This window comes from Pseudomonas sp. A-RE-19 (genome assembly GCF_019956555.1).
Classification (GTDB): Bacteria; Pseudomonadota; Gammaproteobacteria; order Pseudomonadales; family Pseudomonadaceae; genus Aquipseudomonas.
Genome location: NZ_JAHBDQ010000032.1, coordinates 1 through 41,819 on the forward strand (window position 1 = coordinate 1; position 41,819 = coordinate 41,819).

Annotated in this window: 31 protein-coding genes, 4 tRNA genes and 1 riboswitch; of the genes, 12 read left to right on the forward strand and 23 right to left on the reverse strand. The window is 58.5% G+C overall.

Features of this window, described 5'->3' with window-relative positions; translation table 11 throughout:
• Positions 1 to 716 (forward strand): 4'-phosphopantetheinyl transferase (locus tag KGB14_RS19355; RefSeq protein ID WP_223488330.1); only part of this gene is annotated, 716 nt, incomplete at its 5' end.
• Positions 717 to 860: 144 nt separating this feature from the next.
• On the opposite strand, the gene KGB14_RS19360 is transcribed toward KGB14_RS19355, so the two are convergent.
• A complete protein-coding gene (locus KGB14_RS19360) occupies positions 861 to 2,471 on the reverse strand; it encodes an ATP-binding protein (protein ID WP_223488331.1) in 1,611 nt (536 codons plus the stop codon).
• Positions 2,468 to 3,181 (reverse strand): response regulator, encoded by a 714-nt coding sequence (locus KGB14_RS19365; protein WP_223488332.1) that lies wholly within the window; start codon positions 3,179 to 3,181, stop codon positions 2,468 to 2,470. The genes KGB14_RS19360 and KGB14_RS19365 overlap by 4 nt, the downstream gene beginning before the upstream one ends.
• 732 nt (positions 3,182 to 3,913) lie before the next feature.
• On the opposite strand from KGB14_RS19365, the gene KGB14_RS19370 reads away from it, so the two are divergent.
• Positions 3,914 to 6,808: a ribonucleoside-diphosphate reductase subunit alpha gene (locus tag KGB14_RS19370; RefSeq protein ID WP_223488333.1), complete on the forward strand. Its 2,895-nt coding sequence runs from the start codon at positions 3,914 to 3,916 to the stop codon at positions 6,806 to 6,808.
• Between the two features lie 261 nt (positions 6,809 to 7,069).
• On the opposite strand, the gene flgE is transcribed toward KGB14_RS19370, so the two are convergent.
• The 6 genes from flgE to KGB14_RS19400 all read right to left on the reverse strand — a co-directional run bounded on the left by flgE (position 7,070) and on the right by KGB14_RS19400 (position 12,152).
• Positions 7,070 to 8,383, reverse strand: coding sequence for a flagellar hook protein FlgE (flgE, locus tag KGB14_RS19375; RefSeq protein WP_223488334.1), 1,314 nt, complete (start codon positions 8,381 to 8,383; stop codon positions 7,070 to 7,072).
• Between the two features lie 31 nt (positions 8,384 to 8,414).
• Positions 8,415 to 9,137 (reverse strand): flagellar hook assembly protein FlgD, encoded by a 723-nt coding sequence (flgD, locus tag KGB14_RS19380; RefSeq protein ID WP_223488335.1) that lies wholly within the window; start codon positions 9,135 to 9,137, stop codon positions 8,415 to 8,417.
• Between the two features lie 16 nt (positions 9,138 to 9,153).
• Positions 9,154 to 9,597, reverse strand: a complete 444-nt coding sequence (gene flgC, locus KGB14_RS19385; protein ID WP_007937507.1) for a flagellar basal body rod protein FlgC — start codon at positions 9,595 to 9,597, stop codon at positions 9,154 to 9,156.
• 3 nt (positions 9,598 to 9,600) lie between these two features.
• Positions 9,601 to 10,008: a flagellar basal body rod protein FlgB gene (gene flgB / locus KGB14_RS19390; protein WP_007937506.1), complete on the reverse strand. Its 408-nt coding sequence runs from the start codon at positions 10,006 to 10,008 to the stop codon at positions 9,601 to 9,603.
• Between the two features lie 337 nt (positions 10,009 to 10,345).
• Positions 10,346 to 11,173: a protein-glutamate O-methyltransferase CheR gene (cheR, locus tag KGB14_RS19395; protein WP_105346310.1), complete on the reverse strand. Its 828-nt coding sequence runs from the start codon at positions 11,171 to 11,173 to the stop codon at positions 10,346 to 10,348.
• A 46-nt stretch (positions 11,174 to 11,219) separates the two neighbouring features.
• Entirely contained in the window at positions 11,220 to 12,152 is a 933-nt protein-coding gene (locus KGB14_RS19400; RefSeq protein WP_223488336.1) for a chemotaxis protein CheV, read from the reverse strand.
• Between the two features lie 81 nt (positions 12,153 to 12,233).
• Between KGB14_RS19400 and flgA the strand changes: the two genes are divergently transcribed.
• From flgA to KGB14_RS19420, 4 genes are all read left to right on the forward strand, one after another.
• Positions 12,234 to 12,995: a flagellar basal body P-ring formation chaperone FlgA gene (flgA, locus tag KGB14_RS19405; protein ID WP_223488353.1), complete on the forward strand. Its 762-nt coding sequence runs from the start codon at positions 12,234 to 12,236 to the stop codon at positions 12,993 to 12,995.
• A gap of 177 nt (positions 12,996 to 13,172) precedes the next feature.
• On the forward strand, positions 13,173 to 13,499 hold the full coding sequence (gene flgM / locus KGB14_RS19410) for a flagellar biosynthesis anti-sigma factor FlgM (RefSeq protein WP_223488337.1): 327 nt from the start codon (positions 13,173 to 13,175) through the stop codon (positions 13,497 to 13,499).
• 48 nt (positions 13,500 to 13,547) lie between these two features.
• A complete protein-coding gene (locus KGB14_RS19415) occupies positions 13,548 to 14,015 on the forward strand; it encodes a flagella synthesis protein FlgN (protein ID WP_223488338.1) in 468 nt (155 codons plus the stop codon).
• Positions 14,016 to 14,104: 89 nt separating this feature from the next.
• Positions 14,105 to 14,851: a flagellar brake protein gene (locus KGB14_RS19420; RefSeq protein ID WP_223488339.1), complete on the forward strand. Its 747-nt coding sequence runs from the start codon at positions 14,105 to 14,107 to the stop codon at positions 14,849 to 14,851.
• 63 nt (positions 14,852 to 14,914) lie between these two features.
• Here KGB14_RS19420 and KGB14_RS19425 read toward each other — a convergent pair whose 3' ends face one another.
• The 4 genes from KGB14_RS19425 to KGB14_RS19440 all read right to left on the reverse strand — a co-directional run bounded on the left by KGB14_RS19425 (position 14,915) and on the right by KGB14_RS19440 (position 20,224).
• Complete coding sequence (locus tag KGB14_RS19425) at positions 14,915 to 16,297, reverse strand: MFS transporter (RefSeq protein ID WP_223488340.1); 1,383 nt, start codon at positions 16,295 to 16,297, stop codon at positions 14,915 to 14,917.
• A gap of 70 nt (positions 16,298 to 16,367) precedes the next feature.
• The gene (locus tag KGB14_RS19430) at positions 16,368 to 17,609 is read right to left on the reverse strand and encodes a glutamine synthetase family protein (protein WP_223488354.1); all 1,242 of its coding nucleotides are present in this window, start codon (positions 17,607 to 17,609) and stop codon (positions 16,368 to 16,370) included.
• A gap of 321 nt (positions 17,610 to 17,930) precedes the next feature.
• Positions 17,931 to 18,623: a sensor histidine kinase gene (locus tag KGB14_RS19435; protein ID WP_223488341.1), complete on the reverse strand. Its 693-nt coding sequence runs from the start codon at positions 18,621 to 18,623 to the stop codon at positions 17,931 to 17,933.
• Positions 18,620 to 20,224, reverse strand: coding sequence for a tetratricopeptide repeat-containing response regulator (locus KGB14_RS19440; RefSeq protein WP_223488342.1), 1,605 nt, complete (start codon positions 20,222 to 20,224; stop codon positions 18,620 to 18,622). The genes KGB14_RS19435 and KGB14_RS19440 overlap by 4 nt, the downstream gene beginning before the upstream one ends.
• A gap of 926 nt (positions 20,225 to 21,150) precedes the next feature.
• Here KGB14_RS19440 and KGB14_RS19445 point away from each other — a divergent pair.
• Entirely contained in the window at positions 21,151 to 28,386 is a 7,236-nt protein-coding gene (locus KGB14_RS19445) for a VCBS domain-containing protein (RefSeq protein ID WP_223488343.1), read from the forward strand.
• Positions 28,387 to 29,306: 920 nt separating this feature from the next.
• Here the strand turns inward: KGB14_RS19445 and KGB14_RS19450 are convergent.
• Complete coding sequence (locus tag KGB14_RS19450; RefSeq protein ID WP_223488344.1) at positions 29,307 to 29,684, reverse strand: c-type cytochrome; 378 nt, start codon at positions 29,682 to 29,684, stop codon at positions 29,307 to 29,309.
• A 476-nt stretch (positions 29,685 to 30,160) separates the two neighbouring features.
• Positions 30,161 to 30,237, reverse strand: a tRNA-Arg gene (locus tag KGB14_RS19455).
• 291 nt (positions 30,238 to 30,528) lie between these two features.
• Between KGB14_RS19455 and KGB14_RS19460 the strand changes: the two genes are divergently transcribed.
• Positions 30,529 to 30,759 carry a hypothetical protein gene (locus tag KGB14_RS19460; protein ID WP_223488345.1) on the forward strand — a complete coding sequence of 77 codons (231 nt, stop codon included), beginning with the start codon at positions 30,529 to 30,531 and terminating at the stop codon, positions 30,757 to 30,759.
• A 21-nt stretch (positions 30,760 to 30,780) separates the two neighbouring features.
• Positions 30,781 to 30,960: a PA3371 family protein gene (locus KGB14_RS19465; RefSeq protein WP_223488346.1), complete on the forward strand. Its 180-nt coding sequence runs from the start codon at positions 30,781 to 30,783 to the stop codon at positions 30,958 to 30,960.
• On the opposite strand, the gene phnN is transcribed toward KGB14_RS19465, so the two are convergent.
• The gene (gene phnN, locus KGB14_RS19470; RefSeq protein ID WP_223488347.1) at positions 30,935 to 31,507 is read right to left on the reverse strand and encodes a phosphonate metabolism protein/1,5-bisphosphokinase (PRPP-forming) PhnN; all 573 of its coding nucleotides are present in this window, start codon (positions 31,505 to 31,507) and stop codon (positions 30,935 to 30,937) included. The two genes, KGB14_RS19465 and phnN, sit on opposite strands and share 26 nt — an antisense overlap.
• A 387-nt stretch (positions 31,508 to 31,894) precedes the next feature.
• Here phnN and KGB14_RS19475 point away from each other — a divergent pair, with 387 nt between their 5' ends.
• Positions 31,895 to 32,221 carry an Arc family DNA-binding protein gene (locus tag KGB14_RS19475; protein WP_003178899.1) on the forward strand — a complete coding sequence of 109 codons (327 nt, stop codon included), beginning with the start codon at positions 31,895 to 31,897 and terminating at the stop codon, positions 32,219 to 32,221.
• Positions 32,222 to 32,323: 102 nt separating this feature from the next.
• Here KGB14_RS19475 and mgtE read toward each other — a convergent pair whose 3' ends face one another.
• On the reverse strand, positions 32,324 to 33,766 hold the full coding sequence (mgtE, locus tag KGB14_RS19480; protein WP_223488348.1) for a magnesium transporter: 1,443 nt from the start codon (positions 33,764 to 33,766) through the stop codon (positions 32,324 to 32,326).
• Positions 33,767 to 34,086: 320 nt separating this feature from the next.
• On the opposite strand from mgtE, the gene KGB14_RS19485 reads away from it, so the two are divergent.
• Positions 34,087 to 34,605, forward strand: coding sequence for a cell envelope protein SmpA (locus tag KGB14_RS19485; RefSeq protein ID WP_223488349.1), 519 nt, complete (start codon positions 34,087 to 34,089; stop codon positions 34,603 to 34,605).
• Positions 34,606 to 34,624: 19 nt separating this feature from the next.
• Here KGB14_RS19485 and KGB14_RS19490 read toward each other — a convergent pair.
• The 7 genes from KGB14_RS19490 to ltaE form a co-directional block, all read right to left on the reverse strand.
• Positions 34,625 to 34,701: transfer RNA gene (locus tag KGB14_RS19490), tRNA-Arg, on the reverse strand.
• A 71-nt stretch (positions 34,702 to 34,772) separates the two neighbouring features.
• Positions 34,773 to 34,849 (reverse strand) — tRNA-Arg (locus tag KGB14_RS19495).
• 107 nt (positions 34,850 to 34,956) lie between these two features.
• Positions 34,957 to 35,047 (reverse strand) — tRNA-Ser (locus KGB14_RS19500).
• A gap of 62 nt (positions 35,048 to 35,109) precedes the next feature.
• Complete coding sequence (gene csrA, locus KGB14_RS19505) at positions 35,110 to 35,298, reverse strand: carbon storage regulator CsrA (protein WP_002554426.1); 189 nt, start codon at positions 35,296 to 35,298, stop codon at positions 35,110 to 35,112.
• Between the two features lie 186 nt (positions 35,299 to 35,484).
• Complete coding sequence (locus KGB14_RS19510) at positions 35,485 to 36,726, reverse strand: aspartate kinase (RefSeq protein ID WP_223488350.1); 1,242 nt, start codon at positions 36,724 to 36,726, stop codon at positions 35,485 to 35,487.
• Between the two features lie 90 nt (positions 36,727 to 36,816).
• Positions 36,817 to 39,441, reverse strand: coding sequence for an alanine--tRNA ligase (gene alaS / locus KGB14_RS19515; RefSeq protein ID WP_223488351.1), 2,625 nt, complete (start codon positions 39,439 to 39,441; stop codon positions 36,817 to 36,819).
• 146 nt (positions 39,442 to 39,587) lie between these two features.
• Complete coding sequence (ltaE, locus tag KGB14_RS19520) at positions 39,588 to 40,592, reverse strand: low-specificity L-threonine aldolase (RefSeq protein WP_223488352.1); 1,005 nt, start codon at positions 40,590 to 40,592, stop codon at positions 39,588 to 39,590.
• A 300-nt stretch (positions 40,593 to 40,892) separates the two neighbouring features.
• A riboswitch (FMN riboswitch) is annotated at positions 40,893 to 41,063 on the forward strand.
• A 115-nt stretch (positions 41,064 to 41,178) separates the two neighbouring features.
• Here ltaE and KGB14_RS19525 point away from each other — a divergent pair.
• Positions 41,179 to 41,688, forward strand: coding sequence for a 6,7-dimethyl-8-ribityllumazine synthase (locus KGB14_RS19525; protein WP_019582888.1), 510 nt, complete (start codon positions 41,179 to 41,181; stop codon positions 41,686 to 41,688).
• The last annotated feature ends 131 nt before the right edge of the window (positions 41,689 to 41,819 follow it).

Here is a 41,819-nt window from a genome sequence, read left to right on the forward strand (position 1 = left end):
TCCCCGCCCTACCCGCCTGCTGCACCCCACTCGACGCCCATTGGCCGCTGCCCTTTGTGCTGCCCGATACAGTCTTGTTGGGCACCCGCTTCGATACCACGCAACTGGCCAGCGATGATTTCCAGCGCAGCGCCATCGAGCCGCCCGCGAGCATCCAGCGTTCGGTGGCCAAGCGCCAGGCCGAGTTTCTCGCCGGGCGGGTCTGCGCTCGGGCCGCGTTGCAACATCTGGAAGGGCTGAGTTTCATTCCGGCGATTGGCGAAGACCGCGCACCGGTATGGCCGGCGCACATCACCGGCTCGATCACCCACAGCACCGGCCGGGCCGCGGCGATTGTCGCGAACAAGGCGCACTGGCGCGGCTTGGGGATGGACCTGGAACACCTGCTCGATGCAGAACGGGCCGAGCGCCTGGCCGGGGAAATTCTCACCGGGCCTGAGTTGCAGCGCATGGCTGGCGGTGCTCGCGATCAATTGGCGCTGTGGGTGACGCTGACGTTTTCGGTGAAGGAAAGCCTGTTCAAGGCGCTTTACCCGATCGTTCAGCGGCGCTTCTATTTCGAACACGCCGAAGTGCTGGAGTGGCGCGAGAGCGGTGAAGTGCGGTTGCGGTTGCTGACTGATCTGTCCAGTGAATGGCGCAGCGGCACTGAGCTGGACGCGCAATTTGCAGTGACGGATGGGCAGTTGTTGAGCCTGGTCAGTATCAAGGCCTGAGGATTCGTTGTGGTCATGCGGGCCTCATCGCGAGCAGGCTCGCTCCCACAGTTGATCTCTGTTGTTCACAAATTGTGTGTTCACAGGAGATCCAATGTGGGAGCGAGCCTGCTCGCGATGAGGCCCTCAAAAGCAACAAAGATCTCAACGCCTCTCCTGATTCCTCGGCCAGCTGAGACTGAAACAGGCCCCACCCAGGCTTTTGCTCTTGCCGATCAACGCTCGCCCGTCATGCCAATGGATGATTCGCCGCACAATCGATAACCCCAACCCATGCCCGCCCGAGGCGCGGGTGCGGCTGTCATCGAGGCGCAGGAACGGGGTGAAGATTTTCTCCCACGCGGTTTCCGGCACGCCTGGCCCGTCATCCTCGACATCCACCCGACAGCGCTGCTGCCCGACCTGATAACTGACGGTCACCCGGGAATGGGCGTGGCGCATGGCATTGCTCACCAGGTTCTGCAACGCTCGGTGCAAGTAACGCGGCTCGGCCTCGACCCAGGCGTCATCACAATCGGCGGCCGACAGGCACAAACCGCGCTGCACCGTGACCTCGGCGCGCAGTGGCGCCAGTTCTTCGATCACCTGATTGACCAACGCATCCAGATCGATCCGCTGAAAATTCAGCGCCGGCGAACCCTGCTCCAACCGCGCATAAGTGAGCATCTCATCGACCAGCCGATCGAGGTCCTCGATGTCGTGGTCCATCCCTTCGCGGTATTTCTCCAGCGCCTCTGGCGTGGCGGCCGAGCCGATCATCTCCAGGCCAAAACGCAGGCGCGCCACTGGTGTGCGCAACTCGTGGGACACGGCGCGCACCAGTTCTCGCTGAATCGCCAACAATTGCTGCAAGTGCTCGGCCATGCCGTTGAACGCCGAGGCCAGGCGCCCTACCGAGTCCGCACCGCGTGCCGGTACGCGGGTTTCCAGGCTGCCCTTGGCGATGCGCGTGGCGGCGGCTTCCAGCCCGCGCAACCGGCGCTCGAGTTGACGCACCAACAGATAGACGATCAAACCGATCAGGCTCAGGCCGAGGGCCGCGATCAGCACCAGCCACTCAGGCGGGTAAGGATTCATCTGATACAACGGGCCGATTTCCAGCACCCAGGGTGTACCGACCATGCCGGCAAACACCCGGATCGAATCGCCGCCCTTGCCCAGCGCCATCACCGTATCGCCTTCGGATACGCGGCGGCTCTGGTCTTCGTCCATGTCGGCCTGATCGACCGTGACCAACTGCAGATCGAAGCCGAAGCCCTTCTCTTCCTTTAACTGCGCCAGACGCTTGGGCTGCTCGGCCACCGGGTAACGCACCAGTTCATCGGCCAGCAGGTAAATGGTCGCCCGCGCCAGTTGCTCGCTGATTTGCTGGACTTCCCCCGTGAGCACCAGTTGTTCCTTGTCGCTGACCAAGCGATACACCTTGGCCGCATGCGGGCCGGTCTGCTCCACCAGTGCCTGGCCGCGCAACACGCGGGTGCGCTGGGTAAGGTCGAGGTCGGTCTGGGGGAACGTCTTCAGCGCCAGCGGAATCCCGAGCAAGCGCTCCCACACCAGCAACGCCCGATGGCGTTCGGTTTCGTTCATCGGTTGCAGGTTGTCGGCCATCAGCGAGAATGTGCCGTGAGCCAGGCGCTCGCGGTATTGCTCGCTACGCACCTGGTTAAGCAGGTGCAGGGCCAGCACGCCGAGCACGGCCACCAGAATCAGCGCCGCGCACATGCCGCCGTAGATGCGCAGGAAGATCGAGTTCACAGGGTGCAGGCTTGCGGAACGAACAGATAACCTTTACTGCGAATGGTTTTGATCAGCCGCGGATGCTCAGGGTCATCGCCGATCTTGGGGCGGATGCGCGAGATGCGTACGTCGATGGAACGGTCCTGGCCGTCATAACCGATACCCCGCAGCGCGGTGAAAATTTCTTCGCGAGACAGAGTCCGCCCGGCGTTGGCCACCAGCAGCCAGAGCAAATCGAACTCGGCGCTGGTCAACTCGATGCCTTGGTCATGCAGCCAGGCCTCGCGCAACGCGTTGTCCACCACCAACGGGCCGAACTGTAGCCGCCGTTGTTTTTCCGGGGCCACTTCAGGGGTTTCACTGCGCCGCAGCAGGGCCTGGACGCGCGCCAGCAATAAACGTGGACGCACCGGTTTGCAGACGTAATCGTCGGCACCCAGGTCCAGGCCAAGAATCTGATCGGTGTCGTCGGTGCGCGCGGTGAGCATCAGGATCGGGCCGTCATACTTGTCGCGAACCTTGCGGCAAATGCTCAGGCCATCTTCGCCCGGGAGCATCAGGTCGAGGATCACCAGGTCCGGCTTCTCCTTGATGATGCGTGCCGCGGCAAGAGCGCCGTTGCCCTCGATCGACACGCGCAGGCCGTTGGTTTCCAGATAATCGCGAGTCAGCTCCGCCAGACGCTGGTCGTCCTCGACAATCAATACCTGCCAGGCTTCTTGCTCCACGATGACCTCTGCTTGCCAACACCACTGATAGGAAGGATCCACCCGTCTTTTTGTAATGATAGGGGAGGATAAGAATGCAGCTGCGTTGGCCGATTGTATAAACGTCGCTCACCGAGAACACAAGCCGGTAAATGCGTTCGGACATGGCGGTTTTTTGTGATAGGGTTCGCGCCCTTAAAAATCCGGCCGGACGTTTTCGATCATTGAAAATCGATGAAAAATCATCCGCTCCAGCAGCGTCGCGGCTTACACGCTCGTTCCACCTTTCACACACAATTTACGCACAGGTTTATCCACAGGTAGTACGTTGCAACACCCCCCAAAACGCATTATCTTGTAGCACGGCGCTAAAAAAACCCTACATGTAGGGTTTTCACTCAAAAGCCCAACCACATTTCAGACCAGAAACTCAAGCGCTTTATTGCCTGTTTATGGTTGAACCAAGCGTGATTTTACAAGCCCAAACCGCATGCGCGGATGGCACCGTTTTTTCAGGCTTGAACGGCCAGAACGGTACGGGTGTTGCAGTCACTACTGTCACCCTGAAAGGAATCCGGTTTCGAGCCAAGGCTCGCAGCCAAAGACTTCGGCAAGGAAGCGGCATCATTAGCCTTTTTCCTACTGTCCCGAAGTGGTTATGCCCGACGCCCGTCGGTTGTAGTGCTTCAGGACAGAACGGTGGGCACCGTGATGGTGCCCAAACAAACATAGAGAATGTGGAGACAACCCCCCATGCAAACCGACACAACTCGCGAGAACCCGCAGGGCACCTTGCCGCAGGCCGCCGATTCGAATTCGGATCTGTCCGCCACCGCGCCTGGCCAGCTGCGCGTGATCAAGCGTAACGGCACTGTCGTTCCTTACACCGATGACAAGATCACCGTCGCCATCACCAAAGCGTTTCTCGCAGTTGAAGGCGGCACCGCTGCCGCCTCGTCGCGAATCCACGACACCGTTGCCCGCCTGACCGAACAGGTCACCGCGACCTTCAAGCGTCGCATGCCGTCGGGCGGCACCATCCACATCGAAGAAATCCAGGACCAGGTCGAACTGGCCCTGATGCGTGCCGGCGAGCAGAAAGTGGCGCGCGACTACGTGATCTACCGCGACGCCCGCTCCAAGGAACGCGCCGTACGCAGCACCACCGAAGAGCCGGTACAAGCGCACCCGTCGATCCGCATCACCCGCGCCGATGGCAGCCTGGCGCCATTGGACATGGGTCGCCTGAACACCATCGTCACTGAAGCGTGCGAAGGCCTGGAAGAAGTCGACGGCGACCTGATCCAGCGCGAAACCCTGAAGAACCTGTACGACGGCGTGGCCCTGACCGACGTCAACACCGCCCTGGTGATGACCGCCCGTACGCTGGTCGAGCGCGAGCCGAACTACTCGTTCGTGACCGCCCGCCTGCTGATGGACACCCTGCGTGCCGAAGGCCTGAACTTCCTGGGCGTCGCCGAGAGCGCGACCCACCACGAAATGGTCGACCTGTATGCCAAGGCGCTGCCGGCGTACATCGCCAAAGGTATCGAATTCGAATTGCTGAACCCGGTTCTGGCGTCCTTCGACCTGGAAAAACTCGGCAAGGCGATCAACCACGAGCGCGATCAGCAGTTCACCTACCTGGGCCTGCAAACCCTGTACGACCGTTACTTCATCCACAAGGACGGTATCCGCTTCGAACTGCCGCAGATCTTCTTCATGCGCGTGGCCATGGGCCTGGCAATCGAAGAGAAGAACAAGGAAGACCGTGCGATCGAGTTCTACAACCTGTTGTCGTCCTTCGACTACATGTCCTCGACCCCGACCCTGTTCAACGCCGGCACCCTGCGTCCACAGCTGTCGAGCTGCTACCTGACCACCGTGCCGGATGACCTGTCGGGCATCTACCACGCGATCCACGACAACGCCATGTTGTCCAAATTCGCGGGCGGCCTGGGTAACGACTGGACGCCGGTTCGTGCGCTGGGTTCGTACATCAAGGGCACCAACGGCAAATCCCAGGGCGTTGTACCGTTCCTGAAAGTGGTGAACGACACCGCCGTCGCCGTTAACCAGGGTGGCAAGCGCAAAGGCGCTGTCTGTGCCTACCTGGAAACCTGGCACATGGACATCGAAGAGTTCATCGAACTGCGTAAGAACACTGGTGATGACCGCCGTCGTACCCACGACATGAACACCGCCAACTGGATCCCTGACCTGTTCATGAAGCGCGTCTTCGATGACGGCCCGTGGACCCTGTTCTCGCCATCCGAAGTTCCGGATCTGCACGACCTGACCGGCAAGGCCTTCGAAGAGCGTTACGAGTACTACGAAGCCCTGTCCCAGTACCCAGGCAAGATCAAGCTGTTCAAGACCATCCAGGCCAAAGACCTGTGGCGCAAAATGCTGTCCATGCTGTTTGAAACCGGCCACCCATGGCTGACCTTCAAAGACCCGTGCAACCTGCGCAGCCCGCAGCAGCACGTGGGCGTGGTTCACAGCTCGAACCTGTGCACCGAGATCACCTTGAACACCAACAAGGACGAGATCGCCGTTTGCAACCTGGGCTCGATCAACCTGCCGAACCACATCACCAACGGCAAGCTCGATACCGACAAGCTGCAACGCACCGTGAACACTGCCGTGCGCATGCTCGATAACGTGATCGACATCAACTACTACTCGGTGCCGCAAGCGAAGAACTCCAACTTCAAGCACCGTCCGGTAGGCCTGGGCATCATGGGCTTCCAGGACGCTTTGTACCTGCAGCACATCCCTTACGGTTCCGACGCTGCCGTCGAGTTCGCCGACAAGTCCATGGAAGCGGTCAGCTACTACGCGATCCAGGCGTCCTGCGACCTGGCCGACGAGCGCGGCGCTTACGAGACGTTCCAGGGTTCGCTGTGGTCCAAAGGCATCCTGCCGCTGGATTCGCAACAGATCCTGATCGAGCAGCGTGGCCAGAAGTACATCGACGTTGACCTGAACGAATCCCTGGACTGGGCACCGGTTCGCGCCCGTGTGCAGAAAGGCATTCGTAACTCCAACATCATGGCCATCGCACCGACCGCGACCATCGCCAACATCACTGGCGTATCGCAGTCGATCGAACCGACTTATCAGAACCTCTACGTGAAATCGAACCTGTCGGGCGAATTCACCGTGATCAACCCGTACCTGGTTCGCGACCTGAAGGCTCGCGGTCTGTGGGACTCGGTCATGATCAACGACCTGAAGTACTACGACGGTTCGGTGCAGCAGATCGAGCGCATTCCGCAAGAACTCAAAGAGCTCTACGCGACTGCCTTCGAAGTGGACACCAAGTGGATCGTCGACGCCGCCAGCCGTCGTCAGAAGTGGATCGACCAGGCTCAATCGCTGAACCTGTACATCGCCGGCGCTTCGGGCAAGAAGCTGGACGTGACCTATCGCATGGCCTGGTACCGTGGTCTGAAAACCACTTACTACCTCCGTGCCCTGGCCGCAACCAGCACCGAGAAGTCGACCATCAACACCGGTAAGCTGAACGCTGTTTCCAGCGGCGGCAACCACGGTGACGACTCGGTCCTGGCAGCCCCTGCCGGCCCTGCTCCAGTGCCGAAGGCGTGCGCCATCGACGAGCCGGATTGCGAAGCTTGCCAATAAGCTGAGCCGGTAGGCGCCGCGAGGCGCTTACCTGAAACCCCCGATGAGCCTCTGGCTTGTCGGGGGTTTTCTTTTGCCTGCTTTAAGGTCAAAAGATCGCAGCCTCGCTTCGCTCGACAGCTCCTACATTGACATGCGATCCCTGTAGGAGCTGTCGAGCGAAGCGAGGCTGCGATCTTTTGATCTTGATCTTTATCTATCACCCACAAAAAAGCCCCTCTTGCGAGGGGCTCCTTGTGAAGCGCTACCCACTGACCCGCATCAAGTCATCTGAATGATGGTCTGCATGATGGTGCTCTGGGTGGAGATGGTCTTGGCGTTCGCCTGGTAGTTGCTCTGCGCCTTGATCAAATCAACCAATTCGTTGGTCAGGTTGACGTTGGACTCTTCCAGGGAGTTGGACACGATCGAACCCAGGGTGCCGGTCTTCGGCGCATCGACACCGGCCACGCCGGAGGCGAAGGTTTCTTTCCAGCGAGTACCGCCCACTGGCTGCAAGCCTTGCTCGTTGGCGAAGCTGGCGACTGCAACCTGGCCGATGGCCTTGGTTTGCTGGTTGCTGAAGTTGGCGGTCATGACGCCGCTGGTGTCGATGGTCAGGCTGGAGATCTGACCGGTGGCGTAGCCGTCCTGGTATTGGGCGGTACGAGCGGTTGGCGAGTTGTAGGACGTGGTCAACGCCATGTTGAATGCGATGCCACCAGTGGCAGCGACGGAACCGTTCGGACCCCAGGTCACAGGAGTCGTTGCAGCGTTGGTCACAGCACCAGGCACCCAACCGGTCATGGTCAAGGTGTTGCCAGTCTGGGTCCAGCCAGCACCCGCCGTCAGCGTATTGATGCTGCCGTCGGAGTTGAAAGTGATGTCAGCGGTGATCGCCACCGGAGGCGTGGTTGCAGGGTTGGCCGGGGAGCGACCGTCCATGTAGGTATAGACACGCCAGGCATTGGTACCCGTTTTCACGTAGTACTGATCCATGGTGTGCTCGTTACCCTGGCTATCGTAGACCTTGGTGGAAATGGTCTTGTTATAGCTGTTGGTATCGGTCGGGCTGAACGGAGCTACGGTCGGTGTTGTTTCCGCCGAGTTCAGGTTCATCGTCTGATCGACCTTGGTCGTCGGGTTCGGCTTCAGACTCGACGTATCAATCTTCAAGTCAGTCAACACACCGTTGATGATCTTGCCGTTGGCATCGACGCCATAACCCTGCAGACGGTTGCCGTTGTTATCAACCACATAGTTTTCAGCATCGGTCTTGAACGCACCGGCACGGGTGTAGCTCAGGGAACCGTTGTCACTGAGGATGAAGAAGCCGTTGCCCTGGATGCCCATGTCCAGCACGTTGCCGGTGTTGTTCACGTCGCCCTGGCCGAACTGCTGGGAAACGTTGGCCAGACGCACGCCGTTGCCGACGGTCTTGCTGCCGGTACCCAGGCGAGTGGCCGAGTACACGTCTTCGAATTCTGCACGGGACGATTTGAAACCGGTGGTCGCGACGTTGGCGATGTTGTTGCCGGTCACGTCCAGTTGTTTGTTGGCTGCATAGAGACCGCTAAGGCCGATATTGAAAGACATATTCCACTCCTTTGTGCCGTGTTAGTCGGCTCTATATACCAATGGTTTGTACTTTGGACAGGGCAACGCTGCCCAGGCCCGCCAGGTTCAGCATCAACTCACCGCCGCTCTGGCTGATGGTCACGCTGTTGACCGTTGCCGGCAGGTAAGTAATCAGTGAGGTGTTCGTGCCGTCGATGGTGGTCGTTGCGCCGAAGGTGTAAGTACCCGCCGGTGCCACCGCGCCCGAACTGTCCTTGCCATCCCAGATGAAACTGGCGTTGCCGGCGCTTTGACTGCCCAGGTCGAGGGTGCGGATGACCGTGCCTGCCGAGTTGGTGATCTTGACGGTGGCGGCGGAAACCGATGTCGGCACCACGACGGTACCGTTGAGGCTCTTGGTGGTATCGACTACTGCTTTGTCGGTCTGCGCGATGACCGAACGGCCCACCAGCGAAGAAGCCTGCAAGGCTTGCGAGGAGTTGTAGTTGCCGGCAATACCGCTGACGGTATCGTTCAGCGTGGTGATGCCTTCCAGGCTACTGAACTGGGCCAACTGGGCCACGAACGCGCTGTTGTCCTGAGGATCGAGCGGGTTCTGGTTCTTCAGCTGGGTGACCAGCAATTGCAGGAACGCGTCCTTGCCCAGCGACTGACTGCCGGTGGCACTGCTGGTCGCTGCAGCCAAACCGTCAGTGGAAGTTTTGGTCTTGACCGAAGAATTGGCCAGGACATCCTTGATGCTTACGCCGCTGGTGGTATCGGTAACACTCATCGAAAGTCGCCCCTTATCACTGACCGAGGGTCAGGACCTTCTGCATCATGGTTTTGGCGGTGTTCATCATTTCGGCGTTGGTCTGGAACGAACGGCTCGCGGAAATCATGTCGGCCATTTCTTCGACGACGTTGACGTTCGGGTAGTAGACGTAGCCCTTGGCATCGGCGGCCGGGTGATTCGGCTCGTAGCGCGCTTCAAGGTTGCTCTGGTCTTCGACCACGCCCAGCACTTGCACCCCTTGACCGGCCGCGTCCTGGTTCTGGAACAGCGAATCGCTGCCGCCGCTCTGGCCGCCCTGGAACATGGTGGCGAACACCGGGTGGCGGGCACGGTAGGTCTGGTCGATGCTCGACGAGACGGTTTCGGCGTTGGCGATGTTCGAGGCCACGGTGTTCAAGCGAGTGGTCTGGGCACTCATGCCGCTACCGGCAATGTTGAAAACACTGGATAGAGACATGGATTACTCTCCGCGCAGGGCTGACACCAGCCCTTTGAATTTACTGTTGAGCAGGGTGAAGCTGGCCTGGAAGTTGACCGCGTTTTCCGCGTAGTTCGACTGTTCCAGTTGGGCGTCCACGGTGTTCTGGTCAATCGACGGTTGCATCGGCGTGCGATACATCAGCGACTCGTCGCCATTGCCCAGGCCTTCAGCTTCGATGTGACGGCTGTTGGTCATGCTCAAGGCGAACTTGCCGTTTTTGGTTTTCTCGTTCTGCTCGGCGAGCACTTTCGAGAAGTCCAGATCCCGAGCCTTGTAGTTCGGGGTGTCGGCGTTGGCGATGTTGTTGGCCAGGACTTCGGCACGCTGGGCGCGGAAGCCCAGGGCTTGTTCATGGATACCGAGCGCTTTATCGAAGCTGATGCTCATGTCGGGAAACCTTCGGGTGACCTGATTTTTCGTACGATGGACATAGCAAGCGGCGTGCCAATTAAAAAAAGCCCATAAACCGGGGCTTTGCGGGGAGAGGCAAGGCGGCAATGCCAGAAAAGCGGCAACCGATTTCCGCCGCCTGCCGCTTTTCTGCCGCTTTCTCACGGGCAACACCTACCCCCTGTAGGAGCTGCCGCAGGCTGCGATCTTTTGATTTTGCTTTTCAAGATCAAAAGATCGCAGCCTTCGGCAGCTCCTACGTGATGCAAAAGCACCAGGCATAAAAAAGGAGCCCCGAAGGGCTCCCGTTTTTATATGCCTGGCGCTTTTTGCATCACTTCGCCTGGTAAATGATCCCCGGGCTGCACTGAACCATCTGGTAATGATCCGGCAAACCGTTCAGCGCTTCGGACGCGCCAAGGAACAGATAACCGCCGGGCTTGAGCGTGCTGTGAATGCGCAACAGGATGTCTTTCTTCACCTCGGCGGAGAAGTAGATCAGCACGTTGCGGCAGAACACGATGTCGAACTTGCCCAGGCTCGCGTAACTGTCCAGCAGGTTGAACGAGCGAAATTCCACCCGACTCTTGATCGGCGCCTTGATGGCCCAGCGCCCCGGCCCTTTCGGGTCGAAGTAACGCTGAAGGCGCTCGGGCGACAGACCGCGGCCGATGGCCAGGCTGTCGTACTCGCCGGTCTTGCAGTTGGTCAACATGGTGCCGGACAGGTCGGTGGCAACGATCTGCACACCCATCTTCAACTGGCCCATGTTGACCCGCTCGAACTCATCGATGGACATCGACAGCGAATACGGTTCCTGCCCCGACGAACACGCCGCCGACCAGATCCGCAGGCGCTGACCGGGGCTTGCCTTGATCGCTTCAGGCAATACCTTGTTCTTCAAGACTTCAAACGGATAGGTGTCACGAAACCACAGGGTTTCGTTGGTGGTCATGGCATCCACCACCATCTCGCGCAAACCGCTGCGCGGCTGGGTCTGGATGCGCTGAACCAGCTCACCCAGCGATTTGATGCCCTGCTGTTCCATCAGTTTGTTGAGACGGCTCGAGACCAGATATTGCTTGTTTTCACCGAGCAAAATGCCACAGGCTTTTTCCAGGAAGACCCGGAACTGTTCGAAATCCAAATTACCCGTAGACAAAGATGCCGCCTCTTAAATCGTGTTGACCGCCAGGGGCAAAAGGCCCCTAGCTGTTATCTGCTGCTTTGATCCGGTCGACTACCCGGGATGCCAGGTCATCAGGACGGAATTTGGCCAGGAAGTCATCGGCACCGACCTTCTTGACCATCGCCTGATTGAACACACCCGACAACGAAGTATGCAGGATGATATGCAGCTTTTGCATGCGTGGGTCGCTGCGGATCTCGGCCGTCAGGGTATACCCGTCCATCTCCGGCATCTCGATGTCGGAGATCATCATCAGGAACTCTTCTTCCGGCTTCTTGCCCTCGTCGACCAGCTTGCGCAGGTAATCCAGCGCTTGCCGACCGTCGTTCAACGCCACCACTTCGACACCGACCGTTTGCAGGCAACGGCTCACCTGCTTGCGCGCCACCGACGAGTCATCGACCGTCAATACTCGCAAGGACAATGCCTTGTGCTGAGTTTCGACATCCACCACGCCCACCGAAATAGCTTCCGGTGTCGGTGCCACTTCCGCCAGCACCTTCTCGACGTCGATGATTTCGACTAACTGATTGTCGACCCGAGTCACCGCCGTCAGGTAGTGATCGCGCCCCGTGCCCTTGGGTGGCGGATGAATCTCCTCCCAGTTCATGTTGACGATGCGCTCCACCGACCGAACCAGGAAACCCTGAGTCTTGGTGTTGTACTCCGTGATGATCACGAAAGGATTGCTTTGATCTTTCAGCGCTCCGGAACCGGTCGCCATCGCCAGGTCCAGAATCGGAATGGTCGCCCCCCGAATATTTGCCACACCGCACACGACAGGACTGGACTTGGGCATCAGGGTCAGCTTGGGGCATTGCAGCACCTCACGAACCTTGAACACGTTGATCCCATACAGCTGCTGGCCGTCGAGACGGAACAACAACAGCTCAAGGCGATTCTGCCCTACCAGTTGCGTGCGCTGGTTCACCGAATCCATTACACCAGCCATGCCCAGACTCCTACACCAACGCTAAGTGTGTTGCGACGCACATTCATCACTAAACGGCACGGCGCTTGCTTTTTAACTCTTATGAACACAGAACCGACATTTTTCCGACGCCTGACATCAACCTGCCGCACATTACTGTGCGCGATGTCGGCCGTTTGCCTGTTCAACGCTGGCAGCCCTGCCCTTGCTGACGCAGTTACCTTGCCTGACATGCTTATCGGCGTCACTCAGGGCTTTCTTGAATTCACCGTAGAAGACTATCTGGCCACGAGTCAAACGCAAGGACGCTACGAAATCGAGGTCAACCAGCTCGATCCGCGCCTGCGCATGCCCATGTGCGACAAGGAATTGACAGCCACCCTTGAGAGCCCTGCGCGGCCTCTGGGTCGGGTCACGGTCAAGGTTCGCTGCGAGGGCGCCTCCCCCTGGACAGTCTTCGTACCCGCTCAAGTGAAGCTGTTTCGCGACATCGTGACGACCACTCGTCCCCTCAAGCGCACAGGGATTATCGAACCTCAGGACGTAACCCTGCGCGAGCGCGATATCAGCCTGATAAACCAGGGTTTTCTGACTTCCGTCGATCAAGCGATCGGGCAGAAACTTACCCGACCAATGGTCGCCGATCAGATCATTACCCTGGTGCACCTAGAACAAGCAGAGGTGATTCGCAAGGGCGATCAGGTGGTGATTACCGCCCGCAGTGGTACGCTCAGTGTCCGTATGCCGGGTGAAGCGCTGTCCAATGGCGGCATGAGCGAACAGATTCGGGTGAAAAACCTCAACTCCCAGCGGGTCATCAAGGCGCAAGTCACCGCGCCCGGCCAGGTGGAAGTTTCTATGTAAGCGGCCATGTAGAGTCTCTGTTCGTGAAGAGATGGCGCTGCCCGAGGCTGTTGCCTAAACTGTGCCGCATGCAGGACATGCGCTGGCGCATGCAAGCTCATTGATAAATGGGCCTAAAGTTTTTTGGGAAATAGCCGAAAACATGGCAAGCGTCCAAATACACAGAGGTTTTTTGTCATGGTCATCGATTTCAGTCGTTTAAACAGCTCCTCGTCACTTACGGGCAGTACACGTACCAGCGTTGCCAGGGAAACCGCCGAAGCCGGCCAATCCGCACCGCTGAATACCCCGGCCGAACAGGCCAGTACCACCAAAAGCGGGGAATCGGTACACCTCAGCAATGAGGCTCAACAGTTGCAGAAGGTCACTGACAAGCTGCGCGATCAGCCTGCCGTCGACAATGCCCGCGTGGCCGAGTTGAAAGCAGCGATTGCCGATGGCAGCTATAAAGTCGACAGCAACCGTGTAGCCAGCAAACTGCTCAACTTCGAAGCCCAGCGCTAGGCCACGGCCCGCGCCAGGCTTTTGGACGCTTAAAACCCAAGGCCAGCCATGCACGACACTCATTTACTGCAACTGATCATCGACGACTTTGCCCCGGCGCAACACTTGCTGGAGCTGCTGCAAACCGAGTCCCTCGCCTTGCACGGTCGCGACATGCCACTGCTCGAAGAGATTCTGGCGCAGAAACAGGCATTGATCATTTTGCTCGAACAGCATGGCCGCAAGCGCAGTGAAATCCTCGCCAGCCTCAACCTGCCGACCAATCGCCAGGGCCTGGAACAACTGGCCAGCCATTCAAGCATCGGCGAACAGTTGCTGGCACAGAGCGATGTACTGACCGACCTCCTGGCCCAATGCCAGGCCACCAATGTCAATAATGGCCAGTCGATCCTGGTGCAACAGGCCGCCACGGCCAACCAGTTGAAAATCCTCACCGGCGGCGAGCCGCCAGCGCTCTACGATGCCCGCGGATCAACCTCCAGGCTTGCGAAGCCGCGCCCGCTCAGTCAGGCTTGAACCTTTCAATGAGCACGCCCTATCAAGACGCGAAACATGCTGGCAGAATACTGGCCAGTAGTCATATTTTGTCTGGAGATTGATGCCCCGTGTTCAATGCCTTAAACGCGGAAGATGCTCCGCAGCCACCCAAGGTGCTCACCACGCCCCTGGAAATCTCCGGCAACCTGCGCCAGCTGCAAGATAGCCACGACCCGTTGATCATCACGTTCCACGAGCGCAGCCAGCGCTTCCAGAGTTATCTGGTGGACGTCGACCGTGACAGCAATCGGATCGCCCTGGACGAAATGATCCCTCGCGATGGCGAACGCTTCCTGCTGGCCGGCGAACCGTTCAAGGTCGAGGGTTTCCACGACGGCGTACGCATCGCCTGGGAAAGCAATGGCCTGCTGACCATCGATGAATCCGGCGACGGCCGTTGCTATCGCGGCGCCCTGCCCAATGAGGTGGTTTACCACCAGCGCCGCAATGCCTTTCGCGCGGCATTGAAGCTGGCACAACTGGTCGATGTCGAACTGGGCGGTGACAAACTCAAGTCGCCCATCAGCGGCAAGCTGCTGGACATCTCCGCCACCGGCTGCAAACTGCGCTTCGAGGGCGACATTACTGCCCGGCTGCAACTGGGCCAGGTCTACGACCGCTTCATCGCCGCCCTGCCTTTCGGCAGCATGACCGCACCGCTCGAGCTGCGTTACCTGCACTTCGAAGAAAAGATCAACACCACCTTCGCCGGCGTACGCTTTCATAACATGAGCGGCCTGGTGCAGCGGCAAGTCGAGCGGTTCGTCTATCAGCTTCAGCGCGAAGCGCGGCGCTTCGACAAAGACGACTTCTGATACGCCACGCACATAAAAAACGGGCAGTCCCTTGCGGTGACTGCCCGTTTTTTTATGCCTTGATCAAGGCCTCGCTTCGGTGAAACTTTGCTCGCGTCCCGCGTCAGGGTCTTCTGAATCTATATCGATTTCAGCTTCTGATTCAGGCTCGACATCCGGCTCCAGATCAGCCTCCGGGTTGACCGGATTCTGCATCTGATCCTGCACCACCTGCTCATCGACTCGCGGGTCGAGGCAAGCGACCAGTGGCGAACTGGACATACTGTCTGGCATGGCTACGTGATGCAGCGGAGCATCGTCCACCTGATGCAGGTTGGTGACCGCTTTCGGACGGATTCGCCACACCAGCACCAAGGCAAAGAAGCTGAAGAAGGCATAGAGCATCTGACTGCCGAACAGCTTCATCAACACCCCGGCCACCAGCGGCCCGATACTCGCGCCGACACCGTAGGTCACCAGCAGCATCGCCGTCAGCGACACCCGACGATCACCCTCGACATGGTCGTTGGAGAACGCCACCGCCAACGGGTACAGGCAGAACTGCACCAACGAGCAGAAAAACCCGGCGATGAACAGCACTTCCAGCGGCACCTGCCGCATGATCGCCAGCGGCAACGCCGCCAGTGCCAGGCTAAACGCGAAACAGCGGATCAACAGCGCCCGGTCATAGCGGTCCGACAGCCAACCCAACGGCCACTGCACCACCAGGCCGGCAAAAATGCAGCTACCCATGAACAGGCCGACCTGTTCGGTGGACAATCCTTGCTGGGAGGCATACAGCGGCGCCAGACCGTAGAACGAACCGACGATCAACCCTGACCCCAACACCGTGCTCAACGACTGCGGCACGCGCTTGATGAAGAACCGTGGCTCCATCGGCGCCGGGTGCAAAGGCGCCGGGTGAATCCGCCGCGTCAGGGCCACCGGTACCAGGCACAGGGCGAAACACAGTGCGACCAGCATCAGCAGTTCCAGGCCCAAGCCCGGGTGCATGACCAGAATCAGCTGACCCAGCACCAGCCCCAGGTACGAGGCGATCATGTAGCCACTGAACACCACGCCACGCTGCTTGGCTTCTGCCTGCTCATTGAGCCAGCTTTCGATCACCATGTACTGACACATCATGCCCAGGCCGACGATCACCCGCAGGAACAGCCACGCGGGCAGCCAGTCCACCAGGCCATGGCCCAGCACTGCCGCGCCGACAATCCCGGCGCAGGCTGAATAAGCTCGAATATGCCCGACCCGGGCAATCAGCCGGTGGCCGATCTTGCCGCCCAGCACCAGACCAAAATAGTTGGCCGCCATCAATGCACCGACCCACAGGCTGTCGACTTTATCGGCCGCCAGGCGCAGGGCAAGGTAAGTACTCAACAGACCCGAGCCGATCAACATCATCAGCGAGGCAAAATAAAGCCCCCGAAAAGATTTCAAGATTTGGCGCATCGGCGTTCCGAGCGGCTCCTTGCAGTGAGTATCGGGCTATCGACAACGATAGCCCGACGGCGACGGGTCGTCAGGCCTGGGCTGCTAGAACACGCCGTTCCCAGGGAGTAATTTCATCAAAGAAGCTGGTCAACTCCATGGTCTTCGAAGCGATGTAGCCTTCGATGAACTCCTTGCCGAACAGTTCCTTCGCCAATTGGCTACGTTTCAGACGTTCAAGAGCGGCATGCAAGGTACACGGCAACGAAAGATTATCCGGCACAACGAACTCACCCTGGATCGGCTCGCTTGGCTCCAGTTTGTTTTCAATACCATACAACCCCGCGGCCAGGCTCGCGGCAATCGCCAGATACGGATTGGCATCGGCCCCCGGCAAACGGTTTTCGACCCGACGAGCGACCGGTGAGCTAGCCGGAATGCGCAGTCCGGCCGCGCGATTGTCGTGGGACCAGCAGGCATTATTCGGCGATGCGAAAGGATGGCACAGGCGCTGATAGGAGTTCACGTTCGGCGCAAACAGCGCGGTGAAATCCGCAAGGCCGGCCTGCTGACCGCCGATGAAATGACGGAAGGTCGCCGTCGGCTCGCCGGCCTTGTCGCTGAACACGTTACGCCCGGAGCCGATCTCGACGATGCTCTGGTGAATATGCATCGAACTGCCCGGCGTGTGAGCCAACGGCTTGGCCATGCAGACCACGGTCAGGCCATGCTTGAGCGCCACTTCCTTGAGCAGATGCTTGAACAACAAGGTCTGATCGGCCAGCAGCAACGGATCGCCGTGCAGCAGGTTGATCTCGAACTGGCTGACACCCATCTCATGCATGAAGGTATCGCGCGGCAAGCCCAGCGCCGCCATGCATTCATAAACTTCATTGAAGAACGGCCGCAAGCCGTTATTGGAGCTGATGCTGAACGCCGAATGCCCGTCCTCGCGCCGGCCGTCCAGGCCCAGTGGTGGCTGGAAGGGTTGCGTCGGGTCAGGGTTGGGCGCGAAGACGAAGAATTCCAGCTCGGTCGCCACCACCGGCGCCAGACCGAGAGCCGCGTAGCGAGCGATCACAGCCTTGAGTTGACCGCGGGTCGACAGGCGCGAACTCTCGCCGGTCAGCTCGTCCGCATCGCAAATGGCCAGCGCCCGAGGTTGCTGGCTCCAGGGCAAGCGGTGGATCTGCGCGGGATCAGGCACCAGCGCCAGGTCGCCATCATCACTGCCGTAAAAGCGCGCCGGTGGATAGCCACCCATGATGCATTGCAACAGCACTCCCCGCGCCATCTGCAAACGCCGCCCTTCGAGGAAACCTTCGGCGGTCATTACCTTGCCGCGTGGTACGCCGTTCAGGTCCGGCGTGACACATTCAATCTCATCAATGCCCGTCAATCGCTGCGCGAGTGAACGCTGGCCATCGGTTGTCATGACGCAATCCTTGTTGTTGTGCGAGCCGCGAACGGCGACCCGTACAAAATAGGCTCCGGCTGTTCGGAATATCAAGCAGCGGCAAACAAAAAGGCACAGGAATATTCCTGCCCTGACAACACCGTCCTCGTAGGAGCTGCCGAAGGCTGCGATCTTTTGATCTTGAAAGGCAAAATCAAAAGATCGCAGCCTTCGGCAGCTCCTACGGGGGGGGGGTATTCAGGGGAGATAGAGGCTGAACACGCCGCCGCCCAAGGGGCCGCCGTTGCTGATTTCGGTGCGTCCACCCACGCCATTGCGCTGGTGAAGGGCGGCAATCCGTCCGGCAAAGTACAAGCCCAGACCGGTGCTGCCGCTGCTGTGATTGATGCCTTGCACGTAATCGGCCTGACGCTCGATCATTTCGGCGGGATAGCCCTCGCCATCATCGTTGATGGTCAGCACCAGTTGCCCGGCTTCATCGCTGACGCTGATCAACAGGGCATGGCGAGCGTAGCGAATGGCGTTGTTGATGCAATTGGCGAGCACTGAGGCAATCAGCTCCCGATCGAAGAAACCCAGCGGGCTCAACGGGTCCACTTCATAGGTCGCGATAATGCCGCGGCTGGCGAACACTTCCTGATGAGAAGCCAGTTGCGCCTCAATGAAGTCATCCAGCTCATGGTAGGCCGGCTGCAGCGGCATCTGGTTGACGCCGAGTTTGTACAACCCCAGCAACTGCACCAGCATGCCATTGAGGTGGGCAAACTCGAAGTCGATCACGCTCTGCTCCGGGGTGTGCTGCTCAGGATCGGGCAAGCGCGCCAGCCATCGACTGTGCGCCTGCATCAGCATGGCCAGAGAATTTTTCATGTCGTGCACGGTGGAGGCAATCACCGTGGAAAAGTCGAGTGACGGTTCGCTGTCGATCATTCGCCGAACGCCTTGATTTTCAGTTTCTGGTAGCGCGAATAACGCGCGTCGGTATCAGGCATCAGGCCGACCGTTTTCAGGCAGGCGCGACATTCTTCCAGTTCGGCCGACGGCACGCTGGTGTCGGTGCCATGCAGCAGCGACTGAGCCATGTTCAGGGCAATACTGATGTTCTTCGGTTGCAGCGCCAGGGCTTTGCGGAACACATCCCGGGCCTCCACCAGATTGCCGGTCTTGTACACCCGCACGCCCTGGCGGTTGAGATCGGCGGCGGCATTGCCGGAGTTGAGGATGGTCGGGTCGTCGGTCAGCTTGGCGATGCCTTTCATCACGGTCGGATCATCGCCGTAGATTTCCGCGCAGTTTTTCAGCATCGACGCGCCGGCACTCGCCTGCCCGAGCATTTGCAGCTGCTTGGCCACCAGCAGCGCCGCTTCGGCACTCATGAACTGCTCCATGCCATCGAGGCGCATCATCGCTTGCTCGGTGAGCTTCTCGGCGGTTTCGGCATCGTTGAGCAGCAGGCTGGTAGCCTTCATCAGTCGCGCACGAATTTGCAGGCCTGGATCGGAAGGGTTCTCCTTCGCCACCGCGCTCAGTGTGGTGTTGATTTCAAGACGGGTCCGGGTGTCCAGACCCTTCTCGCTGCCTTTGCTGATCAAGGCATGGGCCAGGCCGAGGTTGCTTTCCGCATCCTTGAAACGCGATTGCGCCCCTTGGGCCACGGCCTGGCGATAGGCTTTGGAGGCGGTGTCGAAATCCTCGTTGGCCATCGCCAGCTTGCCCAGCAACGCTTGGCGACGTACCGCCAGCGGCGACAGGCGAATGGCCTCTTCCAAGACTTTCTGCGCCGCCTTGGTATCGCCTTCGGCGACCAGCACATCGGCCATGCCGTCGTAGAGAGCCGGCATCATCGGGAAGACTTTCAAGGCTTTTTCGTAAACGCCTTTGGCCTGGCTGACCTGGCCGCGCTTGAACAACAACTGGCCCAACCCGGCAAACGCCCAAGGCAATGGCCGATCAGCAATGATGCTGTCGTAGAGACGCTCCAGCGCTTCGTTCTGGTTCAAGTCGCGCAACGCATCGGCGCGGTAACGCAGGCACAGCGGCGAATAACGGATGTCCTGTTTGCACAGGGCGATGCAGGCATTGAGCACTTCAACCGGTTTGCCCCGGTCAAGGGCTTTCAGGATCGGTTTGAGCAACGTCTTGCGCTGCTCCAGTCGTTCCAGGCGCTGGGCCAGACCGGAACGGTTGAACGGTTTGGTCAGGTAAGCATCAGGCTCATGTTCCAGTGCACTGAGCACCATGGCCTGGCTGGTTTCGGCGGTGACCATGACAAACACGCTTTCATGGCTGATCAGTTTCTCGATCATCAGGTCTTCAAGCACCTGCTGACCGTTCTTCTTGCCATCGCCCAAGTGGAAATCCTGCAGGATGAAGTCATAGGACTTCTGCGAGCACATGCGCAGCGCCTGCTCGCCGGTATCGGCGGTGTCGACGTCCTTGACGCCCAGCTCCCGCAGCATGGACCTGACGGAACTGCGGAAATCCGAGAAATCATCGACGATCAGAAAACTCTTTTGGTGATACGACAGCATCGAAGATTTCCAGGCAATTTAAGAAGAACAACCCAAAGGCAACGACTGCGAGTTTAGCTTGGCGGCCTTTCAGGCGCGCAGATGATAGCGGGAGGCCATCGGCTATCAAGCAATTTCGCACAATCTCGTCATGAGGTTTGCCGGCCGCCAGAGACGAAATTCACAACGACCGATCGGGTTATCGGCCAGTAGTAGCAATCCCTTGAAGCGGCGGGTGTGCAATCGCGTATTTCGTTGTCATGACAGACTTTTCACGTAAGTCGTCAGGTGGTTCGAGCATGAAAAAACCTGCCAGAGGAATGCACTGTCGGGGCTTTTTTAACCGCTGACGTTGCAATTTGAGGGTGTCCCAGCACTGGAATTACGCAGCCAGCCCTTGCCACATAAGGGTTTCAGCTCATTTTAGGCGCACCAGTATTGAGTGCCCCAGGCCCCTTCGCCAAAAACAAATCGACATTATATTGACACCTAAATACCCGCCCGTCGGAATATTGGCACGTCGCACTGTTAGCTGCGGTTAACACCTTTACAAAGCCCGACCCCACAACTAAACACACATCAAACTGATATCAGGAAAGGCCGTATCCCTGAGTCAGTGCTACCTCAAAACACGGCCTCATCCAGCCATTATTTCAGGAGTCCCTGCCACATGGGTGCTCTCAGTCTATTGCGTGCCATGTGCAGCGCAGCCCCAGCCTCGGGCTCACATTCGCCCGACCTGTCCTGCGATCCGCTCCTCAAGCGCGGCGAACTTTTCCACCCCCGCAATACCCGCGTGTCTCTGGCGACAGCGCCTGGTTCGTCAGGCCGACGATGTCCGGCGCCCGCCTCGCACCACTCTTGAACAACTTGAGCGGTGCAAGAACGGGACATCGTCCAGTCAGTCGATTCTAAAAATAAAAAAATGGCATTTTCGGGAGAAAGACATGGCTACCACCACAACGACCAGCGGCGGCACCGTTACTTCGCTTTCCAACACTCCGCAGGCGACTGACGACATTTTCACTACCGGTGTTATTGGCACGGGCACCGCGGCCATCACTGAAGACCTGCTGGGGGTCGTGTACCTGGACGTCATGTCCAATGACCTCGGCGGCAGCGCAAAGACACTTTGGTCACTCGATGACGCGACCAGTCTTTCTACTGCCACCAAGGTTTATGCGCCGGCCGACCTCCTGGTCCAGGACACGGGCAGAATTGAGGCGACGAGTACGGATACCAGTTTCAACGGGGCAAAGATCTGGATTACCTCGGATGGCAAGGTCGGCTACGACGCCGCTACATTGTCGACTGCTTTCAAGGCGCAGCTTCAGTCGCTTGCTGGCGGAGCGTCCCTGACGGACAGCTTCACTTATGCGATTCGTCTGGGCAACGGCACGCTCAGCTGGGCCACTGCACAGGTGCAATTTGCAGGTGCGAATGACAGCGTGATGATGAGCGTCGGTACTCAGGCTGGCACAGTAACCGAAGATGCGCCCACGACACCAAGCCCGACCGACTCCCTGAGTGCGACTGGCACGATTGCATTTAGCGATGTCGATCTGAGCGACACGCATACCGCCTCATTCGTGGCTTCGGGAGGCAACGCCACAACGCTGGGCAACTTCGCCCTTGCCTCTGTGATTGAAGCGGCTAATGCGGCCAACGGCACCGTTAACTGGACTTACACCGTGAATAATGCGGCAGCCCAGTATCTGGCCCAGGGCCAGACGGCTACCGAAACCTATGTGGTCACCGTCAGTGATGGGCATGGTTCGTCGACAACGCAGAATGTGACCATCACCATCACCGGCACCAACGACCAGGTGCATATCACCAGCGGTGCACAGGCCGGCGATGCCAAGGAAGACAGTGGCGATTACGCAGCCAACGGCAACATCACCTTCACCGACGCCGACCTGATCGACACCCACAGTGTCAGCGTGACGCCGGGCGCTTCCGGTTATCTGGGCAGCTTCACTACAGATCCACTGAACGACAGCACCGGCACGGGCAGCGGTTCCCTGGGCTGGCACTTCGCGGTAGACAACGCTGCCCTGCAGTTCCTGGGCGAAGGCGAGACCATCACCCAGACCTATAACGTGGCGATCGGCGACGGCGCGGTGCAGACCGTGACCATCACCCTCACCGGCACCAACGACCGGCCGACGCTGACGATTGCCGATACCGCCGGGGCGATGAACGAAGGTAATGGCACCGCCACACTGAGCGACAGCGGCGCCCTGAGCTTTGCCGATCCGGACCACACCGACACGGTGACCGTATCGCACACCGCCAACAACGACATCGCCTGGAGCGGCGGCACACTCAATGCGGGCGTGGCTTCGGCACTGGTCGCCGGTTTTTCGGTCGATCAAAACAGCTGGGACTACAGCAGCAGCCAGAATCTCGACTTCCTCGGCGCAGGTGAAACCATCACCTTCTCGTACACAGTGGTTGCCACCGACGACAGCGGTGCAGCTAACGCAGCTTCGTTAACGCAGACCGTCACCATCACCATTACCGGCAGCAACGATGCGCCGGTGCTCAGTTTCGCGTCAGGTAATGATGCCGGCGCGGTGCAGGAAGACAGCACGCTCAGCGTCAGTGGCCAGTTCAGCTCGGCCGATATCGATCACGCGGCCACCGCCACCTGGTCCATCAATGGCTCGGCAACCGGCACCTACGGCTCGATCGCCGTGGACAGCACCGGCCAGTGGACGTATACCCTGGCCAACGGCACCGATGGCGTCGCCAGCGCGGTGCAATCGCTGAAGGTTGGCGAGAGTCATGATGAAGTGTTCAGCGTGCAGGTCAGCGATGGTCTCGGCGGGGTCGATACTCAACTGGTGACCGTTACCGTCACCGGCAGCAACGATGCGCCGGTGCTCAGTTTCGCGTCAGGCAATGATGCCGGCGCCGTGCAGGAAGACACCACGCTCAGCGTCAGCGGCCAGTTCAGCTCGGCCGACATCGACCATGCGGCCACCGCCACCTGGTCCATCAATGGCTCGGCAACCGGCACCTACGGCTCGATCGCCGTGGACAGCACCGGCCAGTGGACGTATACCCTGGCCAACGGCACCGATGGCGTCGCCAGCGCGGTGCAATCGCTGAAGGCCGGCGAGAGTCATGATGAAGTGTTCAGCGTGCGGGTCAGCGATGGCCTCGGCGGTGTCGATACTCAACTGGTGACCGTTACCGTCAGCGGCAGCAACGATGCGCCGGTACTCAGTTTCGCGTCGGGTAATGATGTGGGCGCCGTGCAGGAAGACACCGCCCTCAGCGTCAGCGGCCAGTTCAGTTCGACCGACATCGATCACGCGGCCACCGCCACCTGGTCCATCAATGGCTCGGCAACCGGCACCTACGGCTCGATCGCCGTGGACAGCACCGGCCAGTGGACGTACACCCTGGCCAACGGCACCGATGGCGTCGCCAGCGCGGTGCAATCGCTGAAGGTTGGCGAGAATCATGATGAAGTGTTCAGCGTGCGGGTCAGCGATGGCCTCGGCGGTGTCGATACTCAACTGGTGACCGTTACCGTCAGCGGCAGCAACGACGCCGCCGTGCTGTCCTCGGCGAATATCACTCTGACCGAAACCAATGCTCCGCTGACTACGGGTGGCAGCCTGACCGTCAGTGATATCGACAGCCCGGAAAGCTTCCAGACGCAATCCAACACCGCCGGCAGCTACGGCCAGTTCTCCATCGGCACTAACGGGGCCTGGACCTACGTCGCCGACTCCGCCCACAACGAGTTCGCCGCCGGCACCACCTACACTGACACCTTCGCCGTGAGCAGTGCCGACGGCACCCTCACTTCGGTCACCATCCATATCAACGGCACCAACGATGCCGCGGTGCTGTCCGCCGACATCGCCAACCTCACCGAGACCAATGCCGCACTGACCACCAACGGTACGCTGACCATCAGCGACATCGACAGCGCCGCAACCTTCGTCACGCAGACCAACACCGCCGGCAGCTACGGCCAGTTCTCCATCGGCGCAGGCGGTGCCTGGACCTATGTCGCCGATAATGCCCACAACGAGTTCGCCGCTGGCACCACCTACACCGACACCTTCGCCGTGAGCAGTGCCGACGGTACCCTCACTTCGGTCACCGTCCATATCGCCGGGACCAACGATGCCGCCGTATTGTCCGCCGACATCGCCAACCTCACCGAAACCAATGCCGCCGTCGACATCTCCACCACCGGCACCCTCACCATCAGCGACGTCGACAGCGCCGCAACCTTCGTCACCCAGACCAACACCGCCGGCAGCTACGGCCAGTTCTCCATCGGCACCAATGGTGCCTGGAGCTATGTCGCCGATAGCGCGCACAACGAGTTCGCCGCCAGCACCACCTACACCGACACCTTCGCGGTGAGCAGTGCCGACGGCACCCTCACTTCGGTCACCATCCATATCAACGGCACCAACGATGCCGCGGTGCTGTCCGCCGACATCGCCAACCTCACCGAGACCAATGCCGCACTGACCACCAACGGTACGCTGACCATCAGCGACATCGACAGCGCCGCAACCTTCGTCACGCAGACCAACACCGCCGGCAGCTACGGCCAGTTCTCCATCGGCGCAGGCGGTGCCTGGACCTACGTCGCCGACTCCGCCCACAACGAGTTCGCCGCCGGCACCACCTACACTGACACCTTCGCCGTGAGCAGTGCCGACGGCACCCTCACTTCGGTCACCGCGCATATCCTCGGCACCAACGATGCCGCCGTGCTGTCCGCCGACATCGTCAACCTGACCGAGACCAATGCCGCCGCCGACATCTCCACCACCGGTACCCTGACCATCAGCGACGTCGACAGCGCCGCAACCTTCGTCACCCAGACCAACACCGCCGGCAGCTACGGCCAGTTCTCCATCGGCACCGGCGGTGCCTGGACCTATGTCGCCAACTCCGCCCACAACGAGTTCGCCGCCGGCACCACCTACACCGACACCTTCGCGGTGAGCAGTGCCGACGGCACCCTCACCTCGGTCACCGTTCATATCAACGGCAGCAACGACTCGCCAACGATCACCTCCGATGGCGGTGGTGCGACGGCTTCGGTCAGCGTGGCGGAGAACACCACGGCGATCACGACAGTGGTAGCGACTGATGTTGACTTGCCGGCGCAAACGCTGACCTACAGCATCGTCGGCGGAGCGGATGCCGCGAAGTTCTCGATCGTATCCGGCACGGGCGCGCTGAGTTTTGTCTCTGCCCCCAACTTTGAAGCACCGACTGATTCGGGAACGAACAACGTGTATGACGTGATTGTGCGAGCGTCGGACGGCACGCTGTTTGACGACCAGGCGATCGCGGTAACCGTGACGGGAGTCAACGACAACACCCCGATTATCACCTCCAACGGTGCTGGCGCGACGGCTTCGATCAACGTGGCGGAGAACACCACCGCGATCACTACGGTGTCGGCAACCGATGCTGATCTTCCGGCACAAACGCTGAGCTACAGCATCGTCGGCGGAGCGGATGCCGCGAAGTTCTCGATCGTTTCAGGCACGGGCGCGCTGAACTTTATCTCTGCCCCCAACTTTGAAGCACCAACTGATTCGGGAACGAACAACGTGTATGACGTGATTGTGCGAGCGTCAGACGGCACGCTGTTTGACGACCAGGCGATCGCGGTAACCGTGACGGGAGTCAACGACAACACCCCGATTATCACCTCCAACGGAGGCGGTGCGACGGCTTCGGTCAACGTGGCGGAGAACACCACGGCGGTCACGACAGTGACGGCGACCGATGCTGATCTGCCGGCGCAAACATTGAGCTACTCGATCCTGAATACAGCCGGGACGGACTTCAGCAAATTCACGATCAGTTCGAGCGGGGTGCTGACGTTCAATTCGGCACCGGATTACGAAAATCCCCAGGATGTCGGTGGGACCGACGGCGACAACGCCTATGTTGTGGACGTTCAGGTGGCCGACGGCAATGGCGGCCTCGACACACAGACCATTACGGTAAACGTGCAGAACGTAGTCGAGACTCCAGTTGATACCGTGGCACCGACGGTAACAGTGACGGGGACGGCCTTAGGGAGCTCGATCGGCTCAGTGTCGACAGTCACATTCCAGTTCAGTGAGACAGTGAGCGGTTTCAACCTGTCTGACGTCGCGACGACGACAACGAGCGGAGCACCTCGCGGAACCTTCAGTAACTTTACCCAGGTTGACGGCGATACCTACACGGCGACGCTGACCAGAACGCTGGGCGGTAGTATAAAAGTCGACGTTGCCGCGAACAGCTACACCGACCTGGCGGGTAATGCGGGTGCTGCCGGGAGCAGTGCAAACCTTCCGGCAGGCGTTGCCGGCGAGCCCATCAATCTAGCCCTCACGACTCCATCGACCGATATCAGCGGCCCGATAACGGTGTCAATCAGCGGTGTTCCCTCGGGATGGGTATTCAATGCAGGAACCGACAACGGCGACGGCACCTGGACCGTGCAGACCAACGATCCCGGCGCATTGACGGTGACAGCCCCAAGCAACTTCGCGGGAGCGTTGGTGCTTGATATCAACATGAACTGGAGCAACAGCGACGGCAGCACCGCAAGTGCCTACGTGTTCAACAACGTCGAAGTCTACGCCCCGGGCGCACCGATCTTCGCCTTGTCCGCTGACGACAACCTGACCGGCTCGTCCGGTGCCGACACGTTCGTCTTCGCCCAGCCGATCGGCAACAACCAGGTTTTCAATTTCGATGCCACGGCGGACAAGATCGACTTGATCGGCTTCACAGGCATCACCGGTTTTGCTGATTTGAGTATCGCTAACGACGCCAACGGCAATGCACTGGTCAGCATCGGCAATGGGCAGACGGTTACCCTGAGAGGAGTGGATGCGTCTGACTTGAGCGAAGCGAACTTCCAGTTCGATGTGGACCCGGTCACGACCAACGCCGGCATTCTCACCATTGCCGACGGTGCGATCATGCCGTTCGGTGGCAGCATCCATAACAGCGGCACCATCGAGCTCGGCTCCAGCGGCAGCCAGACCAATCTTGAGATTCTGTTCCGTGGCGCAACCTTGACCGGTGGCGGCCAGGTACTGCTATCCGACAGCGCGCAAAACGTGATTTTCGGCGGCAGCGCCGACACCCTGCTGACCAATGTCGACAACCGCATTTCCGGCGCCGGCCAATTGGGCGCCGGGGAGATGATGTTGGTCAATGCGGGGCTGATCCTGGCCAGCGGGGTGAACAGCCTGGTGCTCGACACCGGCACCCACGCAATAGTCAACAGCGGGGTGCTGGAGTCTACGGGCGCAGGCGGCATGACGGTGGCCAGTGCGGTCGACAACTCCGGTCACCTGTGGGCCAATGGTGGTGACCTGCGCCTGCTGGCCGACGTGACCGGCAACGGCAGCGCCACCATCGACGGCGACGCGACACTGACCTTTTCCGGTGCAGCACACGGGGACGTCGCCTTCCACGGCGAAGGTGCGGGCACGCTGGTGATCGCACACGCCGAAGCGGCGGGCTCGCTGGTCGGCATTCTCGGCCTGGAAAGCAATGACTTGTTGATGTTCGGCGATCTCGCTTTCGGCGCCAACACCCAACTCAGCTACAACGCCAACGCCTCTGGCGCTGGTGGCCTGCTGACAGTGGACGACGGTGCGCATCGAGCCGAGGTTAACCTGCTGGGGCACTACACGGTGGAAGACTTCCAGGTCACCGACGGCGGCCAGGCCGGCACCCAGGTCAGTTACCACGGTGAATCCAGCGGCACTCTGGTGGGCAGCATGCTCGCGGACACGATCAGTGGCGGCGACGGCAACGACATCATCGTAGGCCGTGGCGGCGAAGACACGCTCAGCGGTGGCGCGGGAGCCGACGTGTTCGCCTACCTCAACGTGAATGAAGGCGGCGACCATATCCTCGACTACAACTTCGCCGAAGGAGACACAATCGACCTCTCCGCGCTGCTCAAGGCCAACTTTGTCAGCGGCACCAGCCAGGTGTCGGACTTTGTCCAAGTCACGCAGACCGGCAGCGACATCACCGTGAAGGTGGATCCCGACGGCGCAAGCAATGGCAAGAATTTCGTCGATGTGGCGGTGCTTGACCACACGGGTACGCCTGGGCCCGATCTGGTACGCACCTGGTTCGGGGATGCGGACCATACGCTGACGGCCTGACACCCAGACTTGAGCTGCCCGAGAGGGCAGCCTTTGATTAAAAGAACTGCCAACCGTCCCCTTAGGACGGTCAAATCGAACGCAAGCCTGATTTGGAAAACTGGTCCAGAAATCGGCCATCGACGGTGTGCTCAAATCTGAGCACATCTCTACCGCGGTGTAAAAAAACAAAATGGCTTTTGGCCATCGAAGCTATAGCCAATGAATCTAAATAATAAAACGTATATTCGTGAAAGGCGGCTAGCCTCGTAATCGAGCAGCGGTAGTGAAGATGTCACTGCGTGCTCTCTTACTTACGATTAACAAAGGAAATAATTCCCCATGGAAGGCTTCGCTATCGCAGCGTCTCTGATTCAAGGCATCAATACTGAACGCTGTTCTGCGCTTTGCTTGGCGACCATGAGGAAAAGGGTTCAGAACTAACCTGGCGTGATGCATAGATTTTAAAAACGCCGGGCTAATGCTGGAACGTGTCACCCGTAACATTGCTCATGCTGTCGTCGTTTCGTCTTCGAAGAGGCGAGATATGACGATTAAGAAAACACTAAACTTATAAAAGGAAAATATCTTGCCATATCTCGTCGAATTTCATAACAGAGCAGGGTTCGCCTCAAACTTCAGAGTCGAGTGGGACGGTGGCGAATGCCCTCCTAATAGAACTGAGATGACCACGGCCGGTGGCGTTGCGAAGGTCGACCTTCGTGAACAAAATGTTCCCGAGGGCGCCTCATGCTGGGCCAGGGCCTACGTTCAGGGCGGGCCAAATCACGACTCGGGCGACAACTTCATCTACAGTAGCGCCGATAGTTCCACCGCCTCTTACTCGATCACGGGCACTACACTCAATTCGTCCTTCAGCCTGGACATCATCAGCTAAGCATCCAGCCCCGCCACTTTGCGTGACGGGGCATTTTCTGCACTTATCGATTTTTTGAAATCACACCACTCATGTATTGATTTAAATCGCGCAGATCCTTAATACTCCAAGAATGCGCCGATAGCTTTACACCATTCTCTTTCAATGTTCTTGGAATCAAGTCTCCATTGGGGCGAAGTATTATCGATGACACAATAACGCCCGGATAGTCATTTAAACGTTTTTTGAAAGCGGATGTTGTAAGATCAGGTGTAGGAGGATTGCTTTTATTAGCCAATGGCCCTGTTCCTTTGAGATCTATTCCATGGCACATGACGCATCTCTGTAAATAGAGATTTTTCCCATCGACATTATCCGCGAAGGATAGTGATGTTTGAATTAGCGATAAAATCCCTAGCGAAGCGATGAATAATATTTTCATTTCTCATGTGGCCTTGTTGTATAAATCAGATCCGAATAGAGGGCAAACCCCGGAGGGGCCACTGCGATACCCAATTCTCTCGGTAACATTTGAACCGAGATTGTTCATTAACAATGTGCTCGCGCCCGCGAGAGATCGACTGGCTCGCCGGCATTGCCCCACAAGCCCTCAAACCACGGTGTTCGTTTTCGCGCGACGGCCAGGCGCAAGACAGCGTCTTGCCCCCAACGGTGGAGTTCTTGGCGCCGTCCTTGCGGCCGATGTGCTGGTGAACGCAGCAGGGGAAACAGCAGCTTTTGCAGCACTCAATAAGAATTCCAGCAGGCCTTTCCATCAGCATCTTCCTTGAGCCGTGAATACGAAAAAGCCCCCTCCAGATCATTCTGAAAGGGGCTTTATTTTTTCCTTCTGCTGCCACGCTGCTGTCACAGAGAAACGTAGTAGTCAGAACAATGGCCAGAAAGGCCCGAATTAGATGGTGTCCCAGGGCAGGTTCGAACTGCCAACCTTCCCCTTAGGAGGGGGATGCTCTATCCAATTGAGCTACTGAGACACAAGTCGTCCGCAAAGGAATGCGAAGCGATGGACGGCGTGCATGTTAACGGGCAGGCTCGCTTTTGTCATGTCGTCCGTGGGCTTTTTAAGTGTAGGCAGACGCCTCAAAAGCAAGAAGACATTGTTTACCGTGCAAATTGCATCACTGCAAAACGCCATCATTGCAAAATGCAATGCGTGCATTTTTTGAAAATATCTTAATTCATTGTTTTTAAAGGATTTAATAGCCGATAAACTCTTGGCATGCAGGCTGCTTCGATTGTTTTTGAAGAACAAAGGAGATCAGCCCATGAACAGCGCTCTTTTCGTCGCGAATGCTGTCGCCCTGGGGATTCTGGTGGGTTTTCACTTCTTTCCCGAAAACGATGCTGCGACCACTGCCCAACGCACGCCCCATTACCTGCAGCTGCAAAAAATGCCTCAATGGGTCATGAGCGATCCACGCAGTTCTGTCAGCCAGGAAGTGAGCCAGGAGAACATTCAACCACGCGCGCAGTCTTTCGAACGCTTGGTATTTTGAATCACCCATCAGGAGCACAGTATGTCTAAATCAGCCGCAGGATTTTTCATCCTCGCTTTACTGAGCGGCATCCTTCATCTGTCATTGGTCCAGGACACGGTCGTCACCCTGCCCCTCATTGCCTGCGGCGTGTTCGGTGCGCTGTTCGTGCTGGCGCTGATCGTCGGGCGCAAGATCAAGTTCGATCCGGTATTGCGCTGACGCTCAGCAGCTTCAAAAGATTGGCAACCGTGACGGCAAGATCGCCGGAATTATCCAGCCGTTGGATTTTCGTATCCCCCCTTGAATCGTCAGCCGCGAACAGTGCATTGCGGTGCAGTCTCGCTTCAATGTCTGCCGAGCTCTCACGCCCCCGCCGTAGCAGACGCTCACGCAAAACCTCATCCTCGACCGTCAACAGCACCGGCAATAGCGTGGGATAGCGCTGTTGCGCTTCTGCCAGGTGGCCGCGCGAACCGTTGACCAACACATCGCGCCCATCGTTGAGCCATTGGTCTATGCGAGCCGGAATACCGTAATCGAGCCCATGAGCCTGCCACGACAGGGCAAAATCTCCTTGGCGCCGGCGTCGCACGAATTCATCGCGGGAAACCTCGATGGCGTCTTCGCCCACGGATTCGGCCGAGCGCGTGATAACCCGGCGCCCCACCTCACAATGGCGTGCCCGCAACGGCTCGCGAGCGGCTTCGATGAGGCTGTCCTTACCGGATCCCGAAGGCCCCATTAAATAAATCAGCCTGCCATCCATCCTGAAATCACCCCATACCACCCGTCTGCCCTAGTAAATCGGCCAATTGCCACTATCCTGTATCAGGTAAGGAACAAGGATCGAATTCGCATAGCATGCACCTTCAGGGGGTCTTTGAGCATTACCTGTAGGGCAAGAGGACGCGGTCAGCGATACGGACTTAAGGATTGTTTTCAAACCAGTCCGCATTTCTGATAATAGGTGCTGGCATTAAGCCTTTACCCAGATCAATATTTGTCACAGAATTGACGCCAATGATCTGGCTAATTTGAGGCATGATGCGCGCCTCTATCAATTCAGGTTGAACATTTGGCCAGAGTGCTTGTCCTATCTGACATCCTGCGGCCAATCCCGAGAACCGCTCCCCTGAACTAACCGGTTAAATATATGCGCCCATTGAAACAGGCAATTTATTCCAGCCGTACGGCTGACAAGTTTGTCGTACGTTTGCCAGACGGAATGCGTGAACGCATTGCCGAGGTGGCTCGCAATCATCACCGCAGCATGAACTCCGAAATCATCGCGCGTCTTGAGCAAAGCCTTATTCAGGAAGGCGCGCTGGGTGAAGAGTTGAGCATGCGCCTGGACAGCCCTGAGCTGTCATTGCACGAACGCGAACTGCTGCAACGCTTCCGCCAACTCTCCCACCGCCAGCAAAACGCTCTGGTTTCGCTGATCGCCCATGACGCCGAAATGGCTGCAGACGCTTCCTGATTCATCCCGAAAGCTCAAGCCAGCGTAATTGCTGGCTTTTTTTTGCCTGAAATCTGGCTAAAAAAAACCCGCCGATTGGGCGGGTTCTTTTAAAGCCGGACGTCAAAGCAGGAAAATCGTCGCCAGCCCGAGGAAGATGAAAAAGCCACCGCTGTCGGTCATGGCGGTGATCATCACACTGGCACCCATCGCCGGGTCGCGCCCAAGCCGCGCCAGGGTCATCGGGATCAAAACCCCCATCAAGGCCGCGAGCAACAGGTTAAGCGTCATGGCGGCGGTCATCACCACGCCCAGGGACCAACTGCCATAAAGCAGATAGGACACCACACCAATCACACCGCCCCAGACCAGACCATTGATCAAGCCGACGGCCAACTCCTTGCGCATCAGCCTCGACGTATTGCCGGTACTGACCTGGTCCAGCGCCATCGCCCGAACGATCATGGTAATCGTCTGGTTACCCGAGTTGCCGCCGATACCCGCAACGATCGGCATCAATGCCGCGAGCGCTACCAACTTCTCGATGGAGCCTTCGAACAGACCGATCACCCGGGATGCAACAAACGCGGTGATCAGGTTCACCGCCAGCCAGGCCCAACGGTTGCGCAGGGATTTCCAGACTGACGCGAAAATATCTTCTTCTTCGCGCAGACCCGCCATGTTGAGAACTTCGTTTTCGCTCTCTTCACGAATCAGATCGACCATTTCATCGATGGTCAGACGGCCGATCAGCTTGCCGTTCTTGTCGACCACTGGCGCCGAGATCAAGTCGTAACGCTCGAACGCCTGGGCAGCCTCGTAGGCGTCTTCATCCGGGTGAAAACTCACCGGATCGCTGGCCATGACTTCCGACACCTGCTTTTCCGGGTCGTTGACCAGCAGACGCTTGATCGGCAACACGCCCTTGAGCACGCCGTCGTAATCGACCACGAACAGTTTGTCGGTGTGGCCTGGCAATTCCTTGAGGCGACGCAGGTAACGCAGTACCACTTCGAGACTGACATCCTCACGGATGGTCACCATCTCGAAGTCCATCAGTGCACCGACCTGATCCTCGTCATAGGACAACGCGGAGCGGACGCGCTCACGCTGTTGGCCATCAAGGGTTTCCATCAGTTCGTGGACGACGTCTCGCGGCAGCTCGGAAGCCAGGTCAGCGAGTTCGTCGGCGTCCATGTCCTTGGCTGCGGCCAGAAGCTCATGATCGTCCATGTCGGCGATCAGGGTTTCACGTACCGAGTCGGATACTTCGAGCAGAATGTCGCCGTCGCGATCGGCCTTGACCAATTGCCAGACCGCCAGACGATCGTCCAGTGGCAAGGCTTCAAGGATGTAGGCAACGTCGGCGGAGTGAAGATCATCGAGCTTGCGTTGCAACTCGACGAGGTTTTGCCGGTGAACCAGGTTCTCGACCAGGTCGTGATGCGCACCTTCCTGACGATGAGTCAGGTCTTCGACCACCCGCTGGCGCTGCAGCAGCTCAACGACTTGAGCGAGGCGGTCCTGCAGGCTTTCCTGCGTTTTCTTTACTTCAACTTCGGACATAGGCGAACTCCACTCCCAGCAGCGGGGCACGCCGGAAGGATCAATCAGTCAATTCATGATTGTAGAAACGGGGTACTGAGTAACTACTGGGTAAGTCCATGGAGGTATCCCACAAGCCCCGGCGGGGCTGACGGGGGGAATGATAACACCGCCCGACGGTTTTAAACGTTAAAAAATCGTGGCTGAAACAAGCGCTTGCGAGACAAACCTGAACACCGTCCTGATCCATCAAATTGCGACGACTCATCCTGAAAAGAAAACACACTGTCGCCGAAAAATGTAAGGACTACCCTTGATAGGACCGTCAAGGAGGACGCCGAATGCCATCGAATGCTCATTATTTTTTGCTTGCCACCCTGCTCTGCCTGCCGCCCTGGGCGCTTGCTACGACTGTTCACCGGTGCGAAGCCCCTAATGGGCGCATCACCTTCACGACCTTGAGCTGTACGGCCGGAGAAAGCCTCTCAGTTCAGGACGTACGCACGTTCCTGCCAGGCAGCGTGACGCCCCTGATGCCAGAAGCCGAGCTCCGCGAAACATCAGGTACGAAAATACAAAGGAGAGAGCCAACCGTCGTTGGTCAGCCCGAGGGCAAATGTGGAAATCTGCTCAGCGCGAAGGAACGCCGCATAGCGATCATCAATCAGCGGGTCGTCGCCGGCATGACTCAACAAGAAGTCGAAAGCGCTCTCGGCAAGCCCGACAAGATCAGCACTCGCAATTCAGCCACGAGCTACCGTTACGACAACAAGCGAGGGCGCAGTGCTCACATCGAGTTTGATGAGAAAGGTTGTACCAAAGGAAAAGCCAAATCGCAGACGGCAAAAAGCCCGCGTTAAACGCGGGCTTTTTGGTGTTTGGTGCACTCGACAGGATTCGAACCTGTGACCGCTCGGTTCGTAGCCGAGTACTCTATCCAGCTGAGCTACGAGTGCATTTGTGTTTTTATACCAGATCACAACTGGTTGAAGCCAAGTTATTCACATTACTGCAAACAACTCTTAAATGGTGCACTCGACAGGATTCGAACCTGTGACCGCTCGGTTCGTAGCCGAGTACTCTATCCAGCTGAGCTACGAGTGCATTTGTTGCCGCGCATTATAGGCCGTTAAATCTTTTTGTAAAGCACTTTTTCTAGTAATTTCAACAACTTACCGAAGAAGCCAGATTACAACGTACTACGCAAATAATGGCGGAGAACGGGGGATTCGAACCCCCGACACCCTTTTGAGGTGTACTCCCTTAGCAGGGGAGCGCCTTCGGCCACTCGGCCAGCTCTCCGCAACACGGGGCGTATCTTAACCAACCTTTTCCCCGTTTGCAAACATAAAAAACGATAAAAATTAATGGCTTGGTTCTTCGTCCTTCTCTTTCTTGATACGCAGGTAAATTTCTTCACGGTGCACAGCAACCTCTTTCGGGGCGTTGACACCAATACGCACTTGATTTCCTTTAACGCCGAGCACGGTCACGGTGATTTCGCCATCACCAATAATCAGGCTTTCTGCGCACCGACGAGTCAGAATCAGCATACCTTTCTCCTCACGCATTTCATTTCAGGGACAACAGTCTGCAAAAAAAAGGCATTCGACCTACAACCAGAACGATCGCAGCCCTACATGCCTGAGTATTGACTAGCGCGGGCAAAAGAACAGCTTTGGGCCGCACCATTCAAAAAAACGAAGGGCGCGGTTAAACCGCGCCCTTCGGGAAACGCATTACTCGCCCTGTCGGGCTGGCGCGTCCAGTTCGAAAGCCGTGTGCAGGGCGCGCACAGCCAGTTCCAGATACTTCTCTTCGATCACCACGGATACCTTGATTTCCGAGGTCGAGATCATCTGGATGTTGATGCTTTCCTTGGCCAGGGATTCGAACATGCGGCTGGCCACGCCTGCGTGGGAGCGCATGCCGACGCCGACGATCGAGACCTTGGCGATCTTGGTGTCGCCAACGACTTCACGGGCACCGATCTCGCGAGCGGTGTTTTCCAGCACGGTATGCGCCGCCTGGTAGTCATTGCGGTGCACGGTGAAGGTGAAGTCGGTGGTGTTATCGTGCGCGACGTTCTGCACGATCATATCGACTTCGATGTTCGCGGCACTGATCGGGCCAAGAATCTTGAACGCCACGCCTGGGGTGTCTGGCACGCCACGGATGGTCAGCTTGGCTTCATCGCGATTGAAAGCGATGCCGGAAATGATCGGCTGTTCCATGGTTTCCTCTTCATCAATAGTAATGAGGGTGCCCGGACCCTCCTTGAAGCTGTGCAGTACGCGCAGCGGAACGTTGTACTTGCCGGCGAACTCGACCGCACGGATCTGCAACACCTTGGAACCGAGGCTGGCCATTTCCAGCATCTCTTCAAAGGTGATCTTGTCCAGGCGCTGAGCCACGGACACCACACGCGGATCGGTGGTGTAGACGCCGTCGACGTCGGTGTAGATCTGGCACTCGTCAGCCTTCAGGGCTGCCGCCAGCGCCACGCCGGTGGTGTCGGAACCGCCACGACCGAGGGTGGTGATGTTGCCGTGCTCGTCGACGCCCTGGAAACCGGCGACAACCACTACACGACCAGCCTTCAGGTCACCGCGGATCTTCTGGTCATCAATCTGCAAGATGCGCGCTTTATTGTGCGCGCTATCCGTCAGAATCCGCACCTGATTGCCGGTGTACGACACCGCTGGCACGCCGCGCTTGATCAGCGCCATGGCCAACAGCGCAATCGTCACCTGCTCACCGGTGGAAACGATCACATCCAGTTCACGAGGAACCGGCTGGCCGTCACCACTGATTTGCTTGGCCAGATCGATCAGACGGTTGGTTTCGCCGCTCATTGCAGACAGCACAACCACCAGGTCATCGCCCGCATCGCGGAATTTCTTAACCTTGTCGGCGACCTGCTCGATTCTCTCGACAGTGCCGACTGAGGTGCCTCCAAATTTCTGTACGATCAAAGCCATTTCAAAGCCGCCTCTGCCCATGAAGGGCGCCCAATAATCACTCAAACAGCGTTCTGGCCCGCCACTAGACCGCGGGCCAGGCACACTGCCTTATAAACCCTGCTCTACAAATGGAACAGTCAGGGCCAATGCAGCATCCAGTGCGCCAGCGTCGGTACCACCGCCCTGCGCCATGTCTGGACGACCACCGCCCTTCCCGCCCACTGCCGCAGCAGCCTGTTTCATCAAATCACCGGCTTTGAGTTGGCCAGTCAGGTCTTTGGTCACGCCTGCAACCAGAACGACCTTTTCCTCATGGACACTGCCGAGCAGGATCACTGCGCGGCCGAGTTTGTTTTTCAGCTGATCGACCAGCGCCAGCAGCGCCTTGCCGTCCTGGCCGTCCAGACGCACGGCCAACACTTTCACGCCTTTGACGTCCAGGGCAGAAGCCGACAGATCGTCGCCCGCCGCACTGGCCGCCTTGGCTTGCAACTGCTCGAGTTGCTTCTCCAGCAGACGGTTGCGCTCCAGCACAGCCGACAGCTTGTCGATCAGGTTATCGCGGCTGCCCTTGACCAGGTTGGCCGCTTCCTTGAGTTGTTCTTCAGCCGCGTTCAAGTAGGCCAGCGCTGCTGCACCGGTCACTGCCTCGATACGACGCACACCGGAGGCCACACCGCCTTCGCTGATGATTTTCAGCAAGCCGATGTCGCCGGTACGGTTGGCGTGAATACCGCCGCACAGCTCGACGGAGAAGTCGCCGCCCATGCTCAGCACGCGAACACTGTCGCCGTACTTCTCGCCAAACAGCGCCATGGCGCCTTTTTGCTTGGCGGTTTCGATGTCGGTTTCTTCGGTTTCAACTTCGGAGTTCTTGCGAATCTCGGCGTTGACGATGTCTTCCAGCGCCTTCAACTGCTCAGGCTTGATCGCTTCGAAGTGGCTGAAGTCAAAGCGTAGACGCTGACTGTCGACCAACGAGCCTTTCTGCTGAACGTGATCGCCCAGCACCTGACGCAATGCCGCGTGCAGCAAGTGAGTAGCCGAATGGTTCAGCGAAGTCGCGTGACGCACTTCGGCATCCACATGAGTCTCCACCGGAGCACCCACGATCAGGCTGCCCGATGCCAACACACCGTGATGCAGGAACGCGCCACCGGTCTTGGTGGTGTCGCGCACGTCAAAGCGCGAAGCACCCGCCTGCAGGAAGCCGCAGTCGCCGATCTGACCGCCCGATTCAGCGTAGAACGGGGTCTGATTGAGAACGACAACGCCCTCTTCGCCCTCACTTAATACGTCGACCGATTGCCCTTCTTTATAAAGGGCCACAACTTTCGCCGAACCTTTAGTCGCTTCATAGCCGGTGAATTCGGTGGCCACATCAACCTTGACCAGGCTGTTGTAGTCCATGCCGAAAGAGCTGGCGGAGCGGGCACGGACGCGCTGGGCTTCCATTTCGCGCTCGAAGCCTTCTTCGTCGATGGTCAGGCTGCGCTCACGCGCGATGTCGCCGGTCAGGTCCATCGGGAAGCCGTAAGTGTCGTAAAGCTTGAACACCACGTCGCCCGGCACCACGTCGCCTTTGAGTTCGGCCAGATCCTGCTCGAGGATCTTCAGGCCCTGCTCAAGGGTCTTGGCGAATTGCTCTTCTTCGGCTTTCAGCACGCGTTCGATGTGCGCCTGCTGGGATTTCAGCTCAGGGAACGCTTCGCCCATCTCGGCGACCAGAGCCGCAACGATCTGGTAGAAGAAGCTGCCCTTGGCACCCAGTTTGTTGCCGTGACGGCATGCGCGACGAATGATCCGGCGCAGTACATAACCACGACCTTCGTTGGACGGCAGCACGCCATCGGCGATCAGGAAACCGCACGAACGGATGTGGTCGGCCACGACTTTCAGGGATGCCTGGGCGTCGTTGGTGCAACCGATGGCCTTGGCCGATGCGCTCAGCAGGCTCTGGAACAGGTCGATTTCATAGTTCGAGTGAACGTGCTGCAGCACGGCACTGATCCGCTCCAGGCCCATGCCGGTGTCCACCGACGGCGCTGGCAACGGGTGCAACACGCCATCGGCGGTGCGGTTGAACTGCATGAACACGTTGTTCCAGATCTCGATGTAACGGTCGCCGTCTTCTTCCGGCGAGCCCGGTGGGCCACCCCAGATGTCGGCGCCATGATCATAGAAAATCTCGGTGCAAGGACCGCACGGGCCGGTATCGCCCATGGTCCAGAAGTTGTCGGACGCGTACGGCGCGCCTTTGTTGTCGCCGATGCGAACCATGCGCTCGGCTGGCACGCCGATGTCTTTGGTCCAGATGTCGTACGCCTCGTCATCGCTGGCGTAGACGGTGACCCAGAGCTTTTCTTTCGGCAGGTTCAGCCACTTCTCGGAGGTCAGGAAGTTCCAGGCGTAGGTGATGGCGTCACGCTTGAAATAATCACCGAAGCTGAAGTTACCCAGCATTTCGAAGAAGGTGTGGTGACGGGCGGTATAACCGACGTTTTCCAGGTCGTTGTGCTTGCCGCCGGCGCGCACGCATTTCTGGCTGCTTACCGCGCGGGTGTACGCGCGCTTTTCCTGGCCCAGAAAGCAGTCCTTGAACTGGTTCATCCCCGCGTTAGTGAACAGCAGGGTTGGGTCGTTGCCCGGAATCAAAGAGCTGGAGGCTACACGGGTGTGGCCTTGCTCTTCGAAGAAGCGAAGGAAGGCTTCACGGATTTCTGCGCTTTTCATTAGGTTCTTCCACGGAGGCTGCGGCCAAAGGCCTGTTCGAAACGTCAACAGACGAAGCGACGGCAAAGGGCCGCATTATATCGGCCCTGCGCGCGGGGTACAGCGTGTTTATACGATAGAAACGGTCAATTGGACCGCTAACGCGATCAGTTGCGGGAAAAGTCGACGAATGTAGCGACGACTTGCTCGATTTGCGCACGACTGACGTCCATGTGCGTAACCATTCTCAGACGACCGGCAGCGCTGAGCTTGATCCCGTGCGTCGCGGCAAAGGCCTTGATCGCCTCGGCCTTATCGCCCATTTGCACGTAAACCATGTTGGTCTGCACCGGCTCGACCTCATAACCCGCCGCCCGCAGGCCCTCGGCCAGATACTGCGCATTGGCATGGTCATCCGCCAGGCGCTGAACATTGTTGTCCAGCGCATAGAGCCCCGCCGCGGCGAGAATCCCGGCCTGGCGCATGCCGCCGCCGACCATCTTGCGCAGACGTCGTGCCTTGGCGATCAACTCGACCGAGCCGCACAGGACCGAACCGATCGGTGAGCCCAGGCCTTTGGACAGGCAGACCGAAACCGAATCGAAATGCTGAGCGATCTCCCGGGCATCGACACCCAGCTTGACCGCTGCGTTATAGAGCCGCGCACCATCCAGATGCAGCGCCAAGCCATGTTCGCGGGTAAAACGGCGAGCCCGGGCCAGGTACTCCAACGGCAGAACCTTGCCCTGCATGGTGTTTTCCAGCGCCAGCAAACGGGTGCAGGCGAAGTGAAAGTCATCCGGCTTGATGGCGGCGGCGACCTGCGCCAGGTCCAGCGAGCCATCGGCTTGCACTTCCAGCGGCTGTGGCTGGATCGAACCGAGCACCGCTGCGCCACCCCCTTCGTATTTATAGGTGTGGGCTTGCTGACCGACGATATATTCGTCACCGCGCTCACAGTGGGCCATCAAACCCAGCAGATTGCTCATGGTGCCCGTCGGGACAAACAGTGCCGCGGCAAAACCCAGTCGAGTTGCCAGTTCGGCTTCCAGACGATTGACCGTCGGATCTTCGCCATAAACGTCGTCACCGGTGGCCGCGTTGGCCATCGCGTCGAGCATCCCTGCGGTTGGTTGGGTGACGGTGTCGCTGCGAAGATCGATAACGCTCATGAATCTGGCCTCGGTTAGCAGGGAAAATCCCTTTCAGAATGGAATTACTGCGGTCATACCGGCAAATAATCAAGCCTTGAACGAGGAAAAGGCGCTTTACGTCTTCGAAAAAGCGCAATCCATGTGGGAGCGGGCTTGCTCGCGAAGGCGAACTGACAGTTAATATTTGCGCTGAATGTTAAACCGCTTTCGCGAGCAAGCCCGCTCCCACAGGTTCTGCATTTTGATTGACGGGTATTGGCATGCACGCCACGGAAATATGTGTTAAAAACGCTTCGCCGCCAAACAATCTGGCGGCAAAAACGTTCTCAGGGCGGGGTGCAACTCCCCACCGGCGGTAATTGCGCGCAATGCGCATAGCCCGCGAGCGCTTGGTGTCAGGCATGGCAATGGCTGTGATGGCGGCAAGGTCAGCAGACCCGGTGTGATCCCGGGGCCGACGGTCATAGTCCGGATGAAGAGAGAACGGGATTGACGCTGCCGAGGCTCTATACCAAAGCGCCGTCCGCAGGTATTTGTGCCTGCGTACCCTTAAATCCCATTCGATTCATAACGCCCTGTTTTTCACACAAACAGGAGTCAGAACATGCAACCCACCGCAATCGATAGCAAAAGCAAAAACCATCAGGGCGAGCGCGTTGCGTTCATCCAGGCCTGCTGGCACAAGGAAATCGTCGATCAGAGCCGTAAGGGCTTCGTCGCTGAAATGATTGCTCAGGGTTATCAGGAATCGGACATCGATTTCTTTGAAGTCGGCGGCGCCTTTGAAATTCCGTTGCACGCCAAGCTGCTGGCCAAATCCGGCCGTTACGCTGGCATCGTTGCGGCGGGCCTGGTGGTCGACGGCGGCATCTACCGTCATGAGTTCGTCGCCCAGTCGGTGATCAGTGGCCTGATGCAGGTTCAGCTGGAAACCGAAGTGCCGGTGTTCTCGGTGGTTTTGACCCCGCACCACTTCCATGCCGGCGAAGAGCATCAGAAGTTCTTCTTCGAGCATTTCGTGCATAAAGGCCAGGAAGCGGCGAAGACTTGTGCGGATACGCTGCACAAGACGCGTGCATTGCGTCGCAGCGAGCCACGCGCAGTAGCCGTTTAAATACAAAACCTGTGTGATATGGGTGAGGTCTTTGGCTTCACCCATATCAACTGTGGGAGCGGGCTTGCTCGCGAAAGCGGTTTAACATTCAACGCATTTGTTGACTGTCAGTCCGCTTTCGCGAGCAAGCC

Coding starts and splice junctions, on each gene's coding strand:
- KGB14_RS19400 (WP_223488336.1), bottom strand. CDS start 12,152: ATGGCTGGTGTAATGGATTCGGTGAACCAGCGCACGCAACTGGTAGGG.
- phnN (WP_223488347.1), bottom strand. CDS start 31,507: ATGGATGGCAGGCTGATTTATTTAATGGGGCCTTCGGGATCCGGTAAG.
- flgD (WP_223488335.1), bottom strand. CDS start 9,137: ATGAGTGTTACCGATACCACCAGCGGCGTAAGCATCAAGGATGTCCTG.
- KGB14_RS19465 (WP_223488346.1), top strand. CDS start 30,781: ATGTCTAAATCAGCCGCAGGATTTTTCATCCTCGCTTTACTGAGCGGC.
- mgtE (WP_223488348.1), bottom strand. CDS start 33,766: ATGTCCGAAGTTGAAGTAAAGAAAACGCAGGAAAGCCTGCAGGACCGC.
- flgB (WP_007937506.1), bottom strand. CDS start 10,008: ATGAGCATCAGCTTCGATAAAGCGCTCGGTATCCATGAACAAGCCCTG.
- csrA (WP_002554426.1), bottom strand. CDS start 35,298: ATGCTGATTCTGACTCGTCGGTGCGCAGAAAGCCTGATTATTGGTGAT.
- KGB14_RS19415 (WP_223488338.1), top strand. CDS start 13,548: ATGCACGACACTCATTTACTGCAACTGATCATCGACGACTTTGCCCCG.
- KGB14_RS19430 (WP_223488354.1), bottom strand. CDS start 17,609: ATGACCGCCGAAGGTTTCCTCGAAGGGCGGCGTTTGCAGATGGCGCGG.
- ltaE (WP_223488352.1), bottom strand. CDS start 40,592: ATGAGCGTTATCGATCTTCGCAGCGACACCGTCACCCAACCAACCGCA.
- flgC (WP_007937507.1), bottom strand. CDS start 9,597: ATGTCTCTATCCAGTGTTTTCAACATTGCCGGTAGCGGCATGAGTGCC.
- flgE (WP_223488334.1), bottom strand. CDS start 8,383: ATGTCTTTCAATATCGGCCTTAGCGGTCTCTATGCAGCCAACAAACAA.
- KGB14_RS19460 (WP_223488345.1), top strand. CDS start 30,529: ATGAACAGCGCTCTTTTCGTCGCGAATGCTGTCGCCCTGGGGATTCTG.
- flgA (WP_223488353.1), top strand. CDS start 12,234: ATGAACACAGAACCGACATTTTTCCGACGCCTGACATCAACCTGCCGC.
- KGB14_RS19440 (WP_223488342.1), bottom strand. CDS start 20,224: ATGCTGTCGTATCACCAAAAGAGTTTTCTGATCGTCGATGATTTCTCG.
- KGB14_RS19475 (WP_003178899.1), top strand. CDS start 31,895: ATGCGCCCATTGAAACAGGCAATTTATTCCAGCCGTACGGCTGACAAG.
- KGB14_RS19445 (WP_223488343.1), top strand. CDS start 21,151: ATGGCTACCACCACAACGACCAGCGGCGGCACCGTTACTTCGCTTTCC.
- KGB14_RS19485 (WP_223488349.1), top strand. CDS start 34,087: ATGCCATCGAATGCTCATTATTTTTTGCTTGCCACCCTGCTCTGCCTG.
- KGB14_RS19450 (WP_223488344.1), bottom strand. CDS start 29,684: ATGAAAATATTATTCATCGCTTCGCTAGGGATTTTATCGCTAATTCAA.
- alaS (WP_223488351.1), bottom strand. CDS start 39,441: ATGAAAAGCGCAGAAATCCGTGAAGCCTTCCTTCGCTTCTTCGAAGAG.
- KGB14_RS19370 (WP_223488333.1), top strand. CDS start 3,914: ATGCAAACCGACACAACTCGCGAGAACCCGCAGGGCACCTTGCCGCAG.
- KGB14_RS19525 (WP_019582888.1), top strand. CDS start 41,179: ATGCAACCCACCGCAATCGATAGCAAAAGCAAAAACCATCAGGGCGAG.
- flgM (WP_223488337.1), top strand. CDS start 13,173: ATGGTCATCGATTTCAGTCGTTTAAACAGCTCCTCGTCACTTACGGGC.
- KGB14_RS19510 (WP_223488350.1), bottom strand. CDS start 36,726: ATGGCTTTGATCGTACAGAAATTTGGAGGCACCTCAGTCGGCACTGTC.
- KGB14_RS19425 (WP_223488340.1), bottom strand. CDS start 16,297: ATGCGCCAAATCTTGAAATCTTTTCGGGGGCTTTATTTTGCCTCGCTG.
- KGB14_RS19435 (WP_223488341.1), bottom strand. CDS start 18,623: ATGATCGACAGCGAACCGTCACTCGACTTTTCCACGGTGATTGCCTCC.